The following is a 57,671-nucleotide window of genomic DNA, read 5'->3' as shown; positions in this document are numbered from 1 at the left end:
TTCTGACAGCTCCTCATAACTGCCGTATCCGTATGTAACTCCAATGCAGGAAATCCCAGCCTGTCTTGCACCGTTTACATCCTGGTTCCTGTCCCCGATCATGACAGCGGCCTCTCTTCTGTCCTGGTATCCCAGTCTGTCAAGGACGATCTCAATAACATCTGCCTTGGACATCTTCATCTTATCCGGGTCACTGCCAACGATTTCCTGAAAGTATCCTGTCAGTCCGAAATGTTCCAGGATCCGTTTCACCAATCCGTCCGGCTTAGAGGAAGCCACTCCCAGTGTATATCCCTTCCCGTTCAGGGTCTCCAGCATTTCCCTGATGCCTTCATAGGGGCGGTTCTCAAAAAGTCCTGTCACATTATACCGTTCCCTGTAATAATGGACGCCCTTAACCGCCTCCTCCTCAGACATACCGCAGTAGCGCACAAATTGTTCCAGCAGAGGCGGGCCTACAAACACCTCCAGAGCCTTCAGATCCTCAGCCTCTCTTCCCAGCTTACGCAGCGCATACTGGACTGATTTTGTGATTCCCTCTCCGGATGCAGTCAAAGTGCCATCCAGGTCAAATAACAATACTTGATACATATTTTCTCTCTCCCTAGGCAGTCATAAGTTGCTGTTCACAGTTACGATTCACCGTATACGGAACGCGTCATTTTTTCATTATAGACAAAAACCCACTTAAAAACAAGAACAAGTCAAAATATTATAGATTTTTCTCCAATTATTGTATGACATTTTTATAAAAATCCTTTATACTGAAGGTTAGCATACAAAAAAATACAATATAAATTTGGAGAGGTTTTACATAATGGAAATTGCAGCAACAAGACAATCAACCTTCTATAAAGACATGTTCCGGCTGGCACTGCCCATTGTCATCCAGAACCTGATCACCACAGCGGTCAGCTCTGCCGATGTGATCATGCTGGGCTGGGTCAGCCAGACTGCCCTGGCAGCCGGCTCCCTGGCAAGCCAGATCATGTTTATCCTGAATCTGGTCTACTCCGGTATCGCTTCCGGAGTCATTATGCTGGCAGCACAGTATTGGGGCAAACAGGATACGGAAACCATTGAGCGGATCATGGGAATCGGTATGCGGTTATCCATCCTCATATCCTCCCTGTTTTTCGTGCTGGCCTGTTTCTTCCCCAGACTGCTCATGGTGATCTTCACCTCAGACCAGGACCTTATCGCTGCCGGCATTCCTTATCTGAGGATTGTGGGCATCTCTTACCTGTTCATGAGCATTTCGCAGGTTTACCTGTGCACCATGCGCTCCATTGAGAGGGTGATCTTTGCCACTGCCACCAACGCGTCCGCTTTGGGGCTGAATATTATATTGAACGCAGTATTTATTTTCGGGCTGTTCGGGCTTCCCAGAATGGGGATCGTGGGTGTCGCCATGGCCACCACCATAGCAAGAGGTGTGGAGCTTGCCATCTGTCTTTTAGATGCCTGCCGTTTTAAAACCATACGTTTCCGGCCCAAAACGATCATAGAACGCCATAAACTGCTCTTTAAAGATTTTATCCGCTATTCTCTTCCGGCCTTTGGCAATGAAGTTTCCTGGGGTGTGGCGTTTTCCATGTACTCTGTGATCATGGGACATCTGGGCAGTGACATGGTGGCTGCCAACGCCGTGGTTATTGTAGCCAGAAATCTGGGTACTGTGGTCTGCTTTGGCCTTGCGAATGCCGGTGCTATCCTGCTTGGCAAATCCATAGGCGCAGGATTTATGGATACTGTGAAGGAGGATTCCACAAGGTTCTGCAAGATCACGTTTATCAGCGGAATCGTAGGGGGAATCATTATTTTCCTTCTGCGGCCCCTGTTTATGAACATGGCTGACCTGACTCCCACTGCGCAGGAATATCTGAGCACCATGCTCTATATCAATATGTACTATGTACTGGGACAGGCCATGAATACCACGGTTATCTGCGGTATCTTCCGCTCCGGCGGTGATTCCCGATGGGGATTTCTCTGTGACTTTATTGATATGTGGCTGTTCGCAGTTCCATTGGGCTTTATCAGCGCCTTTTTACTGAAGCTTCCGCCTATGTGGGTTTATTTCCTTATCTGTCTGGACGAATTTGTAAAAATGCCCTTTATCTACCGGCATTACAAGAGTTACAAATGGCTGCAGAATATCACCAGGGATTTCTGACCTTCTATACAACAAAGCCTCCCCGGGTATCTTTGCTGATATCCCGGGAAGGCAGTCTCTTACTGCTATTTCAGAAAAACCAGCTCCTTCTCCGTAGAACGGCTGGGATCGAATCCATAGGCAAGACCGGAAAACTCTTTTATCTCTTCCGGCTCCGTAAAATTCTTCTCAGAAAGCCACCGCACCATCTCGCCTCTTGCCATCTTCGCCATGGTCCCCTTTACCTTTACTTTTCCATCCAAAAGCTCCCCGAAAACGCAGGTGACAAAACGCATTTCCCGGTCCGCATATTTTTCTGCTGCCCTGCTGTATTCTTTTGATGCCAGATTCAGTATAAACTCTTCGCCTTCTGCCAGTTCTCTGTAAATCCTGTCCCCCCAGAAGGCATATAAGTCTTTTGTCTGGTCCATCCCCAATTTTGCCTGCATCTCCAGGCGGTAAGGGATCACTCCGTCCGTAGGTTTCAGCACACCGTAAAGTCCTGACAGGATCCGCAGGTGCTCCCTCACATACACCCACTGCTTCTTTGAGAACACCTGGGGCGCCATATACTGGTACTGGATCCCCTCATAGGACAGAACCGCAGGTGTCATATTTTTATCCGGCTCCAGCTCCTTCAGCCTCAGATAATTTTCTTCGGCAATCCTGTCATTACACTGCCACAGCTGTTTCAATTCCCCATATTCCATCCCTTTGAGTCTGCCTCTCAAAAGCTTTGCCTCCTCTATAAAAACAGGCATGGTTGTCTCAAAAGGTTCATCTGTATTTATATTCATCTTCTTCGCCGGTGAAATAATAATCTTCATTTGTAATTCTGTAACTGTCTTATGCCATCACAATGTTACGGATCTTAACACTCACAGTTACCTGCTCCTTTCTCTTCCTCCAAAAAGTTTAGCACAATCGCCGATTCTATGCTATAATAGATTTGCTTTTTTGTCTGAGAAAATTTTACAGGAGATAAAAAAATGAATATAAAAGCAGTGATTTTTGATATGGACGGGCTGATGTTTGATACGGAACGCCTGATGAAGGCAGGATGGGAGGAAGCCAGCCGTGAGATGGGATTTACCCTGACAGAATATCATTTAAGCCAGATGCGCGGGGGAACAAGGGAACGGAGCAGTAAACTTTTTGAGGAATGGTTCCAGGGAACCGTGGACTATGACCAGGGCCGCGCCATACGGACCCGATATCAAAAAGAATATATTGAAAAACACGGTGTGCCTGTGAAGAAGGGACTGATGGAACTCTTTACATACTTAAAGGAACATGAGATTCCGGCTGCGGTTGCCACCTCCACCCCCAGATGTGATGCTTCCCGTTACTGGGACATGGCAGGTGTTACAACGTATATCGCCGCCTCGGTGTGCGGGGACGAGGTACAGAATGGTAAACCGGACCCGGAAATCTTTCTGACTGCCGCGGAAAAATTACAGACACCGCCGAAGCAGTGCCTGATATTGGAGGACAGCTTAAACGGCATCCGCGCTGCCAAAGCCGCAGGCGCCCGGTCCTGTATGGTGCCGGACCTGACCCCTGCAGTGGATGAGATCCGCCCATTCTGTGACATCATATGTGAAGATTTGTCCCAGGTTATTCCTTATCTGGATTCCTGCGGTTCTTTTTTGCAATCTCCATGATCTCGTTATATTTGCCTGTAATGTACCCGAAATTATCCCTTTTATGGGGAAGGCCGCATTTGCTGCAGTCCTTGATGCCTTCTTTGGTATAGTGAAAATTTCCTCCGCACTGGTCGCCCAGAGCGTACAAAGGACAGTAGCAGAACAGGCAGTTAAAATTTTCCGTGTCATTTGTTTTGTGACAGGGAAAGTATTCACAGTCCTTATGGCTGAAAAAGGCGTACTGTTTGCCCTCCCAGTATTTTTCCTTGCTCATAATATCAGCCTTTCTATTGTCATGAATGAAAGGAGGCGGGGCACCTAAGCACCCGCCCTCTTATGATCTTACAGTCTCTCCGGATTGGAGCGCATAAATTTGTACTCAGCTACGGAACGGTCAAATCCTTTGATATGGTCATATAACCAGTCCACAACATTTTTTTCCACCTGTTTTACAAAGTTTTCGGTGGGGCCTTCCTCTTCCTCCAGCATCTCCTGAAGCTCTTTCACTGCCTGGCGGAATTCGTTATGTTTTTCCCTGTGCTTTTCCAGTCCCGGATATTCGATCTCCTCCTGGAGCTTTTCCTCTGCACTGAAATGAAATTCTGTGTAGTCAAGCAGGTAATCCAGCATTTTAACTGCCTTTACCTTGCCCTGTCCATCCTCACAGCTCTCCAAAAGCTGGTTGATCTTGCCAATCAGCTCCTTGTGCTGGGAATCGATCATGTCATTACCGGTTACCAGAGATTCATCAAATTCTGCTCTCATAAATCAATACCTCCTGTACATTCTATTAACCATTATCTGCAATACAGATAAGAGTTACCACAATCAGTTACTATTTTCTGCTGCCTGTGACCTTTAACAGCATCTGCAGCAGTTCCTTAAAGTCTATGGGCTTTGCCAGATGGCCGTTCATGCCGCTCTCAATAGACTTTTTCATATCCTCGTCAAAAGCATTGGCCGTCATGGCAATAATTGGTATGGTCCTTGCGTCTTCCCTGGGCAGCTTCCGTATCTCCTTGGTGGCCTCCAGGCCATCCATAACCGGCATACGGATATCCATAAGGACAGCGTCATAATATCCCGGTTCTTTTTCAGAGAATGCTTTCACGCCCTGAAACCCGTTGTCAGCCCGCTCCGCCTGAATTCCATGAAGGTTCAGGATCGAGCCTGCGATCTCCGCATTCAGTTCGTTGTCCTCCACCACCAGAACTCTTTTGCCCCGCAGTGAATCTGTCTCTTTTGAAACATTCTCTTCCTCTTCCTGCTTTGTGCCGTCTTCCAGGGTAATGGCAAAGGAGAATGTGCTGCCTTTGTCAGGCTCGCTCTCCAGGTTGATCTCCCCATCCATCATCTGCACTAACTGGCTGCTGATGGCAAGCCCCAGGCCTGTTCCTCCAAACCTGCGTGCGGTACTCTCGCCTGCTTGTTCAAAAGAATGGAAGATCCGCTTCTGGTCCTCTGCCTCGATTCCGATGCCTGTGTCTTCCACAGAGAAGGAAATTTCCGTCTGATCCGGTGCAGTCCGGCGCTGGTTCACAGCAAACAGGATATGTCCGTCTTTGCCGGTAAATTTCAGCGCATTTCCCAGAAGATTGATCATCACCTGTTTCAGGTGCATGGCGTCTCCCACCACCCATTTCTGCACAAAATGTGTTTCCGTTGTATAGATGATCCCCTTCTGGACAGCCTGAGGCCTAATCAAATCATCCATATCCCTCACCCACTGCTCCAGATCAAAATCCAGCAGTTCCAGTTTCATCTTGCCGCTTTCAATCTTGGACATATCCAGTATATCATTAATCAGCGAAAGAAGATAGTCCGAAGAGGTACTGATTTTTTCCAGATATGTCTGCACCTTTGGCGGTACCTCCCTATCCTGCATGGCAATTTCCGTCATACCTATAATAGCATTCATAGGTGTTCGGATCTCATGGGACATTCTGGAGAGGAATTCACTTTTTGCCTTGCTGGCCTGGTCATAATGGACTTTGTTTAAGTTATTCTCTATGATCTTGGCAGCCTCCTGGATGTTGCTCTGCTCCTTTTTATCCCACAGAACCGCCCCTTCTTCTGCCAACAGCGTTATGGAGCCTATGTATTTTCCACCATCTGTCATGGGGACACTGAAGCCCCTTTTTCTCTCAGGCAGCATGAGAAACTTCCGCTGCTGCTCTGTCATCTGTTTCCCGTCAAGCAGGAAAGGCTCACCTCTGTACTGCTCTGCAAGCGCTTTGAATTCCTCTGCGGTAAAGCGCTTCATATCCTTCCCCTGATAATCTGCAGGATTCTTATGCCACTGATGGGAAATATAAGCCGTATGGAAATCCCGGTCCACGGAAGTCATCAGGATGTCCGTCGCCCCGTAATAATGTCCCATCTTGACAAAGAGCACTGCCAGAATGGAAGCCATATCCCCGCCCTTGTCAAAGAAGTTCAGGGTGAGGGATACCATATTAAGCTGGGGACCGCTGGTGATGCTGGCTATATCATTGATCTCCGTCAGGATATTTTCCTTTGTCTGGCTTGGGATCTCCCGGTAGAAATACACCCTGCCGTCCTTTTTCTGCTTTGCAAAAGTCAGGGCGCATCGCACCCGGCGCAAAAGCTGGACATATCCCAGGTTAGTGTTATTCCTCATACAGGCTCCTGCGGATAAGTGAATGCTGAATTCTGCTCCCTGGTAAAGCTGGGCGATCTCTCTTCGCACCTCATCTAAAAACTGCTCTGTCTCCTCCCTGGTAAACCCTGCAAGCCAGATAAGGATTTCATCTCCGCCCTGGCGCACCAATATGATCTCTCTTGCCTCTGTCCGCTTTAGCTGTTCTTTTTTTGTAAGGAGCAGACTTCCGATCTCTTCCAGGATCACATCCCCGAAGATAAGGCCATAGGTTTCATTCAGTATCCGAAATTCATCCAGATCCAGTAGCGCCATGCATCCACTGTCCCCCCGGGCAAGCACCTCTGTCAGATACCGCCGTCCCTCTCTCTGTGTATGCAGTTTTGTGATAGGGTCCCGCTTTGCGGATTCAATCTCCCTGAGTTCCTGCATCTTCTGCTCATGGATATCCCGTATGCTGCCGATGATCTTGCTTTTCCCGCCGTTCTCATCCCGGATCACCTCACCCTTTAACAGCCTCCAGCGGAATTCCTCAGTGCCCCCTCTTTTTCCGCGGAATTCTATATGGATCTCATCTTCATCCCCGTAGAATGCTCTTTTTAACTTACTGATATCCTCCATAAAAGTCCGGCTGCTTAAGAGCTCCAGGTTCTCCGTGATTTTATATCTGACTGCCTGTCCGTCACGCTGAGGATAGTTGAACAATTCAATTTCCTCTTTGCCTAAATCATATGTAAAGAAAATATCGTCACTGCTCTGCAGCGCGATCCGGTACCTTTCCTTTTCCTCTGTCAGTCCCCTCTCAGCCATTTCCTGCCGTCTGGTCAGATTTTTCACCACATCATACAGCTCATCCACCTCCGACACACCGGAGGCTTTAAAACGTTCCAGACTCTTGCCGGTACTGCTGCGTATACATTCTGCCAGACGCCGGATGGGATCGGTCACATGGTTCGCCACCAGGTAGGTACAGATAATCCCAAATACAAGGGCTGCCAGGATCGCTGCCAATACCTTCCACAAAATCTGCTGTCCGATCCCGAAAATGGCATCGTCCTTCTGAATCCCCACAAGGAGCCATTCCTCATCCTCAAAAGGCGTATTGGTATTATAGAGATGCAGCTTTTTCGCCGATGCGTAAAGCTTTCCGTCATCTTCATCCTCATCCAGAGTATAGACCTGGTCAAATTTGCTCTCCTGGACATTCAGAAACGGCCCCAGCGCCCGGAGCCGTTCTCCCAGGACTCCGGAGGCCACAAGAGGAGCCCACTTGTTCTTCTCCGTACTCTTAACCAGAAGATACCCGCTCTGTTCATTTTTATTCAGTTCACCGGCTGGAAGCATATCCACAATATGGCTGCTGGACACCTCCACGCCCATAACCCCGTACACCACCCCGTTGCTGATCAGAGGGACCGAGTAGGTAAGCGCAGGATATTCCCCGCCGCTCTTACCTTCGTTCAGGGAGAAGGGACTGCTCCAGTATCCAAGGTTTGTATAGCTGGCATTTGGGGTTTCCAGTGCCGCTTCATAAGGTTTGTAAAAGAAGTTATCCCTGGAATTCTTCCCGGAAGGCTCAAACGTAAAATCCGTAGTCCAGTAGCTGTCCAGGGCAACCCCTGTCTGATGGACAATATCCCTGCCTCCGCGCTCCATGAGCACATCAGAGTAATCCAGTGAATTTGCGGATGGGTCAGCATCTCTGAAATAATATCCTCTGCATGTCATGCTGCCCTCTTCATTCTCCTCGTCTTGATTGGCCAAAACCAGGAAACTGCCTGTCACCTCATTTTTTCTGAGCTGATACAGGCTGGACAGCGCTGTATTCTGCAGGAGCTGTTTCTGGAGCCCGCTGTCATCCAGAAACTCCTCCACTGTTATCCGGTTAAATGACAGAAGGGAATCCAGCTCCCTGCTGATTTTCTCCTCATTTTCACTGACTTCCATCCAGTGCTGGACCATATTGTTTTCCAACGTAATTTTCCTGTTCTCCACTGTCTGTTCCATAATTCCCACAGCATAGGAGTCCAGCAGCCGCATTGTGCCGCCGATCAGGACGGTTCCGTATGAAAGAAGGCTTTGTATCACAAGCACCCCAATGAGAGGGATGCAAAACAGCGCCAATATAGTCCACTTTCTTTTCCTCATTTTTTATTCCGCCTTATTCTACTTTATTCAAGATATTCTGCAAAGCCGCAACAAAGTCATTATACCAGCTCTGGAAGGACTCCTCAGACACATAAGATGCACATGCCTCCTCCAGGGTCTGTCCCTGGGCGATCAGCTCCTGTACAGCCATTCTGTCCTCCGCTGCCTTATCTGCCATATTATACTCCAGAACTTTCCTGGCCTCTGTTCCGTTCTCAAAAGCCTTGGTGGTATATGGCGTTGCATCTTCCAGAGTACCGAACAGGCTGTCTAAAACATCATAAGTCTTGTCCGGGATCTCCAGTCCCTGCCCGGCAACCACCTTGTCAACAGCCTCCAGGGAATTTGCCGCCTTCTTCACCGGAAGATATCCTGATGCGCAGCTAAAACGGATATTGTTCTCTGTCTCTGTGAACCACTTCAAAAATAGTACCGAGGCGTATTCCTCCTCCTTGGTTGTCTCTGTGACAACCATTCCGGCTCCCTGCTGCACAATATAATCACCTCCGTCCGCAAAAGAGGGCGCGGGCAGGACCATATAGTCGATGGGGTAAACATTGTCCTCCTGTTCCACCTCATCCGGGAAATACATGGATGCTGTGGAGGAACCTGTAAATGCCAGGATCTCTCCTATTTTCACATCATCTGAGCGGAATTTTCCATATGCTGTAAAGTATCCCTTCACAAAGGGCACATAGAAATTATCCCATATTTTCTTCATGATCTCTTGGTCTGCTGCAACGGATGCTTTGCCGTTCTCCACCTGGAAAATATCCTGGCCCTGTTGTTTGGAGCCTATGACAAAAAGGTTCGCAACCGAATCTCTTCCATAAAAAGCTTTTCCGTCCTCCGGCACATCCGGGGTCAGAGAGTCTGTCCACTCGTAATACTTTTGTGCGGTTTCCGTTACGCCCTCCAAGGTGGAGAGATCTTCCAGTGTCGCACCGGCTGCCTCCGCGAATTTATCCCAGTCTGTTTTATTCATCATAAAGATCTCACTGGACTTTGCTGTGGGGAAAATACGGAGCGTATTGCCTTCACCGATCCTTCCCTCCTCTATATAGGAATCCACGTATTCATCCAGTTCCTCCTGGGACATATAGGCAGAGATATCTGCCAGCTTCCCTCTGCTGTCCACCGTGTAGGCCGCGTCTGCGTAAGCTGAGAAAATATTGGGCATTTCCTGAGCCCCCACTTCCTCATTCAGGGAGGCCATCACAGTGTCCTCCAGTTCATTTACATTTCCCTGGCTGTACCCTTTTACAAAGATGCCTTTTTCTTTTCCCACAGTCTCATTGAACTCATTGACAAGTTCATCAAAAGCCACCTGCTGGGCACCATTATAGTAATGCCAGACTGTGATGGAGATTGGTTTGTCCGGATCGAGTTTCACAGCAGACTGGTCATTCTCGTCCTTCCCTTCCGCTTCTTCCTCCTGCTTATTCTGCTCCTCATTCCCGGCCTTTGTACTGTCACTGCCGCATCCGGCAAGAAGCCCGGCAGTCAGTGACGCGGCCAGCATCAGGCAGCAGATAGATTTCATCCTCTTTTTCATATGTAATTACCCCTCTGTTATCTATATTTCATTTCCTATAATCATATCATTCGCATACGGGAATGTAAATCTTTTTCCTGCTTGCTTGCGTCTTTCCAAACTTTCGTATAAAATAAACAGGGGATTTCACAAAATCTGTATTTGGAGGAAGATATATGATTCAATTATTAGCGCGTCTTTTTATCAAAGATCACAAAAACACAGCTGCGCCAAAGGTACGTCAGGCCTATGGCATTTTAAGTGGTGCCGTAGGGATTTTTCTCAATATCCTGTTGTTTGCCGGGAAATTCGCTGCGGGAATGCTGAGCGGTTCCATTGCTATCACGGCAGATGCCTTCAATAACCTTTCTGATGCCGGTTCCTCTGTGATCACCCTGATCGGATTTAAGATGTCTGGTCAGAAGCCGGACCCGGAACACCCCTTCGGTCATGGCCGAATTGAGTATATATCCGGTCTGTTTGTATCGGTAGCCGTATTGATCATGGCATTTGAGCTGGTAAAGTCGTCCATAGAAAAACTGCGCAGCCCTGCCCCGGTGGACAGCAGCCCTCTGATCCTTGTCATCCTGTGTGTCTCTATCCTGGTAAAAATGTATATGGCTTATTATAACAAATCCCTCAGCCGGAAGCTGGACAGCGCAGCCATGTCCGCCACGGCCGCTGATTCTCTCAGTGATACCGTGTCCACAGCCGTTGTACTGGCTGCCACTTTGATCGGACGTTATACCGGTATCCTCATTGACGGGTGGTGCGGTATCCTGGTAGGATTGTTCATCTTTTATACTGGTATCCAGGCCTTAAGAGAAACCATGAATCCTCTGCTTGGGCAGCCTCCCAAGGAGGACTTTGTGAAGAAGATTGAGTCCCTTGTCACCGCCCACCCTACAGTCCAGGGCATTCATGACCTGATCGTCCATGACTACGGTCCCGGCAGGCTGATGATCTCCCTCCACGCTGAGGTGCCCGCAAGCGGCAATATTCTGCAGATCCATGACGAGATAGACAATATAGAAAAAGAACTTCAGGAAAAACTGCACTGTTCCGCTACCATACATATGGACCCTATCGTTACCGACAATGTCCATATCAACCATCTCAAAGCGGAGGCGGACCGTATCATCAGCGAAATTTCACCCCGGCTCACTATGCACGATTTCCGTGTGGTGGAGGGTCCGACCCATTCCAATCTGATCTTTGACCTGGTCATCCCCCACGATTTTCCCATGACAGAGGTGGATGTCGTAAACCGGGTCAAGGAGCAGATCCGGACTCTGCAGGGTTGTTACTACGCTGTCATCCAGGTAGACCACAGTTTCGCTTAAAAAAGAGGAAAGCTGCGCGCACAGCTTTCCTCTTTTTTATCCCGGCAGATATCTGCACACAGCCAGCAGGTAAACCGCCCCATAGTACAGAACCAGAAGTATTTTATCTAATTTCCTGCTGTTATTCTCACCCAGCAGGTTTACCGCCAGTATGGTATCAGATGCCAAAAATGCTGCCCCTCCAAGGGCCGCCGCGGCCCCGGACGGTCCCGGGGACTCCAGAAACACCGTCCCTGCCATGGAAAACATGGCACAGAGAAAGGCCACGTAGAGTGCCCCCAACACCGCCAGCTTTCCCAATTTCCTCATATAAGGCCTGAGTATGGCAAAGAGCACAGCATACACACAGCACAGCAGAACTGCTGTATACCAGGCAGGTGACGCCAGACCCAGCAAACCTGCTATAAAACATACATGGGCTGCGGCAAACACTGCGGCTCCTGTCACAAAATGCACTTCCAGCAGCGCATCTGCTGCCATACAGAAAATGGTTCCCACTGCTATAAACCAGGAGACACGGCTCTGCTCCCTAAGTGCCAGATATAGAGCCGGCAGCACTGCCATCAAAGTGGCAGAAACTTTATATACGATTTCTTTTCTGCCGGTTTTATGTTTTTTCCTCACATACGTGGTTCCCAGAAAAACCATCAGCACCGCTGCTGCTGACAGAAAAAATATTTCCCAACCTTTCAAGCACATCCCCCTTCCCCCGGTTCAGCAGCCAGGCAAAATAAGACACTGAACCTTTATCTTCAGTATACTATATTCGTCCATCCGCGTCTATATTTCATGCTCAGGGAAGATAGTGATATGCTGTTCTTTTCTTAATGGTGTAGAACACAGCCAGGGCAAAAGCCATCAGCTCCGCCGCCACGGACGCGCTCCAGACGCCGTTTACACCAAACAAAACGGAAAAACCGATCAAAAACAGGACCAGAAATAACAGCGTCCGCATAAAGGACAGGATTGCCGAAACCTTTCCATCCCCAAAAGCGGTAAACATGGCAGAACTGAAAATATTATATCCCTTGAACAGATACCCAAAAGCATAAACCATGAGACCTGTCGTGGCAAGTTCATAGACCCGGCTCCCGCGCTCAGCAAAAACAGAGGCCAGATTTCCTGAGAACAACAAGGTTCCCACTGTCATCACCGCACCCACGCCCATACAAAAACCAATGCTGATCTTATACAGTTTCCGAAGCTTTGACACATTTCCTCCTCCGTAATTATAGCTGAACAGTGGAGCCACGCCCATGGAATATCCGAGGCTGATGGCAATCAGCACAAAATCCAGGTAGAGCAGGATAGAGATCGCCGCAACCCCTTCATTGCCCACCAGGCGCATCATTATAATGTTGAACAAAAAGGTGGTGATACTTCCTGACAAGTTACTGACCATCTCGGAAGAACCATTTGTCATGGAATTAAGCAGCACCTTCCAGTCCATTTTAGGCTTTACAAAATGAAGCTCTGCCTTCCGGTTAAAAGTAAAATAAAAAACACTGAAAAACGCAGGGATACAGTAGCCGATTCCCGTTGCTACCGCCGCGCCGGCAATCCCCATATTCAAAACCCCAATGAACACATAATCCAGTATCACGTTGGCCAGCCCCCCTGCCACGGTAACAGTTAGGCCAATGTGGGGCTTTCCGTTTGCCACAAAGAGGCTCTGGAATTCCAACTGCAGAATATTTGCCGGCTGGAAGAAAAGCAGAGGGAACGCATAGGCATAACAATATGCGTAGATATCTTCATTTGCCCCCAGCATGTAAATGATCTTTTCCAGGAAGACAAAAGAGAGAACCGTGATCACAATGCCCAGCCCTACAGCGAACAGTGTGATAAACGTCACGTTCTCGCAAGCCTCCTGCTGTTTTCCCTCGCCCAGTTTTCTTGAAACAATGGCAGTGATGCCGGTTCCGAACATGGTTCCCAGCGCAATGACAAAGCTGAGAAGCGGGTAAACAATATTAACGGCGGAGAAAGCGTCTGTGCCCACAAGCCTTGACACAAACATACCGTCCACCACGGTATAAAGGGACATGACAACCATCATGACCATAGAGGGAAGAGCGAATTTCAGAATCGAGGGAACCGTTATTTTTCTTTCCAGGCCCTGATCAATCATCCTGCATGTTCCTCCATTCATACCCGCTGATGGTTTTCAGCACATCTCCAAACAGCTCTAACTGTTCCTGGGAGTATTTGCCCTTTAATTCCCTCTCTATTTTGTAAAACACCTGGTCGTATACCCCCAAAACCTGGGTGATATGCGGACTCAGCTCCAGATAATAAACCCGCTTGTCTTTTTCGCTCTGCTTTTTTACCACCACGCCCTGCTTTACCAGCTCATTGATCTTCAGGGTCACGGCGGACTTGGTGATCTTCAGCACATCGGCCATCTTGCTGACCGTGCACTCTTTCATCTGTTCGATCACATTGATGTATAAAAGGCTGTTGTAGGAAAGCCCGTTATAATAATCATTTCCGTTCATCACCTGCAGCTCATAGAGCGCCATATGATAATAGAAATTATTGATTTCTTTTACAATTCCCATGTATATCCTCCCAAGTATTTAGTTTTGTGGATTTAATTAAATTCACTTAACTATATTATCAGGAGGATTTCTGTTTGTCAACTGGAATCTTTGCAGCTTTCCCTCTCACCCTGAGTATCGCAGGGCATCAATGGGGCGTTTTTTTGCCGCCTTATTAGCCTGGTACAGGCCAAAGCGCACACCGATCAATCCGGAAAATCCCACAGCCGCCCAGACCACCTCCGGGGCCATGGAAAAACTCATGGCATCCTGGCTCACCTTTAGCCGTCCGCAATAGAAACCAGTACCACCAGGGCAATGACACCGATAATGATCCCAAGCATGGTGAGAAAGGTCCTATGCTTTTTTGTTTTTTTCATTCCTTTCTGCTATAAGACCCCTTACAATTTTACTTTTTTCAAAAATAACTCTGGATTTTTTTGTTACTTTGTGAGAAAATGTCATTGAATAGGACGTTAAATTTCTAACGCACTTAATGTCAATACATTCTTGAAAGGAGTTTTAAAATGATTTATTCACATGAAGTAGAAACAATGTGTCCGGTAGCTCAGGGTGTTAACCACGGCGCTGCTCCCATTCCGGAAGAAGCAAAATGGGTAAAAGCAAAAGAAATAAAGGATATCTCCGGTTTAACACACGGTGTAGGCTGGTGTGCACCACAGCAGGGTACCTGCAAATTAACCTTAAATGTTAAAGAAGGTGTGATTCAGGAAGCTTTGGTGGAGACGATCGGATGTTCAGGTATGACCCATTCTGCAGCTATGGCATCTGAAATTTTACCGGGAAGAACCATTTTGGAAGCTCTTAATACAGACCTTGTCTGCGATGCCATCAATACTGCAATGAGAGAATTATTCCTGCAGATTGTATACGGAAGAACACAGAGTGCTTTCTCAGAAGACGGACTTCCTGTAGGTGCAGGCCTGGAGGATTTAGGAAAAGGACTGAGATCTCAGGTTGGTACCATGTACGGAACCCTCGCAAAAGGACCTCGTTATCTGGAAATGACAGACGGATATGTTACCGGAATCGCTTTAAACGAAGAAGATGAAATCATCGGATACAAATTCGTAAGCTTCGGCAAAATGATGGACTTCATCAAAGCCGGCGATGACGCTAACACTGCTTTTGAAAAAGCGCAGGGACAGTATGGCCGCGTAAACGATGCAGTGAAGATCGTTGACCCGAGAAAAGAGTAATTGTCTCTTACATAAGTCTGGCGTAGAAAGAATAGGAGGATAAATTAATGGCTTTATTTGAATCATATGAAAGAAGAGAGAAACAGATTCTTGCTGTTTTAAAAGAGTACGGAATGAACTCTATCGAAGAAGCTGCTGAGGTGACAAAGGCAGCGGGATTAGATGTATATAACATGGTAGAAGGTATTCAGCCAATCTGCTTTGAAAACGCAAAATGGGCATACACTGTTGGTGCTGCCATTGCGATCAAAAAAGGCTGCAAAAAAGCTGCTGACGCTGCTGCTGCTATCGGCGAGGGACTTCAGTCCTTCTGTATCCCGGGTTCTGTTGCTGACCAGCGTAAAGTAGGTCTTGGACATGGTAATTTAGGAAAAATGCTTCTGGAAGAAGACACAAAATGTTTTGCATTCCTGGCAGGCCATGAGTCCTTCGCTGCTGCTGAGGGTGCCATCGGTATTGCAGAGAAAGCAAACAAAGTCCGCAAAGAGCCTCTGCGCGTTATCTTAAACGGTCTTGGAAAAGATGCCGCTCAGATCATTGCCCGTATCAATGGATTTACATATGTAGAAACAGAGATGGATTATTACACTGGCGAAGTGAAAGAAGTATTCAGAAAAGCATACTCTGAGGGACTTCGTGCCAAAGTAAACTGCTACGGTGCCAACGATGTAACAGAAGGTGTTGCTATCATGCACAAAGAAGGCGTTGATGTTTCCATCACAGGAAACTCCACCAACCCCACAAGATTCCAGCATCCGGTTGCAGGTACTTACAAAAAAGAATGTATCGAACAGGGTAAAAAATACTTCTCCGTTGCTTCCGGCGGCGGTACAGGACGTACCCTTCACCCGGATAACATGGCAGCAGGTCCTGCTTCCTACGGTATGACAGATACTATGGGACGTATGCACTCTGACGCACAGTTCGCTGGCTCCTCTTCCGTTCCGGCTCACGTTGAGATGATGGGCTTGATCGGCGCAGGCAATAACCCGATGGTTGGTATGACCGTTGCGGTTGCGGTTGCGGTTGAAGAGGCTGCAAAAGAAGGTAAATTCTAAGAAATTCATATACCTGCGTTCCTACACTTACCCCGGCCTAAAAGCCGGGGTGTTTTAGTCACAAAACATTTCATTATTTTCATGATTAAACTTTGCATTCTACATATACCAAAGACTCACACGGCTTTGTTTCCAATATCTACCAGTGGAATTTCCCTTGACAGAGGATTACAATTATAGCAGGGGTGAGTTTAATGGATAGTGAAGACAACGCTTTTGAAGAATGGATAAGCCGGTGTGTACTGGAAGAAACTGCGGAAATGATAAAAGACATGGAGAGAGATCCGAAGCTGGACAAATTTGTAGCATCCCAGGAATTGTATGAGCGCATCCTTAAAAAAGCTCACAAACGCGGCTTACTTGTGGAAGAAGATGACGAAGATTAAACTGCCATATGCCTGTAATTGCATCTCTGCTTATTTTATACAGTGCACGATCATAACCCCGGCTCATCACCGGGGCTATGTTCATGCTGCTATTATCCTGCGGAAGCAGTTCTTCCAAAAAAGTTAATCGTCTTCGTAAATTCTTTTCCACAATGTGGGCACGTTACATGTATTTGTGGTCCATCAATATCATTGATGTTTGGGGAGTCACCACCGTTAATGTTCCCTTTCATAAATCTTTCAAAAACCATTCACAATTCTTTTATTTTTTCACCACAGTTTCATCACATTTTCCGGGTATAGTAATACTTAACAAAGGACAACAACCTTTTTCATATAAACTTTTCTTTTTCATACTGCCGGGCCTTATGACCCGGCCCTCCTTCTTTATAGGCTAAATTTCACGTTCATTCGGTTTCCCCCGCATCATTAAAGCATCATGAGATCAAAGGATATCTTGCAGAAAATCCCCGGAGAACCGTTTTCTCCGGGGATTTTTCTATTTTTTTCAAAGACCCTTTAGAATCATTTTATCTTTTCGCCACAATTTCAACACATTTTCCCTGTATATTAATATTCAACAAAGGTAATAACCTTTTTCATATAAACTTTTCTTTTTCTTTTGCCGGGCCTGCTGACCCGGCCCTCCTTTTTATACATCCCACGCATACGAATTGGACTCTTTGTACAACATACTAACAAGGTGATGATATGATAAATGATTTGTCCTGTTTATTATCGCGGAGCAGCAGTACTAGCCGTTCAGGTCGTGCTGCATAGAGAGTATTCCTATCTCCGCACTGCTGCCCAGCTGCATGACACAGCAGGTATATTACTTCGTAAACATGAAAAATGCATATGACAAAGAATTTTACACAAAAAAAGGCCTACCTAAGGCAACTACGCATAAAACAGTATCAACCAACAAACTGCATTAAGGTAGCTGCCAGCTGATTGCCTATCACTTGCTTTTTTCATTTTGTTACGCAGTAAAACCCCATTTTTGAGGGAAAAGGTATAAATTCTTTACCCTTGATGTTTTCGTGTCTGTAAGCCGCTTAAATCAGGGCTCACAAACCTATTCCTTAGTTCTTTTCGATTTTCACATTGTCGTTTTCAATGAGTATTGCTTCGTTATTGCTAATAGCAGATAAAGCCAATGTAGAAGAATAGCTGTCCACTATTTTATGTGCTATTTTTTTGAAAGGTGCATTGGTATAATGTGGGACAGTATAGAACTCTACCAGATTCAAAGCATCAAAGCTCGTCAGCGCAGGGGCTTTTTTCACGCTGTCCATTGCTGCTGCATATTCAATATTGGGTGCTGTAATCATTGCCCCCGCTGACTCTCCTATGTACAATTTTCCTGCATTGACTTCCTGGATAATTATTTTATCTGCCCCTGTTCTTTGTAGTTCTTGCAGCAGGAAAAATGTATTTCCGCCTGTCACATATATAAAATCATTGCCCTTTAATTTGGTGTTTATTTCGTCAGATGTTGCTGTTGATATTTCTAAAACATCAACAATCAGACCTAATTTTTCAAGAGCCTTTTTTCCCGAATTTACATAAAAGACAACCTTTTCTACTACACTTGCAGTGGGGATAAATGTTACGGTTTTACCACTTAAATTTTCTTCAAAGTTTGCAAATATACAGGCTACATCTTTGAAAGATGAAGCTAAAAATAATTTTTTCATATCTTGTGTATGCTCCTTTTCTGTTTTCTCCAATTATAGTATAATGTAAAAAGATATCATATTGTGACACCTTTATTTCACAAAAAGGAGGATAAGCCCGTGAATAAATCCGAAAGAATAAATGATATGATGTTATTCCTAAATGATAAAAATTCATTTAATTTAAGGGATTTAATGGATAAGTATCACATATCAAAAAGTACAGCACTCAGAGATATAGAAGCTTTAGAAAGAATCGGTATGCCGATTTATGCTCAACATGGTAGAAATGGGTATTACGGCATACTTCACAATAGACTTTTGTCGCCTATTGTATTCAATATTGATGAAGTATTCGCATTATATTTTTCTATGCTTACATTACGCGCTTATGAAACTACTCCCTTTCATCTAAGCGTAGAAAAATTAAAGAAAAAATTTGAAAACTGCTTATCTGCGGAAAAAATAGAATTGCTTCGTAAAGTGGAAAAAGTATTTCGTTTAGCGTCCATTCAACATAACAATGAATGTCCATTTTTAAGTGATATTTTACGGTATGCCATAGAAGAAAAAGTTTGCAATGTAACATATCAAAAAAGAGATGCAGAGCGAAAGTATAACATTCAGTTTTTCGATATTTCATCAGCCTACGGACAATGGTATGCAACAGGGTACAATTTTGAAACAAAATATCCCCAAGTATTTCGGTGTGATAGAATTTTAGGTATTGAAGAAAGCAATGAGTATAGCGCAAAATTACTTTCTGAATTTAGGAGACCTGCTGATGAGTTATATAAAGCACAGGGTGCTATTGATTTTGAGGTTGAAATATCCCCTAAAAGTGTTGACTTATTTTACAAAGAGCATTATCCGTCAATGAATCTTTGCTTAGAAAACGGCAAATATTTTATTCGAGGATTTTTTAACAAAAGCGAAGAAACCTTTATTACGAATTACTTTATAAATTATGGGAATCATATTCTCTCTGTAAAACCGCAATCACTAAAGACGCTAATTGCCGAAAAGTTAGGTTCTCTTACAAAATACTACTCTGAAATGTGAAACGCTGTTTTTATGGCGTTTTTCTTTTGTTCCTATTTCGGTGTTGTAGGCAGTGAGAGGGAAATCAGAGGGTTTGGGAAACTTCCCAAGGGTCTGCCCCAACAGGCAAACCCTGTGAGGGTACAAGCAATTTTGACCAACAAGCCGTAAGGCATGGACGGGCAAAATTACGGAAGTGGGTACTCACTTCCTATGCTTGCTAAGAAACTTTTCTTCTATCAAACTACGAAAGGACGGGAAAGGAATGGAAAGGAAACGAATTATCAAAGACGGTCAAATTGTCGTGAAAAATCCCCTGTATCAGGAACTACAGGGCGATTTTGCCGAAGTTTTGAGAGGGATTTCTTAAAAAGTTTTTCTTATCTCCTACTACGGGAAAATTTCAGAAATGCCAAGTTGGCTTCTATACGGAAGTCCTATTTGTGGAGAAAGGCGTGCGGTTTATCGCTATCAACAACGGCATAGACAGCGCAAACCAACAGGACAGGGATTTTACCCCGTTTCTCAATATCATCAACGAGTGGTACGCAAAAGACACAAGCAAAAAAATCCGTGCTGTGATGAAATCCAAAGGCGAAGCGGGCGAACATCTCTGCACTAATCCGCCTTACGGTTATCAAAAAGCCCCCCGACAATAAAAAGCATTGGATTGTGGACGCGGAAGCTGCCGAGGTAGTCAAACGGATTTTTGCACTCTGCTTAGGGGGTTACGGTCCAACACAAATTGCCCGTATTCTAAAAGAACAGGTCATTACGCCGACAATCCATTTCATGCAGACAGGACGGACAACAAGGAACGCGCCGCCGGACAATCCCTACAAGGACGGGAGATACCATAGCGGATATTTTGGAACGACCAGAATATCAAGGGCATACGGTAAACTTCAAAACCTATAAGCAGTCCTACAAGAGCAAAAAGACCTGTTACAATCCAAAGGAAAAATGGCTTGTGTTTGAGAATACCCACGAAGCGATTATTGACGCTGACACATGGGAACGTGTACAGGAATTGCGGAAGAACAAACGCCGCCCAACGAGGACGGGAAAGACAAATATGTTCTCCGGCATTGTCCGCTGTGCGGACTGTGGGGAAAAGCTGTATTACTGCACAAGCAGGAATTTTGAAGCAAGGCAAGACCATTTCGTGTGTTCCACTTCAAGATTGAAAGGGAAAGAAATCTGCCCAACGCATTTTATCCGTGCTGTGGTACTGGAACAGGGTGTGCTTGCACATCTGCGGCTTGTGATTTCCTGTGTAGCCAACCATGAAGAACAGTTTAGGAAAGCTATGGGTGCAAAGCAGAAAACCGAAGCCAAGAAAGAACTTGCGACAAAGCGGCCACAAGCAACACGAGCGGAACGGCGTATTGAAGAACTTGACCGACTTTTCAAACGTATTTACGAGGATAACGCCAACGGGAAACTATCTGACAGCAGATTTTCAAATGCTTTCTGATGATTACGAACAGGAGCAGGAAGAACTGCGGGAAAAGCTGTTGCAACTGAAGGAAGAAATTGTACAGGAAGAAGAACAGGCAGAAAACATTGACCGGTTTATCGGCAAGGTGCAAAAGTATCTTGATTTGGACGAGCTGACACCTACCGTCTTAAACGATATGGTAAAGGCGGTGTATGTTCACGCGCCGGATAAGTCAAAGGGATATAGAGAGCAGCAGATTGATATTTCCTATGACCTTGTGGGAATACTTCCCGCCGCTATGCTGAATGACCTGCAAAAGGTCGAAACGGCATAGCCAAAGCTACGCCGTTTCCCGAAAACATTCTTATGCTGTTTTATGAGTGCCGCCCCTATGCAAGCCTTTTTTTGTTATAATTCTAGTTTACTCAGAATCTCCATGGCTTTGCCGTCGATCACAAGGTCTGCGGCCTCGTCAGCATAATGGTCCTGATCATTGATGAGTATGATTTTATCCCCTTCAAAATACTTAACGTATGTCTTCGCCAATTGTGAATGCATCCTGCTTCCCAATATAAGCAGTGTGTCTGCCATTCCCACCTCGTCAACTGCACGTGTCAAAAGGGAATTATCTACCATTTCTCCGCGCAGACAGATTTCCGGACGGATAGTCGTGCCACACTTGGTGCATTTTGGAGTACCCACAGATTCCGCCACCGCTTTCATGGGGTATTTTGCCCTGCACTTTGGACATACATTCCGGTAGATGCTCCCATGGATCTCCAGCACCTTTTTACAACCTGCCCTTTTCGGCAGAGAGTAGATATCACGGGTGATGATAGACTGCAGGATTCCTCTGTCTTCCAGGTGCTTTAAAGACTTCATGCCATCATTGATCCTTCCCCTCTTGCTCAATATCTCTCTTTTATAAAAGTCATAAAACTGCGTTACCCTCGTATTATAGAACTCAGCGCTGAACATCTCCTCCGGGGAACAACCATATCTGGTTTCAATATCGTATGCGTCCTGGTCTGAACGCCAGTTCGTGCACCCGCACTGGCTGCTCACCCGCATTCCCAGCAGACATACCAGATACCTGCTGTTTTCAATGATCGCTTTTGCCCGCAGCAGCTTCTCTTCCTGTGACATTTTCCCAACTCCTCCGTACTCTTCATGATCCAAATCTTGGAACTAAGAATAATGTATCACTGTACAATTTTAAAGTCAAGAAAACAATTATCACATCTGTATGACAATGCAGAGCAAAGCCAATTCTTTTCTGAATCAGAATTCCTTATTACTGTATATCTTAATAGAAATCAGGTAAGATACTGCTAAAACCAGAATACTTACTGCAAATATGGCGCCCGCTGCAATCAGCTGTCCGTTTGATGTCTGCAAAAGCAAGATAAGTTCTGACTCCGCAACAGTCCCTCGTATGAAATCCTTAGAAAGCATGATCACTAAAAATGGGATCAAAAACAACATCATGAAAATCACTCTTCCTCTTTCAACTCCCAGCTTATAGATCACCGGGATAATAATTCCTGAATAAATAGGAATTATCATACAAGTGGAAACCGAACCGATCACCTGCTCTGCAACAGGCATTCCCAGAAGTACTGCTGTTGCGCCAGTCATTACGGCTGTGAACAAGGCAAGGACCAAAGTCATGACAATGATAAGCAGATACCTTGCCTGAACAACCATCTTTTTACTCAACGGAAGCGCCGCCGCATAGGTGTCCCAGTGGTAATACTGATCCGCATTGAACAGGCTGAGTACACATGTTGCAAATACTACAATACACATCGTTCCCACATAAGTGGGACTCTTCATCATATAACCGAACACACATAAAAACAAAAAGAATATAATATATGTCTTCTGGGTGATCCTAATACTATATAAATCCTTTAACATCAGTCCCTTCATGATACCACCTCCCCTTTCTCCAACAACAGCAGAACTTCTTCAAGATTCGGTGCATCTACTACCAGATCCGGGTAACTGCGCATAAATTCCTGCCTGTCACGTATCAGAAATTCGTAACCCAAAGCCCCTCTTCTCAGACGCATGATCCCCTCCTTATCCAGTGTGCTGTAATCTTCTTTTGAACATTTCCCTACACCATATCTGTAAAGAATATCGTCCTTATTTTCTACAAAAAGCAGTTTTCCGTTCTGAATAAACGCAATATAATCTGAGACTTTTTCCAAATCACTGATGATGTGTGAAGATAAAAGCACAGTGTGTTCCTCATCCTGAATATATTCCAGCAGAATATCCAGCAAATCATCACGCACCAGAGGATCAAGTCCGCTGGTCGCCTCATCAAAAATAAGTATTTTCGCTTTGTGGGAGAGCGCCACTGCTATCTGCAGCTTCATTTTCATTCCCCTGGAGTAATCTTTTATCAGCTTTTTAGGTTCCAGTTTAAATTCTTCAAGGTACTTTTCATAGAGTCCGGCGTCCCATTGGCCAAAAATATTCTCCATGATCCTGCCTATCTGTAAAGCGTTCATGGTCTCATGAAAATTGGATTCCGCCAGTACCATGCCCACCTGGTTCTTCCAGTTATGGTCTTTATCCTCCAGTTTTTCTCCGTCCACATAGATTTCACCGGAATCTTTTTTTACAATACCGAGAATACACTTGATCAAAGTAGTCTTTCCTGCCCCATTGGCCCCTACCAATCCAACGATACTGCCTTTTGGAACTTCCATAGTAATGTGGTCCAATGAGAATTTTTCATAACTTTTCACCAGACCCTCAATTTTGATCGCTGCTTCCATTTTTATTCCTCCTCGTAGAGCATTTTAAGCATCTCTGTCAATTCATCCAATTCTACTCCGCTGATTTTGCTTTTTCCCACAGCCTTTTCCAATAAACCTTCTATTTCCTTTAACTGCTCCTCTCTCACAAGCTCATGGTTTGTATCTGCTACAAAACTGCCCTTGCCAACTTGAGAACAAATAAATCCATCTCTCTCCAATTCTTCATATGCTCTCTTTGTGGTGATGACGCTGATACGGAGTTCTTTTGCCAGAAGACGCATGGAAGGAAGGGACTCCCCGGGGTTTAACTGGCCTCTCATAATTGCTTGTTTTATCTGCTCCGTAATCTGTTCATAGATAGGTTTCCCGCTTGTATTGCTGATTAGAATATTCATTTTCACTTCTCAACTTTCTGTGCGCACGTGTATATATACCATTTATTGTACATACTCATTATATACATTAGATACACACTTGTCAATATAAAAGATACAAATAATGTTTGGCTTTCCAAATTGACCATACTATATTTCATTCCAATCGAGTAGGGGAGATTTTCTCTCCCCTCTAAGTCGAGTAAGTAAGAGGACTTTCACCTCAAACTTCTCCCGGAACCGTACGTGAAAGTCTCCTTTCATACGGCTCTTATCATTCAACAATACGAATATAAATTGCTCCAGTGAGCAAACAGTTTTGGCTCTCGCTGTCTCACGGTGTAGAGCCATTTCTCTGCTCTACGTCGTCTACCTCGAAAGTTCTTGTACTTACACATAGCCCATTTCACAAGTCTTCTTTCAATACATTGTAACGTTCCCTTCATTGCCGATGGATTGAACTTACCAAAATAGTTCATCCAACCACGAATTAAGGGATTCAGCATTTCTGCTATGATGTCTATTTTGCACCCTGTCCTCTTATGAACTTCCATAGCCTTTATTTTTTCTCGAAAGCTTTTAGATGAAGAGTTGCTTACAGATGCAATAAAGTTATGTCTGATTTTTCCATCTTTACACATGATGTATACTGCTTTGAATGTATAACCAAGAAAATCGAACTCTGTAAGTTCTTCCTCCCTGGTTCTGTCCTTATCCTTACAATACACTATTCTTGTTTTAATAGGATGCAGTTCTAGCTTACATTCCTCAAGTCTATTTGCTAACTTTTCTTTTATGAAGATAGCTTCCTCTTTTGTACGGCAATGTATTAATCCATCATCCGCATATCTTTCAAATGGTGCTTGTGGGAAATTTCTTTCCATCCACATATCGAATACATAATGCAAAAACATGTTTGCTAAAACTGGACTTATTACTCCTCCTTGTGGTGTCCCAGACAATCTCTCAATTACATGCCCCTCTCTTGTTACAAACGGAATTTCTAGCCATCGTTTTATATAGAGACATATCCATTCTTCTTTTACATGCCTTGCTACAACCTTCATTAGAAGTTCATGATCGATGTTATCGAACAATCCTTTTACATCTAATTCAATGACATAATCATATCTCCAACATCGCTTTCTTGCTGTTGCTATTGCATCAATTGCAGACTTGTTTGGTCTGTACCCATATGAGTCATCGCAAAACATGGGCTCTACCACAGGTTCTACATACATTCTTGCAGCCATCTGTGCAATTCTATCTGTAATAGTTGGTATGCCCAATCTCCTGGTTCCACCAGTTTTCTTTGGTATTTCTACCGCTAATACCGGAGATGGAAAATAACTTCCTGAACTCATTCGATTCCATATCTTATATAGATTATTATTCAGTTTCTTTTCAAACTGTTCAAAATCTATACCATCAATTCCCGCACTTCCTTTGTTTGCTTTTACTCTCTTATAAGCTTCAATAACCACTTTCTTTGGTATTTCGTATTGTTTGCTCTCGCTCATCAAATCCTCCTAGTTTCCTAGTTGTTTTCAGTATCAAGCAGAATGATGTTACCCCTTTGCTCCATTGTCATTACAACAACTTCAACACTACTACGAGTAACTCCGCCCCTGTAGAATACGTCTCTACTTTCGACCTTATCTTTCTGTGACTTGAATCTTTTCGATTTTCATTATTCTACAGGTTCCCATGTTTCACACAGAAGCCTGATACATGCTCATGCCATCTTAATGCCGTTCCACGGATGGTCAGCTTTACAGGTTTCCTCCATCCTCATCCTTACTCAGTGGTGAAAAGTAAGTTTTGCAGAAATCTTACGCTTTCGACACTTCTTCAATGGTTCATTTTCATTCATCTTCATGTATCATATCTGATTGTTTGTACAACCTTTTCTCTAATCGCTCACTACCATGACCTGAATCACAGCAGCATTAGAGTGATTTGACAGGCTTGCCTGTTCAATTCCTGTCGAAGGACCTACCTTCATCTTCTGTATGCCTTGCATGGCACACCACCACCGTACATGCCGTTGGGCATACGGCTGTTCAACATAACTTTAAAGCATGGCGCTCATTATAATAGTCAAGACAGCTTATAAGTCCTGCTTTACCTAGTACGTCTTTGGAGATTGCTCTGCTGACACACGTTTTGGTGGCGAACCAATACTAGCGTTCTCCACAGTATGCTGTCAGCCTTGCAAGGTCTTTTCCTATCCCTAGCTTCTGCAATCCCCATGGCCGTTTCTTCGGCACTTTCCACTGTTTCCCTCTATCTTTCCTCCTGCACCTTTATTGGCACAGACTCTTTTGTATGCGGCATTCATGTTGTCTTTGGACAGTATCTTTTCTAACAGTTCTGACAATTGCCTTGTGTGCTTTCTCCTTTCCGTTCCCATGGGTTCGCCCTAAGTTGTGCAGTACCTGCTATTTACGTTTTGCCATTCCTGCTGTCAGGTATTCCATTAAGCATACATTTGATTTCACGGTTACATTGTTCAGCCCTTTGGCAACATCCATTTCAGAACCTTGCATACTACGGCTTCTGCTGACTTCTCACAGCTCGTTGTTACTACGGTGAGTTTCACCGCCTGTGAGACCTCACGGGATAAGCCTGCCAGTCTTTCCTCGTCTACCTGCCCGATTTACGCACATGGGTTACGGTTGCCTTTAGGACTTCGCTGTCTTGGGCCAGCTTATCCGCCGTCGGCAACTACGCCCCTTGCGGACTTTCACCACAGACTGACCGCATGCCCGTCATACCCAAAAAAACAGCATTGGCAATGAGCACCAATGCTGTTTTCTGTTAAATTTTCTTTCTGCTTTTCCCGATCAGGATCATGGCGGCTGCAGAAAGCCCTGCCAGCAGGAGCAGTCCTTCCACTGGTGTGTTATCTCCTGTTTTCGCCGTCTTAGCTGTTGTTTTTGTTGTGGGTTTTACCGGTGTCTTTTTTGTACTGTCTGTTTTATTCACCGATACAGCAGGAAACCGTTCATCTTTGCGTACCGTCTTTGTGGTAAGAATGTATGTGGAACAGTGTTCAATCTGAATGGTCACATATCCGTCCACAACCTTGATACTTTTCTGGATTGGTTCCACTGCGTTCTTCTTGGTATTGTAATAATACAGGTAAAGGTTCTGCCCGTCTTTAAAGCTGTCCCCTGCATATAGTTCAATTTCCGCCAATCCCGGAAGTTCTCCCTCATGGGCAAATTCCAGATACAAATTCTCTGCATCCTTTGCCATCAGGCTGCCAGCATTCTTGTTCTCTTTGCTCTTGGCAATTCCAAAATCTATGGCAGTATCTATGTTTGCTATCCCTGTTCCTGTGAATTTCCAGGAATACAAAAGCTGTCCTTTTTCCTCCGCCATGATGGTCAGTGTTCTTTCTGTGCCTTTCAGGCTCTTAAATAATGTCTTCTGCTGTTCTTTTGTCAAACCATTTCCATCTTTGCTTTTATAGATCAGACTCGTCACGCTGGAATCTGCCAAACCCTTTTCCAGTTCCTCGTAAGTGAAAGCTGTACATACCCCATCCGGATACTCCGGGTTGTCGTCCGGATTTGGCTTGTCTGGATCTGGCTTATCTGGGTTGTCCGGGTTTGGATTATCCGGATTTGGATCATCCGGGTCTGGCACTTTCTCCCCTACTGCCCACTGGTAAGATATTCCCTGCAGCACCCCTTCATCCACCTGTTTCATTTGATGGCTCTGGTCAACATACATAATACTTTCCGGAGCAATGGATGCCTGGAACATTTCGCCGCTGGGTATACCTGAGATCGTGCCGATCACCACATCCTGAGCCTGTTCAAAGACAGTCCCTGCGGATGAAAAATAGATATCCAGAATACCGTTTTCATAAAAATACTCCCGGATTTTACACCTGTTCTGTATATCTTCCGAGAAAGCAAAATGAATCTCACCGATACTTCCACTTTCCTCCTCTGTTATCCGCATTTGGATCCGAAATGTTGTCGAGTGGTTCTTTATCATATCCCCATTGGGATAGAGAGCCAGTTCTACCTGGCTCGTATCCTTCTGCTGCATTTTGATCATGGTATCATCCTGCACTGCGGCAGATACGGGAACATAAGTCACCAACAATGCCAAAACCAAAGCAATGCATAAACTCTTAATTCTTTTCATCAGTTCCCCTCCTCATGGTTGTCTGTCAAATGGATCGGCGGCAGCGGATTCGGCACATCCATTGGAAGCGTGTCACTTACGAGACGCTCCCCTTCATTTGTATGGGCATCATCCACCCGATATAATTCCGCCCTGACACTGGTCACGCCGGCTGGAATCTGATCCGGCTCCATATAGTAAATCCATGTACCGGATGAAACTTCTCCTAATTCTCCTTCAGCCGGAACCTCCGCGAAGATCAACTGGGAACCATCCAGGATATTTCCGTCCTGGTCATACAGTTTCACTACATTGTAGGACGGATTTCCTTTATATTCCCCTGTGAAGATCAGGGAACCTGCAGGTATCCTGCCTCCGTTTTCATCATAGCTGTAATCTTCATCCAGAATGCCCATACCATTTTCAAGCAGCTCCACATTATCTCCCGTAGGTCCTAAAATATCTATCTCAGACAAAGATACTGTGCTCTGCCCCTTGATCTTCAGCTTCAAATACGCCGCGTCATAGGTATACATCCAGGAATCCCCTTCTTTGTTAAAATAGGAGACAGCCGTATTTTCCGAATATGCCAAGCTTCCTGTTTTTACAGGTGTCCACTGTTTTCCATCCTGGCTGATATAGGCGTCAAAATTTTTGACAGCGGTTTTCGTGTCAGCGGCTGTGATCTTGAATGCGGCAGCCTGAAGGGTTCTGCCAAAGCTGATGACAAGTTCCGGTGATTTCGCCTCTCCGGTATACACATCTGTGTAGTCATTGTTGCAAATGCTGCCGATTCCCGACACGGTGCTTCCCTCAGGGTTATCTTCATTTCCTTCCTCATGCTGGTCACTGGAGGATGTCATATTTGTGGTAATCTTCCATCCATCCTTTGCCACACTTCCGTCATTGGAAATTTTCACAGTATCTGCCGTAACCTTCTCTGTCTGCTGCAGCAGTTTATCATACCCCACCACTTCATAAGTAAATACTCTGTTGTTCATAGATGCGATGGTGTCCGTATATGTCACAATACCGTCATTCGCCTCCGCAAATCCGATCACCTGGCCGTTTCTGTATATTTCATACCCCAGCATGGAATTTTGATCAGCCGCATCATTGGCTAGGGTGATGGTTACCTGATTGGAATTCGGCACATATGCCAGGGCGGCACTCACCGCTGCCTGGGCTGCTGTACTTTCTCCGCCCTCAATGCGGTACGCTCTCGCTTCATCTGTAATATAGCTGATCCTTCTTGTCTCTGCTTCAAACTGCGATGCGTAAGCAATGGTATCCTCATCCGGTGTCATGCCCCACTGTTCAAAGAACTCCAGTAAGTTTTTTTCGGCAGCTGCACAGGAAAGACGTATCAGGGTATTGTCTGTATCTTTCGGAATCGTCAGCGCGATTCCGTCCGGAGCCGGCGCAATGGCTGTATTCCTTGCATAAGCATCCACTCTTGCGAAGAAAAGGCTGTTAAACTGTTCCTCATAATTTTCATAGGTCTTATAATTATATCCGTCATCATATGCCAAATGGAGCTGCCAGTACATTGCAAGGCTTGTGAATACATTTTCCGCGCGGCCTTTTGTACCTGAGGTGACTTTTTTATATACATCCTCATATTTATACCGCACAGAATCATTTGTTTCCTTTGCCTGCGCCAGAATGGAATAATAGTTATTGGTTATCTCAGCAATGGCATAAGAAGGCTGATTGATAATATGGCCTATTTCATGGGCGATTCCCCATCCAAACAACTGTCCGCTCACATACCTGCCGTTGTCACTCTGCACCGGCACGCTGCGCGCAAGCCCGGCAATACTGCCCCACTCGATCCCGATATGAAGTCCGCCGGCATACATAAAGGCACCGGAAAACATTCTCATATATCGTATATTCAGACGGCTGGACGGCAGGCTGTTTTTGCTGCCATACTGTGCGGTCAGTGTCTTGTCGCCATGATAATCTCCCAGGCCTTTATGCTGATAAAACAGTGTCACCATCTGTTCCATGGCCTGGCAGGATTCGTATAATACTTCTGTCTGATTATCCGGGGTGATGTCTTTTCCCTGGCTTTTCAGTCTGCTGTTAATACCGTTCAGTATCTGTTCCGCTGAAACGGAATACATCATCTGGTTCAGCACAATGTCCGTTGCCCCCAGAATACAGTTCTGTTTGTCATAGCTGTAGTCACAGCCGCTCTCTTTCTTGCCTTCGTGCAGTTTCTTGTGCAGCTCTGCGATCTCAGGAACATATGTATTGAGTTTTTCCACATAAGCCCTTACAGCGTCCTTGGCCTCCGTCTCATCTGCTGCGCCTGACAGGTCAAGCTTGGGTATCTCCTGTCCTCCGCTTACACGCACGCTCATATTCAGCGCGTCATTATTTCCTGTAAATTCCACATAGAGACTGCCGCCGTGTTCTGTGTTTAAGCTTCCTATCTGAGGGATCGTCACTTCATTTTTGCCGTTCTTTAGATTCTGCACGACCACCTTGCTCCAGTTTCCTGACTCCGCATGGTACTGTGTGGCAACCAGGTTCAGGTTTGTATTGGCACCCAGATCCGCGTCATCTCTTCCCACATACACTGCCAGTTCTTCCCCTGCATGGGCGCTGATGCCAAGAGGCTGCCATGCATTCAGACCGCCGGAAAATCCCAGAGCGCCGTCTTTTTTCTTGGTCACGGAGGTATCTACTTTCATAACCCTTCCGGCATTTTTGTCGTTGAGAAGTTCTTTTGCATAGGCCAGATCAGAAAGCAGAAGCTCTCGTTTCGGATGATGATCACCCGTTACTTCATCCGGCGTGTCCGCTCTTTTTTCCAATTCCTCAATGACAGCGGCCGTTACATCCTCCCGGAGTTCCACGTGCATGGTGTCCGCAAACAAACCGTCCACCTCTTTTTCCAGACTGTCATAATAGTAGAACTTCATCTCCGCTATGGAAACCCTTCCGTCTGAGGGCGCCCATGCCATGGCAAAGTTTATCTGGATTCGTTTTGCCTTAAATGGCTGGGAATAATTAAATTCATAATATACTTTTCCGTTCACGCTCTTTTTCTGGGTGAAATGGCCGTCGATCATTTTCTCAGTGCCGTTTTCATCCCAATATTTTGTCTTCGCATAGCCATAGGCATACTGCTGTTTTTCATCCGGCACTACCACCAGCCTGTCCATCTCATAGCTCTGGTCAAAGGTAATGATGGGGGACGGCTTTCCTGCATTAAAACCGCCCGCATCCCAGGAGTTCAGACTCCAGGAAGTGGTGTAATCATTATCTGCAACCGCTGCATCTGTCTCAGGCTTTGCCGAAGGATAGTCAATGGATGTAATATGCGCGGTGAGTCCCCCGCCCTCCAAAGGCGTATTGATCAGTTTGTAATTGGAGGTAACCGCAGGATTAATATCCGTTGTCTCACCTGCATAGATCTTTGACTTGCCGCTGGTTCCCATTTCATTTGTTCCCGTAAGACAAATCTCATATGTGGTGCTGTCTTTTAAATCAGTAAGCTGATATTTATTCTGCTTGATCTCTTCTTTCTTTTCAAACGCTTCTGTCCCTTTTTCCCTGTAGTAGAGTGTGTAGGAATCTGTATCTTCCATCTGCTTCCAGGTGATATCCAGCTTTCTGTAGCCTCCGGCAATATTCACATTTTCCGGCGCGTCAGGAGCTTTTGAAGGTTTCGGGATCACAGTCACTGCTTCTGAATACGCACTGCTCCAGTCCCCGTTCACGGAGCGGACCTGAACGGTGTATTCCTCATTGTTTTTCATTTTTTCTGTGCCAAAGCTTGTGATAAGGATACTGTTCTCTGCTGTGGGGTAGACCTTGCTTTTCCCGTCCTTTTTCACCATAACTTCATATCCCGCCACATTGGTCTGTGCGTTCCAGGTCACAGTGAATTTCTTATCCCCCGGCTCTGCTTTTACCTGGTCAGGAATATTCATGACCGGAGCAGGAATCCTGTCCTCCATTCCGTTGAGGAATTCAACTTTGGAGATATCCGCCAGCTTGCTCCCTCCGGTATCTGTCACCTTGATGACTACCTTTTTAACAGCAACCTGTTTTCCCAGATTGACGATAATGGTGCCGTCCGGTTCCATGACTGCCTGTGCCGCCGTGAGGGCAAACATAGCTGCGCTGCTTATGGGAACTTCAATGGTTTGAGGCTGCCCGTTCTCGTCTTCATACTCCACCGTCACTGTTCCTGCCTGGATGATATTGGCGGAATCTCTTGGCGGAGTCAGCACCAGAGCGCCTGCCAGTATATCAGAACGTTTTTCCAGATCAAGCTGTAATTCCACAGGATTTTCTGCTGAGATTTCTTCATCGTTTGCAGGCTTCAGGGAAACACTTCCGCCATCACCTAAAATGCTCTCAACACTTCCCTCTGCCACCTGGGTGGAAGCGCCTACGTTAGCCGCTATTTCATCCAGAAGATAGCTTCTTGTCACATAAGCTTCTGTTTTCTCATAGCCATAGCTGTAAGAAAACCATTGTAAATCCACTAAATCCACTTTCTGGTCCTGATTTAAGTCATATGCGGATTCCGTATTTTCCTGATGTATGGCCTGAATTAACTGGGTCTTATCGTTTTCATCTATGACGCCGTCATGATCCACATCTCCGTATCCTACCACACCGGGATGTTTCTCCATGTCAGATAAATCCATTCCTGTATAGACATCCAGAAACTGCATCTTTTGATCCATGGCCTGTATTACCACGTCCTGGTCATATGCGGCAAAACTGCCTCCGCTTATATGAAGATGATATTCTCCGGGTTCCAGATCCACAAAAGAAGCCTCCGCCTTTTTAGAAACGCTCTCCCCTTCCTGCATGGAAAAAGCCGCGTCAAACTGCTGGCCTTCCCTTGTAAGAACCGCCTGCAATCCACTGTTCAAAGTCTCCAGGTCACTGTAAGGAAGCGTGTAGATCAGACTCAGATGGAGCTGGCCTTGCAGCGTCCCATTCCCTGCTTCCGCTCCGGGTGTTGTTTCCCCATTCTGCTCCTCCTGCGCACCGGACTGTTTCCCTGACTCCTCCTGGCTGCCCGGTGTCTCTTCTTTCTTCGGTGCTTCTGCCTGGTCTCCTGACGTCTCACCTGTGGCCGGCGCTCCCGTCTGGTCTCCCGGCGTCTCACCTGTGGCCGGCGCTCCCGTCTGGCCTCCCGGCGTCTCACCTGTGGCCGGCGTTCCCGTCTGGCCTCCCGGCGTCTCACCTGTGGCCGGCGCTCCTGATCCCTCACCTGTTATCGGCGCTTCTATCTGCTCTCCCGGCATCTCACCATTCTTCGGTACCTCCGCCTGTTTTTCCTGCTTCTCCGTCAGCAGGCTGATGCCTGCCTCTTCCCTCCGGGCCTGTCCGCCAGCGTCTAAAAATCTCCCGCTCTGCCCCGGCCCAGCGGCAAATACGGTGGTTCCGGGTGTCTGCAAAAGCATACCTGATACAAGCAGCCAGGCACATAACTTTTTCATTTTCAATTTTTATTCTCCTTCCCTTTTCAGGGCCAAAAAACGATATCCAGGGATATCGTTTTTTCATAAAGACAACAGACGGTCAGAATACACCTGTCCATCCATGTCTGCAGCCCGGCTGTCCCTCCCTTGGGACCCGTGGCTTTGCGTCACCGCCTTACGACAGTTTTGCCCCTTTATTTTTTATAATACTTTATCAATCAGTATCACGTGTATAAGAATACCTAATTTGACAATTCTAGTCAAGCATTTTTAAAGGAATCCCTTAATTTTTTTACAGATTTGGTCCAACAGCAGTTCTCTGTTCTTTTCTGTAACTTCATAGACCTCCACATCCTGCCTCTCTGCCACTGCCTGCGTAAAAGCGCCTGTCTTTTTCTGCAGGACTCCCAGGACAAGACTCTGGGTATCCAGACAGGAAAACAATGCTTCCTGGAACCCAGGCGCATCCGCCTCCGCTTTCCCCAGTTCATCTATCAGCACTGTTTTCTCCGGCATGTCCTTCACCTTTCCCATCACCGCAGTGCCCAGTGTCTCAAAGGTTTCCGGGATGGCTGTCTTCCTGCCTTTACCGGTGCGTATAAGAATTGGGCTGTCATTCTCATATTCTCCCATAGGCATAAGACTGTGCAGATAAAATCCCTTCTGGACACCGCCGATTTCATAAGGCAGTGTTTGGTATCCCACAGGCACAATTCCCAGTTTTTCCACTATGCGGTTCAAAAGTGTACTCTTGCCAACTCCTTTTTCCCCTGTCAGGAAAATATGCTTTCTATCCGTCCCGGCCGGATGAGCCGTGAGTTTTTTCTTATGGGCCAGCTTTTTCTCAGCCTTGTGACAGCCGCACTGACAAAAAGCTGCAGCCTTTTGGAACATGGGACGCTTTCTCAGTGGAAATCCTGCCTCCGGAAGTGTTTCCAGTAAATCTGCCAGCTCATGGATTTCCTCCACAGAATGATAGACCCTGAGACCGCCGTATGTCTTCTTTTCTACTGCCAGCCTGCCTGCTGCGGCAATCGTCTCCTCTGTCAGACGCTCCTGAACCTCCGCATCCTTGTGTGCGCAGATAATCCTGGGCACGCAGAGTTCATACTCGCCCTCCAGTAGTAGAAAATCCACAGGCAGCTTTTCATAGAAATCCCCGCTGCTGTCCGCCGGAAGGAGAATGTCTGTCTCCTTTTTTCCTTTCACGCAGACCAGGTCAGCGCCCGCCTCCCTGTGTCTCCATGTATTACTGTCAGATATGTCCAGGGAAAATTCGGGGCAGAATACACTTTTTACGGTTCCCACCCGGTATCCCCGCTTTTTCAGTTCTTTTATAAGTCCGGTGACTGTTGTGGTCTTACCGGATTTTCTCACACCAACAATTGTACAGATTTTCAACTGTCACCCTCCTCTTGTATTATTTCTATTATATGTTTACACCAGCGTCTTCGGTGCCTGTCTTTTGGAAGGATCAGACGGTACGCATCCCCATCCTCAGCCAGGTACACCTGCCCTGTAAGGATCTCTTCACCGGATACGGCAGCACCTCCGCCGTCCCGGCTTATGAATTCCACAAGCATATCTCCAGACAAGCTGTCCAGCACCTCTCTCACCGAAAAAGCCCGGTATGAATATTCCTCTCCATCTGCATTCTTCCCCTCCAGCCTCACAGGAAAAATGCCCTCAAACAAATCACTGTTTACTTTCATATCCGCTCACCCCAGATTGCAAGCATGTCCTCCATGGCATACAGACAGGATGATCTCTCATGCTTATCTTTAACGGCACACGGGAGGACGCTTTCCCCGTGATTGCCTCCGTCCCGGGTCTCATGCATTCCATGGTCGCTGATCAGCAGGATCTCTCCGGAAAAAATTTTAGAAAGTCCCTCTATATATCTGTCCGCCTCTTCCAGTTTTTCCATACACGCAGAACTGTACGGACCAAACGCATGGGCCGCGTCATCAATCTCATGGAAATGGGCAAAAATAAACGATTTTCCTTCTTTGGCTGCTCTGCATGCAGCCTGGTAAATCCAATGATCGCATCCTTTTCCTTTTGCCGCCACATGGAGTCTTGGCGGCAGTTCTGTCTTTAAAATTCTGGTATCTCCCTCCAAAAAGGCAGTATCCTCCCTGCTCCTTTTTGAAAACAAAGTGGGAACCCGCAGTTCCCTGTCTTTTCTGGAATATACGCCGTGCACAACAGGCAGTTCCCCTGTTATCATGGTTGCCATGGCAGGATTGGTCACCGGCGGCTCCACGGTCCTCACCGGAATCACGGAAAAACTGCGGCTCATAAAGGGCACACTGCCTTTGTCCACTGCACTTTTATACATCCGGTACCCCACTCCGTCCAGATAACATACCAGTACTTTTCCATGGCTTAATTTTTTCCTGACAAAAGGGGCAAATTCCTGAAGTCGTCTGCCATAACGAAAACAGAGCTGTTCATATTCTTCAGGTGTGTTCACATTGGCAATGACTGCCTCTCCAAATCCCAATTCTTCCAGATCCACATACCTGGTATTCACCCGTTGGAACAGAAGTCCGGGCTTGTGTTCCCGGTTTCTGCGCATTTTTTCCACCGTGGGAAGAACCCGTTTCGCGTACACACTGCACAGAGGCTGAGGCCTTCCTTCTTTTCTGAGCACCAGGCAGTCTTCCTCACCGGTAAGACGTGACACCAGCGCCTGCAGAAATTCCGGGCTTATCATGGGCATGTCAGTGGCAAGCATCACAGCATACGGTGCATCCATTTGCTTTAATATCTGGTAAATCCCCTCTAAGGGGCCGTATTCTCTCTCCTCATCCTCCACAACCGTGCAGGATAAATCCTGATATTTACTCCTATCATCCACCGAAACATAGATTTCGGGGAAATCCCGGCAGACATCTATAAGAGTGTGCAGAAATGTGTTCCCGTTCCATGTAAGGGACGCCTTATTTCTTCCCATTCTGCTGCTCTTTCCTCCAACCAGAATCCCTGCTGCTGTCTTTATCATACACCTAAACCTCGCTCATATCCTAAGCTGACACCATAGCTGCTGCTGCAAACGCCCTTTTCACACTGCCGGAACATCCGTTTAAACCTGCTCTCATCTAGTTCTCTCCCAGATACAGCGCATCAATGGTCGTCCCCGGCAAAAGCACGCCGGAACCTTTGGGGATCATACCGATCAGATTACAGCCGCCCCATGGACTGACCATACCGTTTGCCTGATTCTTCCTGGTGTTTAAACATACCCTGCCCCGATCAAATTCCAGAATACCCGGAATGATCCTTCCTCCGGGACTCTTCTTCGGAAATCCATCCGGAAGACATACGGGAATGCAGGGCACTTTGTATTCCTTTTTGCCGCACATTTTGCGGAATGCGGGAAGCCCCAGCAAAAACAGCGCCGCCGCCGCCGCGGAAGGGTTGCCGGAAAGCCCTAAAAGTAGTTTTCCGTCCTTCACAGACGCCAAAGTTGCCATTCCCGGTTTCATCTTCACCTGCCAGAAAAGCACCTCTGCTCCTATCCCCTCCATGGAGGCAAGGGCCAGATCATAGTCCCCCACAGATGCACCTCCGGTTGTGATAACACAGTCCGCATCCTGAAGACATGTTGTCAGTGCCTCCTCGATCGCTGCCTGGTCGTCCCTGACAATTCCGTAAATATCCGCTGTAATTCCCCACTGCCGCAGAAATCCCTGCAGCATATAGGCACTGCTGTTTCTTATTTTACCTGGTTTCAGCTCCTCCGATACCTGCAGAAGCTCGTCCCCGGTACTGATGATCCGGACTGTAGGTTTTTTGAAGACTTCCGCCTCTCCATACCCAAGTCCTGCAAGAAGTCCCACAGATGCCGGGCTTAGATACTCGCCTTCCTCCATGACAATCTCGCCTTTTTTTACATCTTCCCCTGCTTTTACGATGTTGCTCCCTGAAGCAATGGGGGAAAAGAAACACACTTCCTTTTCAGTAAAGGAAGTGTCTTCATATTTTTCCACAGCATCGGCTCCCTGAGGGATAGGCGCTCCGGTCAGTATTTTTACTGCCTCCATAGGCCCTAACACTTTTTCGGGGGCATGCCCCGCCGGTACCTCCTCGATAATTCTCAGAGTCACCGGCGTGTCATGTCCTGCACCTGCAACATCCGCAGAGCGGATGGCATAGCCGTCATAGGGAGAGCGGTCAAAGGGAGGGATATTTTCTTTTGCCCGTATCCGGCAGGCTAAAATCCTGCCGTAGGCCTCATTGACTGCCACCTTTTCCCGTCCCATCCTCTCTGTATGAGAGAGGAGCAGGTCTATGCCTTCCTGCATTTCAATTCTCTTTGGATAGTTCTGTGCCATATCTGTTGTCTCCGTTAAGCCTGTAACGATTCCGTCAACCGGATCGTTACTTATGCCTTTTCAATTTTGATCGCGCATACCTTGTATTCCGGTATTCTCGCATATTTGTCCAGTGCCGCATTGGTCAGCCAGTTTGCATTTCCATCCGGGAAGTGGAACGGCATCCAGGACTCACCCTGAGAAACCTTGCGTCCGACTCTGGCAGTGGATTCAATCTGACCACGCCTGGAAGATACTTTTACCTTGTCACCATTTCTGATTCCCAGTGCATCCGCATCTTTGTAGTTCATCTCAATATAAGAGGTGCCCTGGATTTCCATCAGGCCCGGTGTTCTTCCGGTCATGGCTCTTGTGGTATAGTGATACAGCATACGGCCTGTCATCATGATGATCGGATATTCCTCATCCGGAAGCTCTGCGGACGGAACATACTCTGCAGGATAAAACATGGCAAGTCCTCTTGAGAATTTGCCCACATGCAGGATCGGGGTTCCAGGATGGTCCTTGGTCGGACACGGCCACTGCAGACTCTCACCTGCATCCAGCCTTGCATGACTGATTCCACCGTAGCTTGGAGTCACGGATGCGATCTCATCCATGATCTCAGCGGAGGTCAGATGCGGCTGCTCATAGCCCATACGGTTCATCAGGTCAATGATGATATCTGTATCCAGTCTCATTTCACCATCCAGCTTCACTGCCGGGCGCACTCTCTGCACACGGCGCTCTGTATTGGTAAAGGTACCCTCTTTCTCTGCATAGCTGACACCGGGAAGGATAACGTCCGCATACTGCGCGGTCTCTGTCATGAACAGCTCCTGGATCACAAAGAAATCAAGGTTTTCCAGCGCTTTGATAATGTGGTGGGTATCCGGGTCTGTGACAATGGGATCTTCACCGTAAATGTACAGGCCTTTCACTTTTCCTTCAATAGCAGCCGGGAATACTTCTGTGGAGTGAAGGCCATTGTTTGGATTCAGCTTCACACCCCATGCCTTCTCGAATTTCTCCCGTACTTCCGGATTTTCCACTTTCTGATATCCCGGATAATCTTTCGGGCCTGCTCCCATGTCGCAGGCTCCCTGTACATTGTTCTGTCCGCGGATCGGGTTGACGCCGCATCCCTCACGTCCAAGCTTGCCTGCCAGCAGAGCCATGTTGGACATGGACATAACGCCCTCCGTACCGGTGGAGTGCTCCGTAACACCCAGACAGTAGATGATCGGAGCTTTGTCCGCTTTCGCGTACATGATGGCAGCTCGTCTCAGATCATCAGGGTCTATATGGCAGATTTCCCCAACTCTTTCCGGGGTATAATCTTTTACAATTTCTTTGATCTTCTCATAGCCTTCTGTTCTCTCTTCGATGAACTTCATATCCTGAAGGCCTTCCTCGATGATCACATGCATAATACCGTTGGCAAATGCAACATTGGTACCTGGTCTTAATTTCAGATGGATGTCTGCTTTCTTGGACAGGTCAATGTCACGGGGGTCAACCACGATCAATTTACAGCCCCTCTGCACAGCCTGACGAATCTGCATACCAATAACCGGATGTGCTTCCTCCGGGTTGGAGCCTACCATCATGATCAGATCCGGTTTCTGGGTGATATCCGCAACCGGGTTAGTCATAGCGCCTGAACCCAGTGTCATAGCAAGGCCTGCAACAGATGCAGAATGGCATACACGTGCACAGTTATCTGTATTATTGGTTCCAAAGCAGGTTCTCACCATCTTCTGGACCATGTAGATATCCTCGTTAGGGGAACGGGAACATGCAAAGCCTGCCAGGGATTCTGAGCCATACTGTCTCTTGATCTCCATGAATTTGGAAGCCACCAGATCCAGTGCCTCGTCCCAGCTTGCCCGCTCAAATTCTCCGGTCTCTTTGTTCTTGATGAGCGGATATTTCACTCGGTCAGCAGAATGTACAAAGTCAAAGGAACCGCTGCGTCCTTTTACGCAGAGCAGATTTTTATTGGACGGTCCGTTGGCTGGTTCCACGTCCACTACCTTGTTGTCTTTTACCACCAGATAGAACTGGCATCCGGTACCGCAGTGCGGGCAGGTGGTAAGGACCTTCTTGTCAATCTGCCACGGACGGAAGGATTTTCTTCTCTTGGAGGAAAGTGCTCCGGTAGGACATGCCTCCACACAGTTTCCGCAGGACTCGCAGGTACTCTTTCTGATCGGCACACCGAACGGTGTTCCCACTGAGGACTCAAATCCTCGTTCCATGGTGTCAATGGCTCCGCGTCCTACCACTTTATTACAGGTATTCACACATCTGTGGCAGAGGATACACAGATTGGGATCATAAGTAAAGAACGGATTGGAGTCATCCACCGGGAACTCTGTCATCTCTCCCGCAAAGGTGGTTTTCTCTACGCCGTATTCCACACAGTAATCCTGCAGCTTACATCTGCCGTTCTGAGCACAGGAGAAGCAGTCTGTCTTGTGATTGGACAAAAGCAGGTTCAGGATCGTCCTTCTGGACTCCACCACTTTCTCACTCATGGTCTCAATCACATCGCCCTCACTTACGTGGCAGGAACATGCGGTATCCATTTTCTTTCTTCCTCTGTTCTCGATCTCCACCATACACATACGGCAGGAACCGTCAGGAAGCAGGTCTTTGATATAACATAATGTAGGGATTTTCACACCGGCTTTCTCTGCAGCCTGTAAGATGGTAGTACCCTTCTCGACTTCTACAGGAATTCCGTCTATCGTAACATGAATCATTCTCTCTCCTCCTATCTTACCTCAATTGCATCGAAACTGCAGTTCTCTATACATGCTCCGCATTTGATACATTTTGCGGTATCGATGGTATGCGGTTCTTTCTTCTCGCCAGTGATGGCGCCAACCGGGCAATTTCTTGCACACTTGGTACATCCCTTACATTTTTCCGGATCGATATAGTAGTTCCGAAGCGCTGTACAGGTATGGGAAGCACATTTCTTATCCACAATATGCTCCATATATTCATCGCGGAACATACGGATCGTACTCAGTACAGGAAGGGGTGCACTCTTGCCAAGACCGCACAGAGACAAGTCTTTTACACTCTTTGCAATTTCTTCCAGCTTGTCAAGGTCTTCCGGCTCGCCTTTTCCTGCTACGATCTTTTCAAGGATCTCCAGCATTCTCTTGGTACCGATACGGCAGGGAACACATTTTCCACAGGATTCCCTCTGGGTAAAGCTCATGAAAAATCTTGCCACTTCCACCATACAGGTGTCGGTGTTCATAACAACAAGTCCGCCGGAACCAACAATGGCGCCAAATTTCTTAACGGAGTCAAAATCAAGAGGCTCATCCAAATGCTGCGTGGTCAGACATCCGCCGGATGGTCCGCCAATCTGAACTGCTTTGAATTCAGAGCCTTCCTGAAGCCCTCCGCCGATCTCATAAACGATCTCCCGCAGGGTGGTTCCCATGGGAACTTCGATCAGGCCGGTATTCTCAATGGAACCCGTAAGGGAGAAGGTCTTGGTTCCCGGGCTTCCCTCCGTTCCGATAGTACGGAACCACTCATGACCCTTTAAGATGATCTTAGGAACATTGGCATAGGTCTCCACATTATTCAGAACCGTTGGTTTTGCCCACAGACCATGGTCAACCGTTCTTGGCGGTTTGGTACGCGGGAATCCTCTGTTGCCTTCTATGGAAGCAGTCAGAGCCGAACCCTCGCCGCAGACAAAGGCACCGGCGCCCCGGTTAATATGCATATGGAAAGCAAAATCTGTTCCCAGAATGTTGTCCCCCAGAAGATTTCTCTCCTCCATCACTGCAATGGCATGTTTCAGTCTTGCCACAGAGTTGGGGTACTCAGCACGCACATAAATATATCCCTCAGCGGAACCTACTGCATATCCGGCGATCATCATACCTTCAATAAGCTTAAAAGGATCACCTTCCATAACGGAACCGTCCATGAATGCGCCCGGGTCACCCTCGTCACCGTTGCAGACTACATAGCGCTCTTTTTCTTCCTGAGCAGCAACCTGTTTCCATTTCCTTCCGGTGGGGAATCCGCCGCCGCCTCTTCCGCGCAGGCCGGACAGATCTACTTCCTCCACAACCTCCTCAGGTTTCATGTCAAACAGCACTTTTTCCAGAGCTTTAAACCCGCCCGCCGCAATATATTCATCCATAGACTCCGCATCAAATCTGCCGCAGTTTTCCAAAACAACACGTGTCTGTTTGGCAATAAACGGAATCTCATCAGGCTGTACATAGGTCTTATCCGCTTTCTTGTAGAGCAGTCTGTCCACAAGGCCGTCGCTCATAACTGTATGGTCAAAAATCTCCTGGCAGTCATCCGGCTGAACCTTTATGTACTGCACCACTTTGTCACCCTTCTGGATACGCACCAGGGGACCAAATTCACAGAATCCCTGGCATCCTGTCCTCTTGACGCCCACATGCTCTTTTTCATCATGGGGTGCAAATTCAATGGTGACATTGGGAGTATTACCAACAATCTCCATCATCTTCCGATAGATTTTCTCGGAACCCGTAGCAATACATCCTGTACCGGAACAGACAAGGATCCTGCATCCATAAGACTGAAGCTCCTGCTCTGCCGCTTCCCTGCACTTGTCAAGTTCTGCTTTGTTTGAAATCATCATGCGCCTTCACCTCTCAATTCCTGCACTAACGCAACTACTTTTTCCGGTGACATCTTGGGATGCACTTCCTCATTGACCATAAGGGTGGGAGCCAGTCCACATGCTCCCAGACAGGATACGGTTTCTACTGTAAATATCATATCCTCTGTGGTGTGTTTCTTTTTGCTCAGTCCCAGTTCTTTGTAGAGTGCTTCCAGAATAGGCATGGATTTTCTCACATGACATGCCGTACCATCGCAGACCTTGATGACATATTTTCCCTTTGGCTCAAAAGAGAAGTTTTCATAAAAAGTCGCAACACTGTAAGCTTTTGCTTCTGTCACTCCGATCTGCTGTGCAGTGTAAGTGAGCAGTTCTCCCGGCAGATAGCGGTATTCACCCTGAATGTCCTGCATGATCGGAATCAGGGATGACGGTTTCTTTCCGTACCGCCCAATGATTTCATCTGCCTTTTCGTAGTAAGATTGGTCTAACATATATTACCCTCCTATATATAATATATTACCTCTGACACCCTGGAAGAAAGACCCCCACATTTTTATTCAAATGCTGAATGTCCGCCTTCCAAAGTGCCAAATGACTACCGAATATTTCGGCCCGGTCCCATCCTTTCAAGGAACGGAGCCGTTACCAAATCTTCATCTTCACATGTCTGCCTGCTTTTTCCAGACAATCCTTCAGGTGATAGGTCAGCCGCAGCTTTTCTCCTGCGTCTATGTGAAGTTCCGTGTTTGCCTGGCATATATATTCAAACGCCGGATGGTCAGAAGTCCCTCTGTCACCAGATCCACGCCTTTTAGGGCGGACATGGCCGGAATATCATCGCATCTGGTGTCTTCAAGCGCTGTTAAACTCTCACCCAGATAATCTGCCACAAATGCTGCTGTGGTCCCTCCGCACACAATGTGCTTTCCGGGTGATCCAAAAAATAATTTTAAAAAAGCTTCATCTTTTATTGGTAACTGCCCGCTCACATAATTTAATCACCAGAACTGTGATATCATCATCTGTCTCATCTGAATTCAGGTCTACACAGGCACTGGCGATATGGGCTGCCAGCTCTTGGGCTGACATATCTTTTTTATATTTTTGTTCACAAAAACGGACTACGTCATCCCGCCCCCACCCTCCATCTGTTGTCTTTCCCATTCCGGCATTGGTGACGCCGTCTGACATGAGAATGAGCACATCGTCTTTTTCCAGGGTAAGTTCTGCCTCCCGGATTTCTTTTTCCCCGATATTATGCGCGGTTTCCGGATATGCCACGGACTTTCCATCTCTTAAAAGGAGGGGCCCGGGTTGTCATTCTGGGCCAGGTATGCCTCTCTGCCGCTGATCTTCAGGGCGGTGATAGAGTACGCCATATTCCTCACATGACACACGGGAAGAGTTTTGGCAATAGCCTCCACGTCATCGTCAAGAGGCAGTTTCTTGATCATCATAGTGCAGAGCATTTTTGCTGTGAGTGTTGCCATAATATTGGCTTTCATCCCGCTGCCCAGGCCGTCTGAGAGAACCAGTACCGTGTCTGAGCAAGGTCCCTGATCCCGATCGCCTTCACCGGACAATGGCGTACACACTTATAACAATTTTTACAGTGTACCTGTTTAAATTTGAGAATCCGCATAATTTCCTTTTCCGTCCGCACAGTATGATACAGATTGTTAATATTGCTTAGAATTATCTATTTCATTATACATGAATCATTGGATTTATACAATATTCATTCCTCAATTTTTCTTTTTATTTGTAATTTTACCACAATAAATGACACCCCCTCATGCATACTGTATCTTTGTAGCTGCTCTGACTCTACCTATTATACAGGGAAAAACGCCCCTTTTGCCGCAGCTTTATGCTCCGCAAAAGGGACGTTATTCTTATCAGAAAATCATTTTTAAGACTTCCATGATACCTGTAAGGCCCAGGCTGTATAAGAGAATTGACCCGGGCTTCCCCAGAATGATAATGGCTGTAAATTTCTTTAACGTCATTCTGGTCAGTCCTGCAATATAACACAACAGGTCGTCAGGGGCCACGGGAAGAAAGATTGCCACTGCAAACGCCTTGTCAAACCCATTCCCCTTACTCAGCCATCCGATGTATTTGTCATAATTCTTCTCACCAATCATATTCCGTACGAAAGGCCTGCCGTACTGTCTGGAGAGCAGGAAAGCCAATACAGAGCCAATGCTGATGCCGATGTAATTATATACAAATCCCCATACAGGGCCAAATATCAGCACCCCGCCAAGACATCCTATGGCGCCTGGCAGGATGGGGATCACTACCTGGATGATCTGGATCAGAACAAACAGGACCGGAGCCCACATACCGCAGTCATGAAGAAAAAGTTCCAACGCATCTTTTGATACAAAAATCCGGTTCTGCACCCCATAGAAAATGAAAAATCCCATTCCGATCAGTCCTGCGGCGGTACAGAGGTTCAAGAGAACTGCTGTTCTTTTTGTCTCCATACTTTTCCTCCTCTCTGCCGCACAGGGACAGGACGCTTTACCTCCGCTGCCGTTTTTTCATAGTATTCTTTCCACATCTGCCCAACATGCTCCCTGCTGTAGAATTCATGTCCCGCAAAGGAGGCATGGGCACTTCTCTGATAAAAATCCGGGTCCTCCCTGAGCTGTTTTAACGTGCTCACAAAAGCTTCCATACCGTCCCCTCTGAGTGCGTAATCAAACAGTATCGGATCATAGATCGGAAGATTCCGCACCAGAACCGGGATTGCACAATTCATGGATTCCAGTATGGTCATGGGAAAGAGCTCCTCGAAGGAGGGCAGGAACATCACATCTGCCATATTGTAGATTTCGTTCATTTTCTCCCTGTCCACAATACCCAAAAAACGCACATTCGGCGGAAGATGCTTCATCATTTTCCTAATCTCCTCATACCCGTCGGAAATCCGGCCAAAGGAAAATCCCCCTGCCCAGACAAACATGCAGTCCGGCATTTTTTTAGCTGCCTCCACAAAGTCAACCACACCTTTCCGCTTTTGGAGCTGCCCCACGCACAACACGGTAAACGCATCTTTGCTGATACGGTATTCTCTGCGTATACGGGCTCTCTCCTCACGGGGAAGGGGATAAAAATCCTCCTCTGACACCACATTGGGAATATACGTCACCCGCTCTCTCGGTATTCCGTAATGCTCCAGACGTTCAATAAAATAGGGATTGACAGTCACCAGCTTATCCATTCTTTTGTAGAAAGAAAGCATATAGCGGTAGAAAATCTTTTTCATAAATTGGGGGAGATGGATGCTGTTCTCCACGGTCTCAGGAAGAAAATGTACATAACCCACCGTTTTTCCCTGCCGTTTTCTGCGCCCTATGCCCAGATAAAATTCCGGGTTGATAGAATGATAGTGTGTGATCTCACAGGACTCCTTTGCGTTGTGCAGCACTTCAAACTTTCCTTTTAACACCTGTGCCGCCAGCGCCACCTGCTCATCATGGGCGGAAAGAACACCCTGCCCTTTTACCATATCTGCTTTTGACATCATATTTATTTTCATCATATCAAGAAACCCTCCTCATCATACGTTTCATCATTGTCCGTCCCCAGGCAGCATGTTCCGTATCTCTGTGAAAAACAGGAATCTGCTCTTTTTCCTCGCAGGCAGCCCTGTAAGCACGTTCTACCATGGTACAGAAGTTCCAGGTTGAAAATTCTTCCGCCATCTCTTTTGCCATTTTTGCCATCTCCTGTCTTCTCTCTTCATTTTCCAGAAGATATAAAAGATGCATGCGGAAATACTCATACGCCTCATACTGAAAGCCATTGCATCCGTCCGCTATAACTCTGTCCAGACATTTATCTTTTCTGCACAGTGCGGGGACACCGCTTGCAAGAGCCTCAATATAAGTAATCCCCTGTGTCTCACTTTTGGAGGCACATACAAAGATGTCTCCCAACTGATAGTAAGCCCACACTTCCTCCGGAGCAACCATCCCGGTAAAACAAACATACGCTTCTATGCCCAGCTGCTTTGACTGATGTTCCAGATTCTCTCTGTCAGGCCCGTCCCCTGCGATCAGAAGTGTAAGGTTTTCTCTGCCTTCCGCTAATAGTCTTGCAAAGTATTCCAGGATCTCTTCCAGATTTTTCTCTTTTGCCAGCCTTCCCACACTGACAAGAACCTTGTTCTGTTTCGGAATACCCAAAGCCTCTTTTCTTGCATCCTTTTCCCGGGGGCTCAGTGTCTCGCTGAATTTTCTTAAGTCTATGCCGCTTGGGATCACATCAATGGCCGGCTTTACCTGATAAATGGAGAGGATATCCTTCACTTTCCCGGTTGGAGCGATCACACGGTCCGTCCGGTTCAGAATGGTTCTGGAAAATTCAGCTGCCGCTTTTTTGCCTGCCTTCCGCCCCGCTGTATATCTGCCCAGAACACCCGGAAGATAATGCATATAGTCCGCATAAATGGTGTGGTAGGTGTGAAGAAGCGGGCATCCGCATTTTCTGCTGATCTTGGAGGCATACTGGAATGTCATAAATTCACACTGGGAATGAACCACATCCGGCTCCCAGTCGATCAGCTCACTGATATAAGGATTGCTGTACGGAAGAACCGCTCTGGCGTTGGGATATATGCTTCCCAGATCTATGGATTTCACATAATATACTTCATTATCTTTATAAGAAGCTCCGGTCTCGGAGAGTGTCAGAACTCTCACCTCGTGTCCGCGCTCTTCTAATTCTCTCTTCAGATTGAGAACAGAGGTGACTACTCCGTTGACAATAGGTTTGTACCAGTCTGTAGTAATTAATATCTTCATCAAAAGTCCCCCTTTGTTTTCTCCTTGTCTTAGGTTATATTTATCTTAAACGGAAGACTTAAAGAAATGGTCGGCGGATTTTTAAAAGTTTTCTAAAGAAAGTCGGAAGAATTCACTGTGTTTCGGTAAAAGACATCTGTTCAAGGGGGTTGCGGCCGGAAACTATTTTCATTTTTGAACAAACGATAAATCATATCCGATTTCCCAGCACTGATATAAATCGTATTTGCCAAATCCAATTTTTGACACTTGCTGGAATTAAAACGGTGCGTATTGCTGTTGGCTATGTATTCCTCTTTTTCAGTTTTACGCTTAATTTGTTCAATCGTGAAGTAGGGTGTTTCGTTCTTATCGTCAATGGCTACATCCAATCGTGTAAAGTGGAAGTCCGTACTGAACCACCGTTCACACCGTTTAAACAAATCGCCAAAGGTTTCGTTGTGCATATCCAGTATGCGAAAGATTTCATCACAACCCATTCCGCTTAATTCCAAGTAACTGCCAAGACCTTGCGGATTGTCCTCTGTTGGTTTCTCATTGCCATTGACAGTGATACTTCCTATCTCGTACTTGCTCCTATAGGACTTGTACTTAACATGAGCAGGAAAGACCGTAAAGATATCAACAGGTAACTGTAAGATATGCCGTATGACAATGGGCATTACGATAATTACTTTGACAGCGAGGAAGAATGGCTTGCAGAAAAGCTTCTGATTTGTACCCAATAAAGAAAATGGTACAGCAACAGAAGTTTCAAGAAATGATGAATATCTATGATGATTTATACAGCCTTGATTTGTTTGGGGAAACCATTGAGGGTCATAAAAGTATCAACCTTTATGATTATCAAGAAGCAAACACATAGTTAATAACCATGTTGATGAAGACAGAAAGATTTTGTCAAAAGTCCCTACGATTGAGGGATTTGACGATTTAGACAGAGTGGAATAGATTTCCTTTTTTAGCGTTGCTAGTAGTGTTAGAAAATAGTATAATTGATTTATAAAATTAGAATAAGAGAAACTTTATGAATAGAATGAATATTGTTTGTTTAGGTGCAAGAGATATGGCAAAAGCTATTCGCTTTTATCGTGATGGATTAGGATTTAAGACAGAAGAAAAAGAAGATAATCCAGATGTGATTTTCTTTGATGCTTCAGGAACAAAATTAGAACTTTATCCTTTAGAGCTTTTAGCAAAAGATATAAATTAAGAAAATCCATTAAAGATAGGAAATGGTTTTGTGGTATAACACTTGCCTATAATGCGAAATCAAAAGCAGAGGTAAGAGAAATTATAGAGCTTGCACGTAATGTAGGTGCAACGATTGTGAAAGAACCGCAAGATGTATTTTGGGGTGGATATCATGCTCATTTTAGTGACTTGGGATATTACTGGGAAGTTGCTTGGGGGCCTCGCGATGAATTTGACGATAATGATATGCTTATACTTTAGAGAAACAAATTGGAATTTGAAAGGATATGATAAAAAATGAATTCTATAGAAAATGAGAACAAAAAATATTATGAGTGTTTTGCTTTTGGTGATAGTCCTGAAATGGCAGATGAGCTTTTGAATTTGGTGCTTACAGGAAAGAAAACGGCAACTGTCTCAATTCTATTGGAGGATGAGCAGACACCCAGCGTTGGTGATTTATCCCTCGTATTGGATGGACATGGCAATCCAGCCTGCGTGATAAAGACAGTGTATCTTAAAACTGTCAAATTTTGCGACTTAACTTGGGACATGGTAAAACTTGAGGGGGAGGACGAAAACTTTGAACAATGGAAATCAGGTAATATACGCTATTGGACACGTGACTCAGCGAAACGTGGTTATACATTTACCACTCAAACCCCTGTCACATTTGAACGCTTTGAGGTTATTGAGGTGCTATAACAAACAATTGGTTTAATACTTATGCACTAATTTTTTTAAGAACGGCGACTTCCAGTTTATGGCAAGGAAGAAAAGAAAGAGTAATTGCAATATCTTCAATGGCAGGTGGATTTGTTTCATTGTTTAATAAATCAGCAGTAATTTGTGCAGGGATTTTAATACAATACGAGCAATAAAGCAATATACTTGGTAAATATAGGTTTATAGAGCAGTTGATATGACTGCTTTTCTGTTACATAGAAACGGCACTTCAATAAAAGTGCCTATCATAGTTATTAAAATTAAGTCATATCAAAGCTCAATCATATGTGGTAAATGAATAGTAAAACACACAAGCAATCCGTTTATAAGTATTAATAAATCCAGTGTTTATGCAGATAATCGACTTTTGGTTTTTAATTGACATTAAAAAAAAGCCCGCTAAACAGCGGGTTCCAAATCAGGCATGGAGCATACGGGATTCGAACCCGTGACCTCCACAATGCCATTGTGGCGCGCTCCCAGCTGCGCTAATGCCCCTAAAGATTTATAACGATGTTATTATAGCATATAGTTATTAAAAATGGAAGTATAAAAATAAAAAAAATGTCATCGAATCAGGAACCTCAGAAAGGTGATTTCCCCAAGGGAATGCCGCGCCATGCACAAGCCTCCCAAGTCAGGCTGCGCCGAAATGCAGTGCCCTCTCAAAAGCAGTATCTATAAATGTGAAACATATCTTGCCAAATTACCTGATTCAGATATATGATAGGTAGGAAATATCACATAAAGGAGACACTATATGCCAAAAAATTCATTCCGCCCATCCCGCTGGCAGCTTCTGCCCCCTGTTTTTCCGGGATCTACACTGAAAATCATTGCCATAGTCACCATGCTGATCGACCATATCGGTGCCGTCATCCTGGAAAACGGATACATGCAGGCCTATCAGATGAATCTGCCCCAGGCCCTTTCCTACGAAAATACACTTCTTATATGGAACATTGACTGGGCACTCAGAAAAACAGGCCGCATTGCCTTTCCCATATTCTGTTTTCTTCTTGTTGAAGGGTTTATCCACACCTCAGACAGAAAGAAATACGCACTGCGGCTCGCCCTGTTTGCCCTTCTCTCGGAGATTCCCTTTGATTTATGCTTTAACGGCAGCGTCCTGGAGTTTTCTTATCAAAATGTAATGATCACCCTGCTGATCGGATTTCTTACACTCATGGCTATGGATGAAGCCCGCAAAAAAATGCCCGCACTGGCACTTGTGGCCGCCGGGGCCGGTCTTCTTCTGGGATATCTTTTAAAAACAGATTACAGTTATAAAGGTGTCATTCTCATTATCATACTGTACTTGTTCCAGAGCTATCCCCTGGAAAGGACCATTGCAGGCTGCCTCTCTCTGCTGTGGGAAGCACCCGCCTGCCTGGCTTTTATCCCTATCAACATGTATAACGGACAGAGGGGCCGGAAGATCAAATACTTTTTCTACCTCTTTTACCCGGTACATTTGATGCTGCTCTTCCTCATACGCTATGCCCTTCTGAAATACTGATCTCTGTCTCTTTCCGCTATCCAAAAAACTTCCGGACTGCGGAAAGAGATGGAATACAAAACTTAAATAATACAAACAAGAATTGGAGTACATATGACAGGAAAAACACATCTATCTGTAGGTACTGCGGCTGCCGTCTGCGTAACGCAGCCTCAAACCTTAAGCAGTTTATTATTATGTCTGGGTACAGCCGCCATCGGCTCAGTCATCAGCGATATTGACGTAACCACCTCGGATTCCAGGGAACAGCTAAACAAAATCTCCATACTCACCTTATTGGTCATCGCTGCACTGCTCTTTGCCGAGTGGAAATGGAATGTGGGAATCCGATACCGTTTTCAAAAAGAGAGCAGCATATACAGACTCGCCGTAAGTTTTCTGCTATTCCTTGGAGTGTGCACCTTTGGAAAGAACCAGCCGCACAGGTCCTTCATGCATTCTCTGCCCGCACTGGTGATCCTAAACGGTATTGTGTATGGAATTTTCCCGGACCTTACCCCTTATTTTTTTGTCGCCATGCTCTCTCACATGCTGATTGATATGCTCAACTACAAAAATGTGCGTATTTTATACCCACTTAAATTCGGCATCAGCCTGGACCTGTGCCATGCCAACGGACCGGTAAGCCGAGCTTTGTTCTATGCAGGTCTGTCAGTTCTTTCTGTTATGCTCTTGTTTCTTTTATACCGGATTTATTTTATCTGACCGCATGAGAGCCTCCTCTCAGCAGCGGCAGCTTTCACTGGTTTTTGACGGCATTGATGCGCTACTGCTGCCCTGCATTTACTGGAAACCATTTTCCCGGCTGAAATCCGGGGAGACGGCCACCTTATCAAAAGCAGGCCTGGAATCTTCTGCATCCCCTGCTGACAGATCACGGCAAGGAACTCCTTTCCCATATCATATGAAGGGCCTCCAAATGCTGCATGGCTTTACCAAGAGGAGCGTGGTCCCAAAAGACCACGCTCCAGCACGAAAATCCGGCAGACCGGATTCATTACACTTTATTCGTAACGGTTCCGTATCCTCACAGTTACAGGCACAATTCCATACAGACTCGCCTATTAAAATGGGATCGCCTTTATTCTTCTATCTTCTCCACCACTTCGTTCTTATTCTTATAGATACTGTCAGCCGGAACCACTCCGCGCACTGAGGACAGAGGATAAATGTTGCTGTGGCTTCCGATCACAGTTCCCGGATTCAGTACAGAACCGCATCCCACTTCCACTTCATCCCCCAGCATGGCACCGAATTTTTTCAGTCCTGTCTCAATCTTTTCTGACGCGCCTTTTACCACCACCAGCTTTTTATCAGACTTTACATTGGAGGTGATGGAGCCTGCCCCCATATGAGACTTAAATCCCAGAATAGAATCCCCCACGTAATTGTAGTGGGGAACCTGTACTTTATTGAACAGGATCACATTTTTAAGCTCTGTGGAATTCCCCACAACAGCCCCTTCCCCAACCAGCGCATTCCCGCGGATAAATGCGCAGTGGCGTACTTCCGCGTCTTTGCCGATGATCGCAGGACCATTGATGAATGCCGTGGGTGCAACCTTTGCGGACTTGGCGATCCACACATTCTCCCCTCTTTTCTCATACTCTTCCTCACTGAGCGTGCTGCCCAGTTTAACGATAAATCCACTGATGAAGGGAAGCGCTTCCCAGGGATAGGTCTTGCTTTCCAGAAGTTCTTTTGCCATTGTCTGGTTTAAATCACTGTATAATTCACTGATTTTTAACTGTTCCATTCTCTTTACCTCTTTCCGCCGGATTTTCCGGCTTTTTTGTAATATACGGCCGCCGCGTCAAAAAATTGCTTCAGCGCCAGTTGATTTCTCAGTCCCAGCACGCCCTGGGTTCTGCTTCTGACAAAATTCTCCAGCTTTTCCATGTATTCGTCCGGGGTGATCTCCCCCTCAGCCACATAAGTAAGTCCTTTCTCCCAGCTTGCCGTAAGCTCCGGGTTCAGCAGGGAACGGATGGAGGCATTGACCACGTCAAAGATCATCTCTCCCAGCAAAGTGGGGGTGATGACCTGTGTCTTCTTATTCAGGGCCAGATATTTGATGGTCATAAGCTTTTTCAAAATTTCCGCCCTGGTGGCACTGGTGCCGATTCCGCTTCCCTTTATCTGTGCTCTCAGCTCCTCGTCCTCGATGAGCTGCCCGGCATTTTCCATAGCCAGGATCATGGAACCTGAGGTGTAACGTTTCGGCGGGGATGTCTCCCCCTCTTTTATCTGGAAATCCGTGATATCCAGCTCACTGCCCTTTTTGATGGTCTGCAGTATTTCCAAGAAGCTGGTATCTTCTGTCTGCTCCCCTTCCTCCTGGGCACTCTCCTCCTTCTTTTTTGCAAAAGAGTTCTGCACCACCTTCAAGTATCCCTCGGAGACCAGGATCTTAAATGAGGAAAACAGTCTTTCCTTTTCAATCACCGACACAATACTCACCTTCTGGTAAACAGCAGGGGGATAAAAAATACTCAGAAACCTGCGCACCACAGTCTCATAAACCTTCGCCGCAGAGGGATGGAGGCTGCCCAAAGCACCCATTCCCTGTCCCGTAGGGATAATAGCATAGTGGTCTGTGATCTGCTTGTCATTGACATATCTTGTCTTCGCCAGATCCTTATAACTGCCCTCTGCCAGGATCTCCTCTGCAAACGGCTTTCCGTGCACATACCCACGCAGACCGCCAATGTTTTTCTGTATCTCTTTTGCCACCGCGGTGGAGAGCACACGGGCATCTGTTCTGGGGTAAGTGACCAGTTTTTTCTCATACAGCTCCTGGACAATTTTCAAAGTCTCATCCGGGCTGATCTTAAATAAGCGGGAGCATTCATTCTGAAGCTCTGCCAGGTTAAAAAGAAGAGGCGGATTTTTATTTTCCTTTTTCTTCTCGATCTTCTCCACCACAGCTTTAAAAGGAGGATCAGCCGACAAAATGGCCTTTAATTCCTCCGCATGTTTCCGCTCTTTGAATCCGTTCTCCTTATAGAGATAAGGCGACTGGAAATACCGGCTGCCCTCCACGCCACGCCACTCCCCGTCGAAGGGGTGTCCGCCCGCCGAAAAGCTGCCCAGCACACGGTAAAAGGGTGTTTTTACAAATTCACGGATTTCCCGTTCCCGGCGCACCACCATGCCCATAACACAGGTCATGACACGGCCCACAGATATGGCCTGGTATTTGCTGCCCAGGTAATTAGATATGGCATTGCCATATTTTAAAGAGAGAAGCCGGGAGAAATTAATACCCATCAGATAATCTTCCTTGGCCCGCAGATAGGCGGAGGCAGATAAATTATCATAGGCGCTTAAATCCTTTGCCTCCCGGATTCCCCTAAGTATCTCTTCCTCTGTCTGGGAGTCAATCCACACCCTCTTCTGTTCCTTGTCTTTTACATCTGCCATCATGGCAACCAGGCGGTAGATGTACTCTCCCTCCCGCCCGGAGTCGGTACAGACATAGATGGTGGAAACGTCATCCCGGTTAAGTAGTCCGCTCACGATCTGAAACTGTTTGGATACGGACGGTATGACTTCGTATTTAAATTCTTCAGGCAGAAAAGGCAGGGTCTCCAGACTCCATTTTTTATATTTCATGTCATATTTCTCCGGGTAGCTCATGGTGACCAGATGACCTACGCACCAGGTGACAATGGTGTTCTCTGACTCCAGATATCCGTCATGACGGGCAGTCTGGACTTTGAGAGCCCTGGCAAATTCCTGTGCCACACTGGGCTTTTCTGCGATAAATAAAGATTTATTCATAAAAGCTCCTCTTCCATGCAATCAGACCGGAGGGAGCTCCCCGGTCTGACTTAAAGTTTTATTTTTTTGTGATAAATCCTTTGGCTTTCAGTGTCTCTGCACAAAGGACAGCACCGCCGGCAGCGCCGCGCACGGTGTTGTGAGAAAGGCCGATGAACTTGTAATCATATACACTGTCCTCTCTCAGACGACCTACCGTTACACCCATTCCATTTTCATAATCAACATCCAGGGTAACCTGCGGACGGTTGTCTTCTTCCATATAGCGGATGAACTGCTTGGGAGCGCTTGGCAGGTCTAACTCCTGGGGAGCCCCTTTAAAGTTCACCATCTTTTCGATCAACTGCTCTTTGGCCGGGTTCTTTCTGAATTTTACAAATACGGCTGCTGTATGTCCGTTCAGTACCGGCACACGCACACACTGGGTGGTGATAACAGGCTCTGCTGCCTTCTCGATCACGCCGTCTCTTATCTCACCCCAGAGACGGAGAGGTTCCTGCTCGCTTTTCTCTTCCTCACCACCGATGAAGGGGATCACATTTCCCTGCATTTCCGGCCAGTCTTTGAAGGTCTTGCCTGCTCCGGAGATTGCCTGGTAAGTGGTTGCCACTACTTCGTATGGCTCAAATTCTCTCCATGCTGTGAGCACCGGTGCGTAACTCTGGATGGAACAGTTGGGTTTTACGGCAATGAAGCCTTTTGTGGTCCCCAGACGTTTTTTCTGGAATTCAATGACATCAAAGTGCTCCGGATTGATCTCCGGCACTACCATAGGTACGTCCGGTGTCCAGCGGTGTGCGCTGTTGTTGGACACAACCGGTGTCTCTGTCTTTGCGTATGCCTCCTCAATGGCTTTGATCTCCTCTTTGCTCATATCAACAGCAGAGAATACAAAGTCAACGGTGGATGCCACTTTCTCCACCTCAGATACATTCATGACTTCCAGCTTTTTCACGGCTTCCGGCATGGGAGTATCCATTTTCCAGCGTCCGCCTACGGCCTCCTCATATGTCCTGCCTGCACTTCTTGCACTGGCGGCCACAGTTACCACTTCAAACCAGGGATGATCTTCAAGCAGAGAGATAAATCTCTGTCCTACCATTCCTGTTGCGCCTAATATACCCACTCTTAATTTCTCACTCATACGGCAATTCTCCTCGTCTATGTATTCTGTGCGGAGGGATTGTTCTTCCTGTGCGCACATTTGTTTTTCCTAAACAATACTATAACAAATCCAGGAAAAAAGCAAGCATTTTTTAGTTTTCTTCCAGATATTTTTTGTGCAGTGTCAGAACCTGCTTCATGGCAGCCTCACCAGGAGCACCGATGGTATTTCTCTTCTCCACACAGTTCTTCATGCTGATCGCCTCATAGATGTCCTCTTTGAACACGGGACTGATTTCCTGATACTCCGGAAGGCTCATCTCATCCAGAGAGATATTTTTCTCAATGCAGGCAAGCACCAGACGTCCTACAATGCCGTGGGCATCCCTAAACGGAACGCCATTGTTCACCAGGTAGTCTGCGGCGTCTGTGGCATTGGTAAAGCCGTTCTTTGCGCTCTTTTCCATATTCTCCCTGCGGAAGGACATGGTGGCGATCATACCGTTAAATAAAGCGATGCAGCCTTTTACGGTATCAATGGCATCAAAGGTAAATTCTTTGTCTTCCTGCATATCTTTATTGTATGCAAGAGGAATGCCTTTCATGGTAGTCAGAATAGACATGAGCGCGCCATAGACACGACCTGTCTTTCCTCTTACCAGCTCGGCAATATCCGGATTTTTCTTCTGGGGCATGATACTGCTGCCTGTGCTGTACCCGTCATCAATCTCCACAAAACGGTATTCATTGGAGTTCCACAGAATAATCTCCTCACAGAAACGGCTCAAGTGCATCATAATGGTGGAAAGACCTGACAAAAGCTCGATCAGGTAATCCCTGTCAGCCACGGAATCCATGCTGTTCAGGGTTGGCCCGTCAAATCCCAGGGTTTTGGCTGTAAAATCCCTGTCAAGAGGATAGGTGGTACCCGCCAGCGCTCCGCTTCCAAGAGGACAGAGGTTCAGACGTTTTTTTGCATCCGCCATACGGCTCCTGTCGCGCTTGAACATCTCAAAATACGCGCCGAAATGATGTGCCAGTGTCAAAGGCTGCGCTTTCTGCAGATGGGTGAATCCCGGCATGTAAGTATGTACATTCTCATCCATAACCTTATAAATGGACTCCAGCAGTTCTTTTAAGAGGATGTCAATCTCCCCGATCTCATCCCTCACATACATCTTCATATCAAGGGCCACCTGGTCGTTGCGGCTTCTGCCTGTGTGCAGCTTTTTACCCACATCGCCGCAGCGGGCAATCAGATTCGCCTCCACAAAACTGTGGATATCTTCATACTCAGGGGAAAAGGCAAGTGCTCCGCTTTCAATATCAGCCAGGATCCCTTTCAAGCCTTCCAGAATCGCCTCTTTCTCCTTCTCCGTGATAATCCCCTGTTTTGCAAGCATCGCGGCATGTGCCATGCTTCCTGTAATGTCCTGTTTGTAAAGCTTATTGTCAAAACTTAACGACGCATTGAAATTATATACCAACTGATCCGTCTCCTTGGTGAAACGTCCGCCCCATAACTGAGCCATCTTTATGTACCTCACTTTTTTACAAATTGATTTATTTATTGTTCCGGCTATCCCAGGATTCTGCTACCTGCTGCAGCCGTAAGCCGCTTATCCGGCTTATGGGTAACAGTTTATCATTATCTTTGGTACCGTGCAAGAAATTTTTCCATATCACTGCTGCCCCTTTTCTGTAACAGTTCAGACAGGTCTGCGCATTTACTGCGCTGACCGTATGAAAAAGTAGTGCCAGCAGGTATCCAGCCCATCGCGAAGCGATTTTTAATGGCTGGATGGGTAACAGTTCAGCTTGTCTGAACTGTTACCCTTTTCCGCCTCTCTCTTGTCACGTTCCCTTTTTGAGAATACACAGCCGCAGAAATCCTGCCGGTACAGGCCATATTCTCCGGAAAGCTCTGTGGAACGCTTATACCCGTTTTTCTTTTTGAAATCTGACGGCAGATGCCGGACATGATATTTCTCTTCCAGCTTTTC

The 57,671-nt window shown here is 46.3% G+C and carries 52 protein-coding genes, 1 tRNA gene, 1 pseudogene and 1 riboswitch (2 of these 55 only partly in view); of the genes and pseudogenes, 15 read left to right on the top strand and 39 right to left on the bottom strand.

Annotated elements, in window-relative coordinates; all coding sequences use genetic code 11:
• On the bottom strand, positions 1-591 hold the 5' portion of the coding sequence (locus A4V09_RS04710) for an HAD-IA family hydrolase (RefSeq protein ID WP_065541324.1). 66 nt of this gene lie to the left of the window's left edge; only the first 591 of its 657 coding nucleotides appear in the window; the start codon lies at positions 589-591; its stop codon lies beyond the left edge, outside the window.
• 226 nt (positions 592-817) lie between these two features.
• Here A4V09_RS04710 and A4V09_RS04705 point away from each other — a divergent pair, with 226 nt between their 5' ends.
• A complete protein-coding gene (locus A4V09_RS04705; RefSeq protein WP_065541323.1) occupies positions 818-2,176 on the top strand; it encodes an MATE family efflux transporter in 1,359 nt (452 codons plus the stop codon).
• Between the two features lie 65 nt (positions 2,177-2,241).
• On the opposite strand, the gene yaaA is transcribed toward A4V09_RS04705, so the two are convergent.
• Positions 2,242-2,982: a peroxide stress protein YaaA gene (yaaA, locus tag A4V09_RS04700; protein ID WP_065541322.1), complete on the bottom strand. Its 741-nt coding sequence runs from the start codon at positions 2,980-2,982 to the stop codon at positions 2,242-2,244.
• A gap of 162 nt (positions 2,983-3,144) precedes the next feature.
• Between yaaA and A4V09_RS04695 the strand changes: the two genes are divergently transcribed.
• Positions 3,145-3,819 carry an HAD family hydrolase gene (locus A4V09_RS04695; RefSeq protein ID WP_065541321.1) on the top strand — a complete coding sequence of 225 codons (675 nt, stop codon included), beginning with the start codon at positions 3,145-3,147 and terminating at the stop codon, positions 3,817-3,819.
• Here the strand turns inward: A4V09_RS04695 and A4V09_RS04690 are convergent.
• From A4V09_RS04690 to A4V09_RS04675, 4 genes are all read right to left on the bottom strand, one after another.
• Positions 3,773-4,075, bottom strand: coding sequence for a cysteine-rich small domain-containing protein (locus A4V09_RS04690; RefSeq protein WP_065541320.1), 303 nt, complete (start codon positions 4,073-4,075; stop codon positions 3,773-3,775). The genes A4V09_RS04695 and A4V09_RS04690 overlap by 47 nt on opposite strands.
• 68 nt (positions 4,076-4,143) lie before the next feature.
• A complete protein-coding gene (locus tag A4V09_RS04685; protein WP_065541319.1) occupies positions 4,144-4,566 on the bottom strand; it encodes a bacteriohemerythrin in 423 nt (140 codons plus the stop codon).
• Between the two features lie 70 nt (positions 4,567-4,636).
• The gene (locus A4V09_RS04680; RefSeq protein WP_065541318.1) at positions 4,637-8,569 is read right to left on the bottom strand and encodes an ATP-binding protein; all 3,933 of its coding nucleotides are present in this window, start codon (positions 8,567-8,569) and stop codon (positions 4,637-4,639) included.
• Positions 8,570-8,582: 13 nt separating this feature from the next.
• Positions 8,583-10,124, bottom strand: coding sequence for an extracellular solute-binding protein (locus A4V09_RS04675; RefSeq protein ID WP_065541317.1), 1,542 nt, complete (start codon positions 10,122-10,124; stop codon positions 8,583-8,585).
• Between the two features lie 155 nt (positions 10,125-10,279).
• Between A4V09_RS04675 and A4V09_RS04670 the strand changes: the two genes are divergently transcribed.
• Entirely contained in the window at positions 10,280-11,446 is a 1,167-nt protein-coding gene (locus tag A4V09_RS04670; RefSeq protein ID WP_065541316.1) for a cation diffusion facilitator family transporter, read from the top strand.
• 36 nt (positions 11,447-11,482) lie between these two features.
• On the opposite strand, the gene A4V09_RS04665 is transcribed toward A4V09_RS04670, so the two are convergent.
• From A4V09_RS04665 to A4V09_RS24185, 4 genes are all read right to left on the bottom strand, one after another.
• Entirely contained in the window at positions 11,483-12,139 is a 657-nt protein-coding gene (locus tag A4V09_RS04665) for a lysoplasmalogenase family protein (RefSeq protein WP_065541315.1), read from the bottom strand.
• A 100-nt stretch (positions 12,140-12,239) separates the two neighbouring features.
• A complete protein-coding gene (locus tag A4V09_RS04660) occupies positions 12,240-13,577 on the bottom strand; it encodes an MATE family efflux transporter (protein ID WP_171285814.1) in 1,338 nt (445 codons plus the stop codon).
• Positions 13,570-14,007 carry a MarR family winged helix-turn-helix transcriptional regulator gene (locus A4V09_RS04655; protein WP_065541314.1) on the bottom strand — a complete coding sequence of 146 codons (438 nt, stop codon included), beginning with the start codon at positions 14,005-14,007 and terminating at the stop codon, positions 13,570-13,572. The genes A4V09_RS04660 and A4V09_RS04655 overlap by 8 nt, the downstream gene beginning before the upstream one ends.
• Before the next feature lie 105 nt (positions 14,008-14,112).
• Positions 14,113-14,250 carry an ABC transporter permease gene (locus A4V09_RS24185; protein WP_157123449.1) on the bottom strand — a complete coding sequence of 46 codons (138 nt, stop codon included), beginning with the start codon at positions 14,248-14,250 and terminating at the stop codon, positions 14,113-14,115.
• A gap of 263 nt (positions 14,251-14,513) precedes the next feature.
• Here A4V09_RS24185 and A4V09_RS04650 point away from each other — a divergent pair, with 263 nt between their 5' ends.
• The 3 genes from A4V09_RS04650 to A4V09_RS04640 all read left to right on the top strand — a co-directional run bounded on the left by A4V09_RS04650 (position 14,514) and on the right by A4V09_RS04640 (position 16,650).
• Entirely contained in the window at positions 14,514-15,206 is a 693-nt protein-coding gene (locus A4V09_RS04650; protein WP_065541313.1) for an iron-sulfur cluster assembly scaffold protein, read from the top strand.
• Between the two features lie 47 nt (positions 15,207-15,253).
• Positions 15,254-16,264, top strand: a complete 1,011-nt coding sequence (locus A4V09_RS04645) for a GGGtGRT protein (protein ID WP_065541312.1) — start codon at positions 15,254-15,256, stop codon at positions 16,262-16,264.
• 194 nt (positions 16,265-16,458) lie between these two features.
• Complete coding sequence (locus A4V09_RS04640) at positions 16,459-16,650, top strand: hypothetical protein (protein ID WP_065541311.1); 192 nt, start codon at positions 16,459-16,461, stop codon at positions 16,648-16,650.
• 1,085 nt (positions 16,651-17,735) lie between these two features.
• Here A4V09_RS04640 and A4V09_RS04635 read toward each other — a convergent pair.
• On the bottom strand, positions 17,736-18,350 hold the full coding sequence (locus tag A4V09_RS04635; protein ID WP_065541310.1) for a peptidase E: 615 nt from the start codon (positions 18,348-18,350) through the stop codon (positions 17,736-17,738).
• 99 nt (positions 18,351-18,449) lie between these two features.
• On the opposite strand from A4V09_RS04635, the gene A4V09_RS04630 reads away from it, so the two are divergent.
• From A4V09_RS04630 to A4V09_RS25130, 4 genes are all read left to right on the top strand, one after another.
• Entirely contained in the window at positions 18,450-19,391 is a 942-nt protein-coding gene (locus tag A4V09_RS04630) for a helix-turn-helix transcriptional regulator (protein WP_065541309.1), read from the top strand.
• A 422-nt stretch (positions 19,392-19,813) separates the two neighbouring features.
• A complete protein-coding gene (locus A4V09_RS24840) occupies positions 19,814-20,029 on the top strand; it encodes a recombinase family protein (RefSeq protein ID WP_198168571.1) in 216 nt (71 codons plus the stop codon).
• Between the two features lie 209 nt (positions 20,030-20,238).
• Positions 20,239-20,847 (top strand): recombinase zinc beta ribbon domain-containing protein, encoded by a 609-nt coding sequence (locus A4V09_RS25135; protein WP_242963959.1) that lies wholly within the window; start codon positions 20,239-20,241, stop codon positions 20,845-20,847.
• A complete protein-coding gene (locus A4V09_RS25130; protein WP_242963958.1) occupies positions 20,837-21,145 on the top strand; it encodes a DUF4368 domain-containing protein in 309 nt (102 codons plus the stop codon). The genes A4V09_RS25135 and A4V09_RS25130 overlap by 11 nt, the downstream gene beginning before the upstream one ends.
• 74 nt (positions 21,146-21,219) lie before the next feature.
• Here the strand turns inward: A4V09_RS25130 and A4V09_RS04610 are convergent, their stop codons facing one another.
• The 22 genes and pseudogenes from A4V09_RS04610 to A4V09_RS24170 all read right to left on the bottom strand — a co-directional run bounded on the left by A4V09_RS04610 (position 21,220) and on the right by A4V09_RS24170 (position 48,004).
• Entirely contained in the window at positions 21,220-21,957 is a 738-nt protein-coding gene (locus A4V09_RS04610; RefSeq protein WP_065541308.1) for an SIR2 family NAD-dependent protein deacylase, read from the bottom strand.
• A gap of 135 nt (positions 21,958-22,092) precedes the next feature.
• Entirely contained in the window at positions 22,093-22,743 is a 651-nt protein-coding gene (locus tag A4V09_RS04605) for an ABC-2 transporter permease (RefSeq protein ID WP_065541307.1), read from the bottom strand.
• Positions 22,740-23,603 carry an ABC transporter ATP-binding protein gene (locus A4V09_RS04600; RefSeq protein ID WP_065541306.1) on the bottom strand — a complete coding sequence of 288 codons (864 nt, stop codon included), beginning with the start codon at positions 23,601-23,603 and terminating at the stop codon, positions 22,740-22,742. Before A4V09_RS04600 ends, A4V09_RS04605 begins: the two co-directional genes overlap by 4 nt.
• 2 nt (positions 23,604-23,605) lie before the next feature.
• Positions 23,606-23,980: a GntR family transcriptional regulator gene (locus tag A4V09_RS04595; protein WP_065541305.1), complete on the bottom strand. Its 375-nt coding sequence runs from the start codon at positions 23,978-23,980 to the stop codon at positions 23,606-23,608.
• A 257-nt stretch (positions 23,981-24,237) separates the two neighbouring features.
• Positions 24,238-25,479: a group II intron reverse transcriptase/maturase gene (gene ltrA / locus A4V09_RS04590; RefSeq protein ID WP_065540556.1), complete on the bottom strand. Its 1,242-nt coding sequence runs from the start codon at positions 25,477-25,479 to the stop codon at positions 24,238-24,240.
• 1,300 nt (positions 25,480-26,779) lie between these two features.
• On the bottom strand, positions 26,780-28,123 hold the full coding sequence (locus A4V09_RS04575) for a hypothetical protein (protein WP_065541304.1): 1,344 nt from the start codon (positions 28,121-28,123) through the stop codon (positions 26,780-26,782).
• The gene (locus A4V09_RS04570) at positions 28,123-33,579 is read right to left on the bottom strand and encodes a fibronectin type III domain-containing protein (RefSeq protein WP_242964097.1); all 5,457 of its coding nucleotides are present in this window, start codon (positions 33,577-33,579) and stop codon (positions 28,123-28,125) included. Before A4V09_RS04570 ends, A4V09_RS04575 begins: the two co-directional genes overlap by 1 nt.
• A gap of 105 nt (positions 33,580-33,684) precedes the next feature.
• A riboswitch (cyclic di-GMP riboswitch) is annotated at positions 33,685-33,762 on the bottom strand.
• Between the two features lie 69 nt (positions 33,763-33,831).
• On the bottom strand, positions 33,832-34,962 hold the full coding sequence (mobB, locus tag A4V09_RS04565) for a molybdopterin-guanine dinucleotide biosynthesis protein B (protein WP_065541302.1): 1,131 nt from the start codon (positions 34,960-34,962) through the stop codon (positions 33,832-33,834).
• On the bottom strand, positions 34,959-35,273 hold the full coding sequence (locus tag A4V09_RS04560) for a hypothetical protein (protein ID WP_065541301.1): 315 nt from the start codon (positions 35,271-35,273) through the stop codon (positions 34,959-34,961). Before A4V09_RS04560 ends, mobB begins: the two co-directional genes overlap by 4 nt.
• Complete coding sequence (locus A4V09_RS04555) at positions 35,270-36,568, bottom strand: NTP transferase domain-containing protein (RefSeq protein WP_065541300.1); 1,299 nt, start codon at positions 36,566-36,568, stop codon at positions 35,270-35,272. Before A4V09_RS04555 ends, A4V09_RS04560 begins: the two co-directional genes overlap by 4 nt.
• 97 nt (positions 36,569-36,665) lie before the next feature.
• On the bottom strand, positions 36,666-37,901 hold the full coding sequence (locus tag A4V09_RS04550) for a molybdopterin molybdotransferase MoeA (protein WP_065541299.1): 1,236 nt from the start codon (positions 37,899-37,901) through the stop codon (positions 36,666-36,668).
• A gap of 50 nt (positions 37,902-37,951) precedes the next feature.
• The gene (gene fdhF, locus A4V09_RS04545) at positions 37,952-40,648 is read right to left on the bottom strand and encodes a formate dehydrogenase subunit alpha (RefSeq protein WP_065541298.1); all 2,697 of its coding nucleotides are present in this window, start codon (positions 40,646-40,648) and stop codon (positions 37,952-37,954) included.
• An 11-nt stretch (positions 40,649-40,659) separates the two neighbouring features.
• Positions 40,660-42,540 (bottom strand): NADH-ubiquinone oxidoreductase-F iron-sulfur binding region domain-containing protein, encoded by a 1,881-nt coding sequence (locus A4V09_RS04540; RefSeq protein ID WP_065541297.1) that lies wholly within the window; start codon positions 42,538-42,540, stop codon positions 40,660-40,662.
• Positions 42,537-43,016, bottom strand: coding sequence for a complex I 24 kDa subunit family protein (locus A4V09_RS04535; RefSeq protein WP_018596376.1), 480 nt, complete (start codon positions 43,014-43,016; stop codon positions 42,537-42,539). The genes A4V09_RS04540 and A4V09_RS04535 overlap by 4 nt, the downstream gene beginning before the upstream one ends.
• A gap of 237 nt (positions 43,017-43,253) precedes the next feature.
• Positions 43,254-43,442, bottom strand: a complete 189-nt coding sequence (locus A4V09_RS04530) for a hypothetical protein (protein WP_065541296.1) — start codon at positions 43,440-43,442, stop codon at positions 43,254-43,256.
• Positions 43,443-43,485: 43 nt separating this feature from the next.
• Positions 43,486-43,806, bottom strand: coding sequence for a SpoIIE family protein phosphatase (locus tag A4V09_RS04525; RefSeq protein ID WP_065541295.1), 321 nt, complete (start codon positions 43,804-43,806; stop codon positions 43,486-43,488).
• Between the two features lie 14 nt (positions 43,807-43,820).
• Positions 43,821-44,108: a hypothetical protein gene (locus A4V09_RS04520; protein WP_065541294.1), complete on the bottom strand. Its 288-nt coding sequence runs from the start codon at positions 44,106-44,108 to the stop codon at positions 43,821-43,823.
• Between the two features lie 2 nt (positions 44,109-44,110).
• Positions 44,111-44,167 (bottom strand): annotated as a pseudogene (locus A4V09_RS26680) (hypothetical protein); the annotation flags it as partial.
• Between the two features lie 256 nt (positions 44,168-44,423).
• Positions 44,424-45,017, bottom strand: coding sequence for a TVP38/TMEM64 family protein (locus A4V09_RS04515; RefSeq protein ID WP_065541293.1), 594 nt, complete (start codon positions 45,015-45,017; stop codon positions 44,424-44,426).
• Positions 44,987-46,078, bottom strand: a complete 1,092-nt coding sequence (locus A4V09_RS04510; protein ID WP_065541292.1) for a glycosyltransferase family 4 protein — start codon at positions 46,076-46,078, stop codon at positions 44,987-44,989. Before A4V09_RS04510 ends, A4V09_RS04515 begins: the two co-directional genes overlap by 31 nt.
• A gap of 1 nt (position 46,079) precedes the next feature.
• Positions 46,080-47,342, bottom strand: coding sequence for a glycosyltransferase family 4 protein (locus A4V09_RS04505; protein ID WP_065541291.1), 1,263 nt, complete (start codon positions 47,340-47,342; stop codon positions 46,080-46,082).
• 140 nt (positions 47,343-47,482) lie between these two features.
• On the bottom strand, positions 47,483-48,004 hold the full coding sequence (locus tag A4V09_RS24170; protein ID WP_065541290.1) for a replication initiation factor domain-containing protein: 522 nt from the start codon (positions 48,002-48,004) through the stop codon (positions 47,483-47,485).
• 29 nt (positions 48,005-48,033) lie between these two features.
• Here A4V09_RS24170 and A4V09_RS26310 point away from each other — a divergent pair, with 29 nt between their 5' ends.
• The 3 genes from A4V09_RS26310 to A4V09_RS04485 all read left to right on the top strand — a co-directional run bounded on the left by A4V09_RS26310 (position 48,034) and on the right by A4V09_RS04485 (position 49,241).
• Positions 48,034-48,207, top strand: coding sequence for a hypothetical protein (locus tag A4V09_RS26310; protein ID WP_408606798.1), 174 nt, complete (start codon positions 48,034-48,036; stop codon positions 48,205-48,207).
• Positions 48,208-48,369: 162 nt separating this feature from the next.
• Entirely contained in the window at positions 48,370-48,555 is a 186-nt protein-coding gene (locus tag A4V09_RS25875) for a VOC family protein (RefSeq protein WP_330396507.1), read from the top strand.
• Between the two features lie 278 nt (positions 48,556-48,833).
• Positions 48,834-49,241: an ASCH domain-containing protein gene (locus A4V09_RS04485; protein WP_065541289.1), complete on the top strand. Its 408-nt coding sequence runs from the start codon at positions 48,834-48,836 to the stop codon at positions 49,239-49,241.
• A 446-nt stretch (positions 49,242-49,687) separates the two neighbouring features.
• Here the strand turns inward: A4V09_RS04485 and A4V09_RS04480 are convergent.
• Positions 49,688-49,760 (bottom strand) — tRNA-Ala (locus A4V09_RS04480).
• A gap of 262 nt (positions 49,761-50,022) precedes the next feature.
• Here A4V09_RS04480 and A4V09_RS04475 point away from each other — a divergent pair.
• Both A4V09_RS04475 and A4V09_RS04470 read left to right on the top strand, forming a co-directional pair.
• The gene (locus A4V09_RS04475) at positions 50,023-50,781 is read left to right on the top strand and encodes a TraX family protein (RefSeq protein ID WP_065541288.1); all 759 of its coding nucleotides are present in this window, start codon (positions 50,023-50,025) and stop codon (positions 50,779-50,781) included.
• A gap of 93 nt (positions 50,782-50,874) precedes the next feature.
• Entirely contained in the window at positions 50,875-51,486 is a 612-nt protein-coding gene (locus A4V09_RS04470) for a metal-dependent hydrolase (protein ID WP_065541287.1), read from the top strand.
• A 376-nt stretch (positions 51,487-51,862) separates the two neighbouring features.
• Here the strand turns inward: A4V09_RS04470 and A4V09_RS04460 are convergent, their stop codons facing one another.
• From A4V09_RS04460 to A4V09_RS04440, 5 genes are all read right to left on the bottom strand, one after another.
• The gene (locus tag A4V09_RS04460) at positions 51,863-52,537 is read right to left on the bottom strand and encodes an acyltransferase (RefSeq protein ID WP_065541285.1); all 675 of its coding nucleotides are present in this window, start codon (positions 52,535-52,537) and stop codon (positions 51,863-51,865) included.
• A gap of 5 nt (positions 52,538-52,542) precedes the next feature.
• Positions 52,543-54,564 (bottom strand): DNA topoisomerase, encoded by a 2,022-nt coding sequence (locus A4V09_RS04455; protein ID WP_065541284.1) that lies wholly within the window; start codon positions 54,562-54,564, stop codon positions 52,543-52,545.
• A gap of 58 nt (positions 54,565-54,622) precedes the next feature.
• Entirely contained in the window at positions 54,623-55,708 is a 1,086-nt protein-coding gene (asd, locus tag A4V09_RS04450; protein WP_065544633.1) for an aspartate-semialdehyde dehydrogenase, read from the bottom strand.
• Positions 55,709-55,820: 112 nt separating this feature from the next.
• A complete protein-coding gene (gene argH, locus A4V09_RS04445; RefSeq protein WP_065541283.1) occupies positions 55,821-57,200 on the bottom strand; it encodes an argininosuccinate lyase in 1,380 nt (459 codons plus the stop codon).
• A 258-nt stretch (positions 57,201-57,458) separates the two neighbouring features.
• Positions 57,459-57,671 carry the final stretch of an epoxyqueuosine reductase QueH gene (locus A4V09_RS04440; RefSeq protein ID WP_065541282.1) on the bottom strand. It continues 468 nt past the right edge of the window, so the window shows 213 of its 681 coding nt (coding positions 469-681); the start codon falls outside the window, past its right edge; it ends in the stop codon at positions 57,459-57,461.

The organism is Blautia pseudococcoides (genome assembly GCF_001689125.2).
Taxonomy (GTDB): domain Bacteria; phylum Bacillota; class Clostridia; order Lachnospirales; family Lachnospiraceae; genus Blautia; species Blautia pseudococcoides.
The sequence above is the reverse complement of the archived record's forward strand: the minus strand, read 5'-3'. Positions and strand labels throughout refer to the sequence as shown.

Coding starts and splice junctions, on each gene's coding strand:
- A4V09_RS04550 (WP_065541299.1), bottom strand. CDS start 37,901: ATGGCACAGAACTATCCAAAGAGAATTGAAATGCAGGAAGGCATAGAC.
- A4V09_RS04455 (WP_065541284.1), bottom strand. CDS start 54,564: ATGAATAAATCTTTATTTATCGCAGAAAAGCCCAGTGTGGCACAGGAA.
- A4V09_RS04460 (WP_065541285.1), bottom strand. CDS start 52,537: ATGGAACAGTTAAAAATCAGTGAATTATACAGTGATTTAAACCAGACA.
- A4V09_RS04560 (WP_065541301.1), bottom strand. CDS start 35,273: ATGAAAGTAAACAGTGATTTGTTTGAGGGCATTTTTCCTGTGAGGCTG.
- A4V09_RS24170 (WP_065541290.1), bottom strand. CDS start 48,004: ATGCCCATTGTCATACGGCATATCTTACAGTTACCTGTTGATATCTTT.
- A4V09_RS24185 (WP_157123449.1), bottom strand. CDS start 14,250: ATGAGTTTTTCCATGGCCCCGGAGGTGGTCTGGGCGGCTGTGGGATTT.
- A4V09_RS04595 (WP_065541305.1), bottom strand. CDS start 23,980: ATGAATATTCTAATCAGCAATACAAGCGGGAAACCTATCTATGAACAG.
- A4V09_RS04610 (WP_065541308.1), bottom strand. CDS start 21,957: ATGTCACAGGAAGAGAAGCTGCTGCGGGCAAAAGCGATCATTGAAAAC.
- fdhF (WP_065541298.1), bottom strand. CDS start 40,648: ATGATTCATGTTACGATAGACGGAATTCCTGTAGAAGTCGAGAAGGGT.
- A4V09_RS04535 (WP_018596376.1), bottom strand. CDS start 43,016: ATGTTAGACCAATCTTACTACGAAAAGGCAGATGAAATCATTGGGCGG.
- A4V09_RS04475 (WP_065541288.1), top strand. CDS start 50,023: ATGCCAAAAAATTCATTCCGCCCATCCCGCTGGCAGCTTCTGCCCCCT.
- A4V09_RS04510 (WP_065541292.1), bottom strand. CDS start 46,078: ATGATGAAAATAAATATGATGTCAAAAGCAGATATGGTAAAAGGGCAG.
- ltrA (WP_065540556.1), bottom strand. CDS start 25,479: ATGAGCGAGAGCAAACAATACGAAATACCAAAGAAAGTGGTTATTGAA.
- asd (WP_065544633.1), bottom strand. CDS start 55,708: ATGAGTGAGAAATTAAGAGTGGGTATATTAGGCGCAACAGGAATGGTA.
- A4V09_RS04680 (WP_065541318.1), bottom strand. CDS start 8,569: ATGAGGAAAAGAAAGTGGACTATATTGGCGCTGTTTTGCATCCCTCTC.
- A4V09_RS04690 (WP_065541320.1), bottom strand. CDS start 4,075: ATGAGCAAGGAAAAATACTGGGAGGGCAAACAGTACGCCTTTTTCAGC.
- A4V09_RS04515 (WP_065541293.1), bottom strand. CDS start 45,017: ATGGAGACAAAAAGAACAGCAGTTCTCTTGAACCTCTGTACCGCCGCA.
- A4V09_RS04685 (WP_065541319.1), bottom strand. CDS start 4,566: ATGAGAGCAGAATTTGATGAATCTCTGGTAACCGGTAATGACATGATC.
- A4V09_RS04555 (WP_065541300.1), bottom strand. CDS start 36,568: ATGATAAAGACAGCAGCAGGGATTCTGGTTGGAGGAAAGAGCAGCAGA.
- A4V09_RS04655 (WP_065541314.1), bottom strand. CDS start 14,007: ATGGGAATTGTAAAAGAAATCAATAATTTCTATTATCATATGGCGCTC.
- yaaA (WP_065541322.1), bottom strand. CDS start 2,982: ATGAAGATTATTATTTCACCGGCGAAGAAGATGAATATAAATACAGAT.
- A4V09_RS04670 (WP_065541316.1), top strand. CDS start 10,280: ATGATTCAATTATTAGCGCGTCTTTTTATCAAAGATCACAAAAACACA.
- A4V09_RS04485 (WP_065541289.1), top strand. CDS start 48,834: ATGAATTCTATAGAAAATGAGAACAAAAAATATTATGAGTGTTTTGCT.
- A4V09_RS04605 (WP_065541307.1), bottom strand. CDS start 22,743: ATGAAGGGACTGATGTTAAAGGATTTATATAGTATTAGGATCACCCAG.
- argH (WP_065541283.1), bottom strand. CDS start 57,200: ATGGCTCAGTTATGGGGCGGACGTTTCACCAAGGAGACGGATCAGTTG.
- A4V09_RS04695 (WP_065541321.1), top strand. CDS start 3,145: ATGAATATAAAAGCAGTGATTTTTGATATGGACGGGCTGATGTTTGAT.
- A4V09_RS04635 (WP_065541310.1), bottom strand. CDS start 18,350: ATGAAAAAATTATTTTTAGCTTCATCTTTCAAAGATGTAGCCTGTATA.
- A4V09_RS25875 (WP_330396507.1), top strand. CDS start 48,370: ATGAATAGAATGAATATTGTTTGTTTAGGTGCAAGAGATATGGCAAAA.
- A4V09_RS04650 (WP_065541313.1), top strand. CDS start 14,514: ATGATTTATTCACATGAAGTAGAAACAATGTGTCCGGTAGCTCAGGGT.
- A4V09_RS25130 (WP_242963958.1), top strand. CDS start 20,837: ATGCTTTCTGATGATTACGAACAGGAGCAGGAAGAACTGCGGGAAAAG.
- A4V09_RS04675 (WP_065541317.1), bottom strand. CDS start 10,124: ATGAAAAAGAGGATGAAATCTATCTGCTGCCTGATGCTGGCCGCGTCA.
- A4V09_RS04600 (WP_065541306.1), bottom strand. CDS start 23,603: ATGGAAGCAGCGATCAAAATTGAGGGTCTGGTGAAAAGTTATGAAAAA.
- A4V09_RS04470 (WP_065541287.1), top strand. CDS start 50,875: ATGACAGGAAAAACACATCTATCTGTAGGTACTGCGGCTGCCGTCTGC.
- A4V09_RS04505 (WP_065541291.1), bottom strand. CDS start 47,342: ATGAAGATATTAATTACTACAGACTGGTACAAACCTATTGTCAACGGA.
- A4V09_RS04660 (WP_171285814.1), bottom strand. CDS start 13,577: ATGATTGATCAGGGCCTGGAAAGAAAAATAACGGTTCCCTCGATTCTG.
- A4V09_RS04570 (WP_242964097.1), bottom strand. CDS start 33,579: ATGAAAAAGTTATGTGCCTGGCTGCTTGTATCAGGTATGCTTTTGCAG.
- A4V09_RS04705 (WP_065541323.1), top strand. CDS start 818: ATGGAAATTGCAGCAACAAGACAATCAACCTTCTATAAAGACATGTTC.
- A4V09_RS04575 (WP_065541304.1), bottom strand. CDS start 28,123: ATGAAAAGAATTAAGAGTTTATGCATTGCTTTGGTTTTGGCATTGTTG.
- A4V09_RS04645 (WP_065541312.1), top strand. CDS start 15,254: ATGGCTTTATTTGAATCATATGAAAGAAGAGAGAAACAGATTCTTGCT.
- A4V09_RS04640 (WP_065541311.1), top strand. CDS start 16,459: ATGGATAGTGAAGACAACGCTTTTGAAGAATGGATAAGCCGGTGTGTA.
- A4V09_RS04540 (WP_065541297.1), bottom strand. CDS start 42,540: ATGATGATTTCAAACAAAGCAGAACTTGACAAGTGCAGGGAAGCGGCA.
- A4V09_RS26310 (WP_408606798.1), top strand. CDS start 48,034: ATGGCTTGCAGAAAAGCTTCTGATTTGTACCCAATAAAGAAAATGGTA.